We start from the raw sequence: 57,671 nt of genomic DNA on the forward strand, positions 1-57,671 counted from the left end.
ATCACGACGGCCAGCATCATGGGAAGAATCAGCGAGTACTGGTCCGTCATCTCCACGATGATCAGAACCGCTGTCATGGGTGCACGCGCAGCCCCAGCAAAGGCAGCACCCATGCCGATTACTCCGAACACCGCTATGGACGAATCAGTGAGCGGATCAATCAGATGTCCGATCGCGCTGCCGACCATTGCACCAATGAACAGCGTCGGAGCGAACACGCCGCCCGAACCGCCCATTCCGATCGTGAAGGACGTGAAAATCATGCGACCCACAGCCAGCGCAAGCAGCGTGGCGATGGGCAGTGCGCCATGAAGAGCCTCGAGCTGGATCGGGTAGCCCGAACCGTACATGGCGGGGAAGAAAAACAGGCCAATGCCCAGCACGACTGACATGAGAGCTGCGCGAGACCACTGCGGAAACGCGATAACTGCCGTGAGACGTTCCCACCCCCAGTCGAGCCAGTCTTCCATCGCATACAACAATTTGGAAAAGGCCAGCCCGCACAGGCCGGCAATCAGGCCGACGAGGGCGGCCCACCCTATGTCAGTCAAGGAAGCCAGGTCCACGCTGTAGTTCAGGTCAACCAGGGGCGCTGACCCCTGAAGTGCGCGGGCAACGATCGATGCCATGACAGACGATATGACGACGTAGCCGAATGTCTCTGCGGTAAAGCGCACCAAAATCACTTCGAGCGCAAAGATCGCACCAGCCAGCGGAGCATGGAATGTGGCGGCAATACCGCCGGCAGCACCGCAGGAGGCGAGCACCACGACGCGTGTGGTGGGAAGACGCACCCACGATGCGATCGTGGATCCCAGGGACGCACCGACCTGAACGATCGGGCCTTCACGGCCAGCCGACCCGCCGCCACCGATTGTCAGGGCGGAGGAGACCAATTTGACCACCGCGACGCGGCCAGGAATCTTGCCGCCCCTTCGGCGCACCGCCAGCATGACCTCAGGGATGCCGTGTCCTTTGGCCGTGGGGGCCCATCGCCAGATCATCGGCCCATACATGAGTGCTGACACGACGGGGACGGCAATGATCAGGATGTGTGTCCACGCCGGCCACCCGTGGGGTGCTCCGCCTGTTACCGAATAGTCCGCAGCGCCGGTGGTGGCGCGCATCCACACGGCGATCAGCCAGTTGAAGATGACGGCTGCCAGTCCCACCACTGCGCCGACAATGCCGGCTACTACCGCGAACGCTGAACGGTGATCAGTGACGATTGCACTGATCGCTCTACGCACGCGGCTCATAGAGTGGTGACGCTGATCTCAGCCGCACCATCAGCGTGAAAACCCCACACTGTCGCGTAGAAACCCAGCTCACTCGCCCAGGCCTTCGCAATGCTGGCAGCAGTACGCAGCGAGTGCCCTTCGCCATCGAATTCGACGAGGGCGACCGGTCGATCCAGTTCGCGAAGCGCATCGTAAATGCTGCGTGACTGTGAAGGCAGCACGATCGTGTCCTCTGTGCCCTGCAAAAGCAGGAGCGGTGCGTGAATGTCCTGGACGTGGCAAATCGGAGAGCGCTCCGTCCACACGGGATCGTCCAAGTTGTCCGAGCCCAGAAGCGTGTAGAAGTAGTGGGACTCAAATTTGTGGGTTTCCTGCGCCATGCGATGCAGGTCAGACACACCTGAGGAGGATGTCCCAGCCGTAAACACGTCGGTTGTCGCCAGAGCTGACAGGGCGGTGAAACCGCCGGCGGAATGGCCGCGAATCGCGACTCGTGCGGGATCAACGAGGCCCTGATCAATCAGGTAGCGCGCCCCGTCAGCACAGTCCATGACATCGATGACGCCCCACTGGCCGTTGAGCGCCTCACGGTATTCGCGTCCTGATCCGGTGGATCCGCGATAATTCACGTCCAGGAATGCGAAGCCGCGAGTCGTCCAGAACTGTCGGGCAATGGACAGGCCGGGGCGAGCTGACGAGGTCGGCCCGCCATGAGCGGACACGATCAGTGGCGGAAGTTCGCCGTCAGGTGCGGTGAAGTCGGGATTGACCGGCGCGTAGTAGAAGCCGTCTGCCTCATTGCCGTCGCTGGTCGTCCAGCGCACGGTCTGTGCAGTTGAAATCATCTCCTCAGCGATCTCAGCTTCCGAGGACGGGCGCAGCACGTGCGCGTGCGAATCGGTGATCTCGACGATGGCTGGCGCGTGCGTAGGGGAGTCGGCCAGGAAAACGACGCGCCCCTCGTCGGAAGCGACGTTACCGATGGGCCACCATCCGGTTTCCCATTCTTCCAGCAGGCCATTGTCCAGTCGCACGCTGCCGACGTGCCACGTGTGATCCTGCGACCAGGAGCAGATCAGGTGCTCATGATCCAGGTTGTCGTAGGAGTGCAGGCCCAGTTCCCAGTGGGGGTGTGAGAAAGCGCGCTGACCGGGATGCAGGACACGTGTACGCAGGCGATCCGTCCACGCGTGGGCATCCTCGTCCTCGTGCCATTCGAAGCCTTCAGTGCGGTACAGGTTTGCCCATCCTGAGGAATCATCCACGTGGATCAGGTCGCCGCGCAGGGTCCAGCGAGGCTCATAGACGCAGACACCTTCTCGGTCCACCAGCGTGACGTGGGTATCGATGTCACCCTCGAACGTGAGGGCGCCAACGTGCAGGACGGACTGAGTCCACGGCATGTGCGGGTGGTTCCATGACAGCCACGCCAGCTTCGACCCATCCGGGGAGAGCGTGGGTGCCGAGCAGAAGTCGGCGCCGGAAAAGACGGTGCGAATAGGCTTCGGATCGCGCGCCGCGGAGCCGTCCAGAGGGATCGCCACCATCGTGTTGACCGGTTCACCCTGTCCCGTGTGGTCCTCACATACGGCGTAGACCAGGGAGCGAACCTCGTCAATCTCAAAGTCGCCGTAGCGCTTCTTTTCCATCGGGGTCAGTGCCGTCAGGCCGACGGTGGGTGCGGACATGTCGAACAGGTAGACACGGTCATCAAAGCCGTCGGAGAAGACGAGGATGTTCTCGTGGACGGCGTAGGCGCGACCACCGTAGCCGTGGACACGGGTGCGCACATCGGGCAGGCGCACACCGTCAATCATGGGCAGGAGCTCCATCGTCTGACCCATGCCGTTACGTCGTAATAGAACGTTGCGCCCATTATCGGTAGGATGGCCTTCTACCCAATACGTGTCGGCGCCATCGATGCGTACTTGAGAAAGCGTCACGAATCGAGCCGTGAATGACTCGCCCGTGATCGGGGATTCCCACTGGCCGTACGACTTCACTGAGGGGGACATGTGCAACCTCTGTCAACTCGGATATGCGCGTCTGTCGCGTATATCAATCCTAGCTGGAACCAACGGACTTTGAGAGGACCATTAGACTCGTAACTATGGTTCTTCCAGACAGTGCCGACGAGTTGCCGATTTTGTCGCATATCGACGGGCCTGACGACGTTCAGCATCTGACCACGTCGCAGGCCGTTGACTTGGCTGACGAAATCAGGCGTTACCTCATTGCGTCCGTGTCACGTACGGGCGGGCATATGGGACCCAACCTGGGTGTGGTGGAGCTGACGATTGCGCTGCACCGTATCTTCAACTCACCTACCGACTCAATAATCTTCGACACAGGTCACCAGGCCTACGTCCATAAGCTCCTGACAGGGCGCAAAGACTTTTCACATCTGCGCGAGGCGGGGGGACTGTCCGGATACCCCTCGCGCGCCGAATCAGAGCACGACATCGTGGAAAATTCCCACGCCTCGACAGCACTGTCGTGGGCTGACGGCATTTCGCGCGAAAAGACACGCACCGGGAATTCATCCTGGACAGTGGCAGTCATCGGGGACGGGGCGCTCACCGGCGGTATGGCATGGGAAGCACTGAACAACATCGCTGAGCAACCTCACCGCAACATCGTCATCGTGGTGAACGACAATGGCCGCTCCTATGCTCCTACCATTGGCGGTATGGCGCACCATCTGGATGCGCTGCGCACCTCGGAGCAATATGAGCGCGCCTTGTCATGGACGAAGAAAACACTGCTGGGAATGGGGGAGCCTGGGCGTGCTGCCTTCGAAGCGCTGCACGGACTGAAAGTGGGAATCAAGGACGTGTTGGCGCCACAGGTCATGTTCGAGGATCTGGGGCTGAAGTATTTGGGACCGATCGACGGGCATGACATCGTTGCGATGGAAACCGCGTTGACGCGGGCGCGCAGCCTGCACCAGGCCGTCATTGTCCACGCCATCACGCAGAAGGGGCGCGGATACCGACCGGCGGAAAAAGACATCGCAGACCGCTTCCATGCGGTCGGCAAAATCCACCCGGAAACGGGCCTGCCGATCAAACCCGCGCGCTTTGGGTGGACCAGCGTCTTTGCCGACGAAATCGTGAAGATCGCCCGCGAACGTGAAGATGTTGTCGGCATTACTGCAGCGATGAAACTGCCGGTGGGACTGGGCCCGCTGTCAGATGAATTCCCCGACCGCGTCATCGACGTCGGCATTTCTGAACAGCATGCCGTCACCAGCGCAGCCGGAATGGCCTTCATGGGTGCACACCCCGTTGTCGCGTTGTACGCCACGTTCCTGAACCGCGCGTTCGACCAGGTCCTCATGGACGTGGCACTGCACCATGCGGGCGTGACCTTCATCCTTGACCGTGCCGGCATCACCGGAGCGGATGGGCCCTCGCACAACGGCATGTGGGATATCGCATTGTTGTCGATCGTGCCGGGACTGCAGATAGCGACCCCTCGTGACGAGGAAACTCTACGGGCAGCGCTGCGTCGCGCCATTGACATTGCTGATGCTCCCACCGTGGTGCGTTACCCGAAAGGCCCGCTGCCGCAGCCGATCCCTGCGCTGCGCAGCGTCGGCCCGGTCGACATTGTGCACGAGGGAGGCGACGGAGAAACGAAAATCCTGATCGTCACCCTGGGCGCCATGGTCGCCCAGGCGATTGACGCCTCGAAGCAATTGGCCTCAGATGCGACGGTATGCGTTGCTGCCCCGACGTGGATTCAGCCCGTACCCGATGAACTGGTGGCGATGAGCCGCGACTATGACCTGGTTGTCACCGTGGAAGACGGCGTCGTGCGAGGAGGCTTCGGATGGGCATTGTCGCAGGACACAGATGTGCCGGTGATTCCGATGGGGATTCCCGATGAGTTCCTCGCGCACGACTCGCGCGCTCACATCCAGCACGAGATCGGCCTGGACGCTGCCGGCATCGTGCGTAGCGTGCGTGACTACCTCAAAGCGTCGAACAGACACTGAGATACCAGCTCACGCTGCCAGGCGCGTGCGCCGCCCTCGTCCAATCGCTGATCGAGCGCCTCGGGGGTGAGCGGCTTGAGGGGAGCCCAGCACACGAAACGCTGCACGCGCGGCTCCAGGACAACTTCGGGTGCCAGCCCGAGCTGTTCGGCAACACCGGCGACCGCTTCACGAACCGCGAGCAGACGCTCATGTGCGTGTTCGTCGAGACGCTGCCACAGGCGCGCTTCCGGAATCGTGCCGGCAGGATGTGTAACGCGTTTGGGTGGCAGCTGGTCTTCTGGTATGCGCCTGGCGCGTTCAATCGCATCGAGGAAGTCCGTCGTATATGGACGGGTGACGGGAGAGCGGAAGGAATCCAGTGAGCGCAGCTGGCGACGATTGGTCGGTGGACGCTGAGCGGCTTTCAGCAGGTCAGAATTGCGGACGACGCGCGTGCGTTCCAGGTCTTTGTCGCGGGCGATCTCTTCACGCGTGAGCCACAGTTCGCGGGCAACGGCCAGCGCTCGACGGGAGCGCAGTTTGCCCAGGCCTTTGATACCGCGCCAGTGATGCGTCTTCGGAGTCGGAGCAGGGGCGTGCAGCACGTGGGCGAATTCCTCCTGTGCCCACTCCCAGCGATCCATGTCGTGCAGCGTGATCGAGAGCCGCCGGTACAGTTCTGTCAGAAATTCCACGTCCAGTGCGGCATAGCGCAGCCAGTCGGTGGGCAGCGGTCGCACCGACCAGTCGGATGCCTGATGATCCTTAGCTAATGAAAATCCCAGTACCTGTTCGCACACGGCTGCCAGACCGAAACGTTGCAATCCGATGAGGCGTGCCGCAACTTCGGTGTCAAACAGGTCAGTGGTGTGCAGGTTCAGGTCACGCAGATTGGTCAGATCCTGGCTGGCGTCGTGCAGGATCCACGTGGCATCCAGTGCCGGTGCCAGGGCTGACAGGTCAGGCAGCGCATGCGTATCAATCAGGTACGTTCCGACATCTTCGCGCCGGATCTGCACCAGGTAGGCGTTCGTCGTATAGCGGAAGCCATGGGCGCGTTCCACATCGAGGGCGACCGGCTGGCTGGAGGCTCCCAACTCAGCGGCAACCCGCTCAAGGGCGTCTGTGGTGTCAATGACTGAGGGAACGCCGTCGCGCAAACGCCTGACAGTGGGGGGATCGTCCGTGTTCCCGCGCGGCAGGCCGCCGGGATTATCAACGAGCATCCGTATTCAAAACCTCATGTAGAAACTGATCTGACTCAACGCCGGCAACGTGGCACAACAGGGAATTCCAGGCTACAAGGTGTTCGCCCAGATATGGAGTCGACGGAGTCCACGAGGCCCGCAGTTCGACGTACAAGGTGGATCCGCGCAACGTGAGACCCCCGAAAGATTCGGAAACTTCCCGCGTCACGGTGCCGGTCATGTCATGATACCCAGCGCCCGCATCTTCGAGGCAGTCGTGCGCCCAGTTCCACAGGCCTTCACCGATCATAGGGTCGTTACCCATTTCGGGGTCGATCTGGGCGCGAAGCTGAGCGACAAGGCGGAACTGTCCGTTCCAGCCGGCTTGCGTGTCCGGGTCGAACAGGATGACGAATCGGCCTGATCCCAAGGATTGATCGTGCGCGCGGTGCACGGTTCGCATGGCAAGCGCAGCGGTCCACGGAGCCAGCTTGCTTGGACCGGGCACCTCTTCAATCTCCACATGAGGATTGATCGGTGCGTCACGAAGCGACAATAAAGCTGTGACAAACGCCTCAGGAAGTTGTTCCTCACCCACCCCTTCACACTAAGAGGGCGCAGCGGTGGATTCAGTCAGGCACGCCGACCCATTGCCAGACCCGCACGGCGGCGCCCTTCTGATCAGGGAAGGATGCCAGCAGGGAACCAATATGCCCACCGTTTTCACGTGGCCAATCGTGACTGTCTGCAGCCGGAAGTGCGTCACCGTTCATATCGGCCTCGACCGCGACAGCACCATTGATCATGCGCACAATGTCACCCTCGTGAGTGACGCGTTGACAGACACCGTCACGCACGCCGGGCGCCGTGGCGCGCACATGAATCATCGAACGTGCCCACTCGAGCATGCGTCGGCATCTGCCGTCGCGCGGCTCACTCCAGTCCAGCACGCAATGGTCGACAGTCGTGCGCGAGGTTGGGTCGGGAACGTCTCCGCTCCAACCGTGCTCGCTGAATTCTTTTTGACGGCCCTCGCGCACGAGTTGGGCGCGCTCGTCGTCTTCCTGGTCGGCAAAGAATCGGAACGGTGTGCGCGTGCCCCATTCCTCACCCATGAACAGCATGGGGGTAAAGGGGCTGAGCAGGATGATTGCTTCAGAGGCGGCCAGTTGTGCGTCGGAGAGCACCTGGCTGGGGCGGTCGCCTTGAGCGCGGTTGCCAACCTGGTCGTGATCCTGGGAAAAGACGACGAATTTGCGCCGATCCAGAGTGGCAGGAACGGGTGCACCCCAGTTTTGGTGGCGGAACGTCGAGTAGCGACCATCATGGTAGAAGACATTTTCCAGCACGGTTGCCAGCGCGTGCGTATCGGCAAAATCACCGTAGTACCCGTCAATTTCGCCCGTGAGCGCCACGTGCAGGGCGTGGTGGATGTCATCAGCCCACTGAGCGTCCATCCCCATACCGCCCTCGCTGGTGGGCATCACCATCGAAGGCTGGTTGAGGTCAGATTCGGCAATGAGCGTCATCGGGCGCCCCTCGTCGTGCGACCACTGGGCCACGCAGTCTGATAGTTCTGCCAGCAGGTGTCGATCCGTCTCGTCGTGAATGGCGTGAACCGCATCCAGACGCAGCGCATCGGCATGCATGGTGACCAGCCAATGGCGACACACGTCAATAAGGTAGGCGCGCTGTTCGGGACCGTTCAAGTCCAGCACAGGCCCCCACGGTCCGGTCGCAGTGGGGTGGAAGTACGGTGCGAACATCGACAGGTAGTTGCCCCACACACCGAGGTGGTTGAGGACGACGTCGATGCACACATTCAGGCCGCGTTCATGGGCAGCGTTGACAAATTCGACGAGGGCATCCGGACCGCCGTAGGCTCGGTGAACGGCGAAAAGATCCACGCCGTCATACCCCCATCCGAACTCTCCGCTGAATTGTGCCAGCGGCATGAGCTCAACTGTGGTCACCCCCAGGTCACGCAGGTGGTCGAGGCGTTCGATGGCACTGATCAGGGTGCCTTCAGCAGTGAACGTACCGACGTGGAGTTCATAGATGACGTTGCCCAGGACGGACGTGCCGGGCGATGCGACCCAGTGATGTCGTGAAGGATCCCAACTGCGTGACAGACCATCAACCCCGTAAGGCTGGTAGAAGGATCGCGGATCAGGCAGCGGGTCAGAACCATCGAGGCGGAAACCGTAATCTGTCCCATCGGGCAGATCAGGGCCGTCCCACCAGCCGCCAGCGGCGCGGCTCATGGGGAGCTGCGCGTCGGCCAGAACAAGGTCGACGCTCTGAGCGTCCGGCGCCCACACCCGCGTCACGAGAGTTTCTCCACAACCACGACGTTGTCGTCATTCATCACATCAGCCAGGCTCAAACCGTTGCCGTCAGTGACGTCGAATCGTCGCCCTGACATGATGTCCTGCCATGAGCCGGCTGGAAGGTAGACACGATGATCCCCCCAGCCGCCGATCTGACGCAGTGCCCTGAGCAGTCGCACAGCGATGACACACACGCGTGGGCCGTCCTGGTCGCCGCGTGCATAGGCGATCGCATGTCCGGTGGTTGTTGCCAGTGGTGTATACGTTGCGTGTGCGGATACGAATGCGTCGCGGTGGCGGCTGCGAAGCTTCAGGATTCCGCGGGTCAGGCGCACTTTTCGACCCTCGAGAGTCTGCTCGTCTGAATCCAGCAACCGCCCGAGTCGTTCAAAATCAACCGGACGTCGGTTATCCGGATCAACCAGGGAAGTCGCCAGCCCCTCGGAACCTTGATACACATCAGCCACTCCAGGAACCGTCAATTGCAGGGCTTTCGTCACTTCGATGCAGCAGTTGCGAACCGGCTCCGTCAGCTCATGAAAGCGTGTGAGCAGTTCGGTGATCGAGGAATCAGCGAGTACCTGGCGGGCAAAGTCAAACAGCTCCTCTTCCCGTTCTTCATCAGGATGCGTCCATGTCGTCCACGTTTTCTGTTCCCGCACTGCCTTTTGCAGGTAGTCAGTCAGGCGCTCCTGCGTCATCGGGTCGGACTCACACCACGTGGTCGCGGCAAGTGTCTGCCACAGGAGGTTTTCCGTGCGCCCATCAAGCGTGAGTGGCCGGTATTCGGCGCTGGTCAGACGTAGCTGCTGGACGAGGGAGACCCATTGACTGGGATATGATGTGATGGCGGCCAGTGTGGCTCGCACATCTTCACCACGCTTGGAATCGTGGGTCGTCCCGCATGTCATGGTCGCCGGCCACGACGACTGCAATGCACTTTCGAACGCATGGAACATGTCCAGGTTGATACCGAAATGGGTGGGGTTGCCTCCCACTTCAGTCAGTGCGCACAGGTGGGTCCAACGGTAGAACGCGGTGTCTTCGACACCCTTTGCCATGACCGCACCGCACACTTGCTGGAACCGCACCGGCACTTCGTCGCGGCGCTCATCGGAGGATGCCAGACCTGCCGTGCCGATTTCGTCGCCCAGGATGAGCGCAATGAGCACATCCATCGTGTCCTCAATGCCGTCAAACCCTGAGTCACGCAACTCGCGCAGCGAACGGTCACGCACCTCGGTCATCTCATCGCGCGCCCACTGCGGGGTGGGGGATCCGGGCACCACGTAGATCCGGTAGCGATCCATATTCATCACGAGGGCGCCCAGGCAGCGTTCGAAGGTACGCATCGTGTGGTCACGCAGACGCAGGTCCTGTTGGCAAATTTCCCAGATCAACGAGGCCAGGCGGTGCAGCTCAGCTGCCAGCGAGGTGCGAATGATCTGCCGTTTCGATTCGTGTTCGAGCCGCGCAAAGTCCGCCGGTGAATCTTCGGTCAGCTCCTGCATGATGGCACCCATCGGCATGTTCGCTCGCGGATCGACCTGCAGGGAGTTGATGCGCCATGCGGTGTCATAGCCTGTCGTTCCGGCAACATCCCAATCAGAGGGCAAGTGCTCTTCGCCTTCGAGAATCTTTTCAGCAGCAATCCAGGCGCCGCCGGTGCGTTGGCTCAGACGCTGGAAATAGCCGCGCGGATCAGCCAGGCCATCAGGATGATCCACTCTGAACGCGTCAATGAAGCCTTCGTCGAACAGGTCGAACAGCAGGTGATGAGTCGCCTCGAACACGTCTTCACGCTCGACACGTAAACCTGCCAGCGTGTCCACGTCAAAGAAACGGCGGTAGTTGAGTTCCTCGTCACCGACCATCCAGTGAGCCAGGCGGTAATGCTGGCGCTCCAGCAGAACTTCCAACGGGAGGAACTCGGTTCCCTCCGCCAGGGGGAACACGTGATCGAAGTAGCGCAGGACAGGTTGCTCACCGTATTCCGGCTCAGTTGGAACCACCATTGATTCCACGTGTAGGTCACCGGCGGAGAGCACCTGGCCGATGCGCGCACCCAAAATCGGCATCAAAATGGGCTGATCGGTCGCCACGTCGAACCAGCGTGCGCGCGGTGACTCGGCGCCCCGTTTCAGCACTGACCACATGGCGCGGTTCTGCCACACCGGAGTGGGCACAGCCATGTGATTCGGCACGATATCGACCACGACGTGCAGGCCGAGGGCGTGCGCGGCGCGCGCAAAATCTTCAAACCCTTCACGCCCACCCAGCTCCGCGTTGACATGGGAGTGGTCCACCACGTCGTACCCATGCCGGGAACCCTTGACAGGCTGCAGGATAGGGGAGAGGTAAACATCCGTGGCTCCCAGACGACGAATATGCTCGAGGACACCACGGGCGTGTTCAAATGTGAAATCCGGAGTGAGCTGGAGTCGATACGTCGACAGTGGAGTGTATCGAGATGACGGCGGAACGTGGGGATGAAGATCAGACATGTCACTGTCCCAACGGATTCAGCAGAATCATCGTGGTGCGGCCGGGCAGCGTGATCGAGTCACCGGACTGGTACTGACTGTGATCATCATCGTCACCCGTGTTGATCACCGTTGTCCAGGTCTTGCCATACGTCTGGTTCGGAATGGTGAATTCAACGGAGTCAGGAGACGCGTTGATCATCAGCAGGAAATCATCATCGGTGATCGTGTTGCCCTCAGGGTCGGGTTCCTGAATGGCGTTACCGTTGTAGAAGACCATCGTGGAGCGAGCCCATGCCTGGTTCCACTCGTCTTCCGTCATGTGAGTGCCGGCAGGGGTGAACCATTCGATCTCGCCCAGCTCCGATTCACCGCCGCGCGTTGCCGGCCCTTTCAGGAAGCGTCGGCGGCGCAGAACGGGGTGATCACGTCGCAGGTGGACGAGGCGCTGAGAGAAAGCGAGCAGTTTGCGCTGCCAGTCCTCCAGATCCCAGTGCATCCATGACAGCTCATTGTCCTGGCAGTACACGTTGTTATTGCCCATCTGCGTGCGTCCGATTTCGTCACCGTGAGCCAGCATGGGCAGACCCTGCGAGCAGAAAAGAGTGGTGAGTAAATTGCGAATCTGGCGCTGGCGGAGCTCCTGAATGCCCGGATCATCCGTCGGACCTTCCGTTCCGCAGTTCCAGGAGCGGTTATTGGACGAGCCGTCATTGTTGTCCTCACCGTTTGCCTCGTTATGTTTGCCGTTATAGGACACGAGGTCACGCATGGTGAAGCCGTCATGAGCGGTGATGAAGTTGACCGAGGCGACAGGGCGCCGTCCTGAATGCTCATAGAGGTCAGCACTGCCAGCCAGACGGGAGGCAAAACTGGACAGGGACGAGAACTCCCCGCGCCAGAAATCGCGCACAGCATCGCGGTATTCACCGTTCCATTCGGACCACAGGGGAGGGAAGCCTCCTACCTGGTAGCCGTTGGAGCCGACATCCCACGGCTCAGCGATGAGTTTGACCTGGCTGATCACCGGATCCTGGTGGATCAGGTCAAAGAAAGTCGAGGCGTGGGAGACCTCGTCAAACTGGCGTGCCAGTGTCGTTGCCAGGTCGAAGCGGAAGCCGTCGACATGCATGTCAGTGACCCAGTAACGCAGCGAATCCATGATGAGCATCAGGACCGAGATCGAGGACATGAGCAGGGAATTGCCTGTGCCGGTGGTGTCGAAGTAATGCCTCAGATCATCGGGAACGAGGCGATAGTACTTCGCGTTATCGAGGCCCTTGAGTGACAGCGTCGGCCCCATGTGGTTACCTTCAGCGGTGTGGTTGTACACCACGTCGAGGATGACTTCGATACCGGCCGCGTGGAGCGTCTTCACCATGTTCTTGAACTCGGTGACCTGCCCGCCGAGCTGACCCGACGATGAATAGGCGTTGTGCGGGGCGAAAAATCCGATGGTGTTGTAACCCCAGTAATTCGACAGGTCACGAGCCTGCAGGGATGGGTCATTGACGAACTGGTGGATCGGCATCAGTTCAATGGACGTGATGCCAAGATCCTGCAGGTGTTTGATGATCGCCGGATGAGCGATCCCTGCGTAGGTGCCGCGCAGCTCTTCTGGCACGTCCGGGTGCAGCATGGTCATGCCGCGTACATGTGCCTCGTAAATGATTGTTTGGGAATACCCGTAGTTCGGGCGACGGTCATCGCCCCAGTCGAAGGACTCGTCGACGACGACGGAGAGCATCGTGTCGTGGACAGAGTCGTCGTGATTCGGTTGCGCTGGGTCGTTGAAGTTGTAGGAAAAGACCGAATTGGAATTGTTGATCTGCCCTTCAATTGCTTTCGCATAAGGGTCGAGCAGGAGTTTGGACGGGTCGCATCGATGCCCCTCGTCTGGCGCGTAGGGACCGTGGATGCGGTAGCCATAGCGCTGTCCGGGCCCTATGCCGGGCAGGTAGGCGTGCCACTGGTCATAATCGACCTCAGTGAGTTCAACTGTGGTTTCGTGACGATCCTCGTCAAGGAGACACAATTCAATGCGGTCCGCGATAGATGAATAAACTGCGAAATTTGTTCCATTGCCGTCATACATTGCGCCCAGCGGGTAGGCATGTCCTGGCCAAATATCCATACTCTTAGATTGCCATGAAACCTCGAAAAGAGTGCGCTGAGCGTGGAAAATTGTGAAGCTGGTCGCGAAAATTCCAGCCCGACGGTGTTAAAAAGTGGTGGAAAATGGCAGAATTTCGACATTTTTCGGTGGGTTTTCGATGCCGGAGCGAGTCGTGCCTAAGTCCTCAGGATTTCCCCAACCGGGCCAGAACCTGTTAAGCTTCCCTGCGTCGCTTGATTGACAAGCGCATCGCGGATGTGGCTCAGTTGGTAGAGCATCACCTTGCCAAGGTGAGGGTCGCGGGTTCGAGTCCCGTCATCCGCTCGGGCGATTGGCGCAGCGGGAGCGCGCTTCCCTGACACGGAAGAGGTCACTGGTTCGATCCCAGTATCGCCCACTGAGTATTCATACGCATGCGGATGTGGCTCAGTTGGTAGAGCATCACCTTGCCAAGGTGAGGGTCGCGGGTTCGAGTCCCGTCATCCGCTCGGTCTGAGATGACTTGGTGGGTTGGCCGAGAGGCGAGGCAGCGGCCTGCAAAGCCGTATACACCGGTTCGAATCCGGTACCCACCTCGGGCGATTGGCGCAGGGGTAGCGCGCTTCCTTCACACGGAAGAGGTCACTGGTTCGATCCCAGTATCGCCCACCATTTGTTTTATATGCCTTAGACTTCAAGAGACCCTTTAGTCAATAGTTGAAGTCGAAAGTCCATAGGCGATGACGCTAATCGGATTTTTGATTGGCTTGGCTGTCACAGTTGTAGTGGCATGGCTGATCATTAAGAAACACCATCCACAAACAGTATTGATCCTTGCAGGATTGTTGCTTCTTTTCATTTCCCTCCCTCTGTCTGAAGAGCCGCTGATGGACAGCGAGAAAACCACGGGGAATATGGTTCTTGACGTCGTGGATTTCTTACGCGACACATTTGCCTCCACATCCGCCAGTCTTGGACTCATCATCATGGCTGTGGGCGGATTCTCTCTGATAATGGAAAAAGTCGGTGCCAGCGCAATGCTGGTGCACCTCGCTATGAAGCCGCTGTCGCGGATCCGTAGGCCATACATTTTCCTTGGAATCGCGTATATTTTCGGACAGTGCCTCGGAATGATCATTCCGTCTGCATCTGGCTTGGCAATGCTGCTTATGGTGACTTTGTATCCCCTTCTGCGTTCCTTGAGGATTTCGCGTCTGAGCGCGGCAGCATTGATTGCGACAACCTCCTGCCTGGATCTCGGGCCAGCGTCGTCGAACTCCAATTTGTCGGCCGAGGTGTCCTCCATGACCGTTCAGAAATACTTCATCGACTATCAGGGGCCTGTGGCAATTGTGACGATGGCAGTGATTGCCATCAGCCACATGCTGATTCAGCGTCATTTCGACAAGAAAGCCGGAACGCTGCCGGAAATGAATCCGCCCTCGAATCTCGAACAGGAAGCATCAGGAGCCTCACCGGATACAGGCAGTGTAAAAACCGAGCTCAAGACCCCCGTCTACTATGCAGTTCTGCCGCTCATACCGCTCGTCTTACTCATTGTTTTTTCGGAATATCTCATCTCCTCCGTCAAGATGAATGTTGCGACGTCAATGCTGACATCAATGTTGGTGGTCCTGATCATCGAAATGATCAGATATCGCTCATTCAGCAGAGCCAGCGAAATCATGAAAGTGTTCTTTCAAGGAATGGGGAAGCAGTTCGTTGCAATTGCCACGCTTATCGTCGCAGGACAGATGTTCGCCGCAGGCCTCACGCAAATCGGATTCATCAAGTTCATTGTCGATGGAGCGTTCAATTTGCACCTGGGCGTTGTCGTCATGACAGTGCTCATGACACTGATAATCCTGTTGACTGCACTCCTTACCGGGTCGGGAAACGCAGCATGGTTCGCTTTTGCACCCCTGGCTCCTCAGGTGGCGCAGCCCCTTGGCCAGCCTGCTGTAGCAATAGCTCTGCCGATGGAGCTGTCGGCGGGCATCGGACGTTCAATGTCGCCGATCTCCGGTGTATTGATCGCGGTGTCGGGTCTGGCGGAAGTCAATCCCGTCGACCTGGCAAAACGCACAATTCCTGTGATGGCGGCGGCGTACATCACGCAGATCACCACATCCTTTATCTGGCTGTATCTGATTCACTGAGAAAGGAGAAGACCATGTTTGACACCATCGTCGCACGCTCCAATGAGATCGCTGACGACCTCATCGCTGTACGTCGTGACCTTCATCAGCATCCGGAACTAGGGTGGGAAGAATTCAGAACCACCAGTATTGTCGTTCAGCGACTTCGCGAGCTGGGTTACATCGTTCGTGTGGGTAAAGAAGTGTGCGAAGAGTCTGCCCGTATGGGAGTGCCTCCCGCAGAGGAACTCGAATCGGCTTACCAGAGAGCGCTGCAGGAAGGTGCACCGGAGGAACTTCTTGAAGCCATGAAAGGCGGTTTTACCGGAGCCGTCGGCATCCTTGAGAACGGTGACGGCCCGGTTGTGGGAATGCGCTTTGACATCGATGCGCTTCCGCTGGCAGAAACGACGGATCCAGAGCATTTCCCGAACAGGGAAGGCTTTCAATCCGTGCATGCCAACACGATGCACGCATGCGGACACGATTGCCACACGAGCATCGGCCTGGGAGTTGCGCAGCTGATGATGGAAATGCGCGATCAATGGTCAGGTACCCTCAAGTTAGTCTTTCAGCCAGCTGAAGAAGGCGTGCGTGGAGCAAAATCCATCGTCGCGCACGGACACCTTGATGATGTAACTGTCATGCTCGGTTCTCATGTGACAGCATCGAACCAATGCAACGAGTTTGATATATACGCGGGCGCAGGCGGATCACTGGCCACAACGAAACTGGACGTGACTTACACCGGTTTGGCGTCTCACGCTGCAGGAGCTCCGGAAAAAGGCAGGAACGTGATGCCTGCTGTTGCTACAGCGATCCTCAACCTGTATGCGCTTCCGCGAAATTCACAGGGAGAAACGCGCGTGAACGTGGGTGTTGTCCACGCTGGATCGGGCCGTAACATCATTGCCAACAATGCCACTATGCTGGTGGAAATTCGTGGCGCCAACACTCAGATCAATGCGTATATGGAGGAATATGCCCGACGGATTCTTGAAGATGCCGGGCACATGCATGGAGTCGAATGCGAGATCACGAAAACAGGAGAAGCAATTTCACTCGAGTCCTCTCCAGAGCTGATGGAGCGCATCGATCGGGTAGCCGAACAAGTTGAGGTGCGCCCCGCTTCGCCCAACCGACTGATTTCACCTGGATCGGAAGACTATTCGTTCATGATGGATCGGGTACAGTCCAATGGGGGCCAGGCTTCATTCATTCGTATCCTTGTTGATTCGCCGACTGCTGGGCATACCGTAACGTTCTCACCAAACGAAGACGCTATGGTGCGTGGCGTACGTATGTTTGTCGGTACAGCGCTTGATGTGATGGCACTACGCTAGACCTTCATGCGACGGTCATCATCGCCAATTGTCCTGCTGGCTCTCCCGGTCTACGTCCCGTCACTGACATGGTCCACCGGTATCGGTGCGCTCAATTCAGTGGTGGTATTGGCCGGGCTGTCCATGCAGATGAGCGAGTCATGGGCATCGGCGATGGTGGGAATCATGGGCGTTGCCGGTGTCATCGCATCTGTACCGATCGGCCGGATGGTCGACCGCATCGGCGACCGCTCATCATTCGTCATCGGCGGGCTGATCGCTGTGCTGGCCGGAACATGCGCCCTGGTATGTCTACGGTTTCCCGGCATTAACCGTGCAGTTGTTGCATTCGTTATCGCGATGGTCGCCATTTCGATCGCCGGAGACATGTGGCAATTGGCGCGGCAGTCCTATGTGGCAGAATCCGTGCCTATGACATGGCGAGCACGATCAATGTCGATGCTCGGAGGAATGTCCAGGCTCGGCCGGTTGATCGGTCCTGCGCTGGCGTCGCTGGCCATTGTGCTGGGAGGTATTCCCGGCACATTCTGGTTCTTCATCGCAGCCACCGTGCTTGCCCTGAGTCTGATCCTGTTGTTCACCGCGCCTACGCCCGAAATTCTGGATGTCAAACCGCCGGCGTCCCAACGATCGTCCAGTGAAACGCCGCCGGCGTCTTTGCAGCGTCGCCCTCGTACCCACGTGGACGTCGTGTCGACCATGCTGCTGTCGGTGGGGACAGTTCTGCTGTCGCTGGTGCGCACCAACCAGATCATTGTGGTGCCTCTGGTGGGCACGAGCCTCGGAATCACAGAGGAACTCATATCAGCGACCTTCGCGATTTCAGCGGGACTGGATGTCGCCGTCTTCTACTTCTCAGGCGCGATCATGGACCGTTTCGGCAGACGAGCATCCGTTCTGCCGTGCCTGTTGATCATGGCGGCAGGGTTCGTGGGATTGGCCCTGAGCGGGGGAGTCGTGAGCTTCATGGTCAGTGCATGTGTCGTGGGGTTCGGCAACGGATTCAGCGCAGGAACCGTTATGACGATGGGAGTCGATCTGTCTCCGGACATCAACCGCTCCCGATTCCTGGGAATCTGGCAGGCCATCTCGCAGGTGGGCCCGACGGTGGGTCCATTCGTGATTTCCGTGCTGGTGGCCGCATGGGGAGCAACGATGAGCGCGTGGGCGACCGCAGTGGCAGCTGCCTGCTGCGCAGTGTGGATGCTCGTGACAGTTCCCACGGCCTACGCTCGCCTCGGTATGGACGAACGAGGCAGGGCGCTGCCCGCTCGAAGCGACGCTCAGTCATAAAACATCCGCAGGACTAATCCAAGCGAAGAGCACACTTTTCTGTTTAAATTGCTCAACGTGAAGGCCGAAACAACCAGCGTGGATGCGATCATGCTCTGCAGCTACGGAGGACCCAGGCAACCCGACGACATTTTGCCGTTTTTGCGCAACGCCACGCGCGGCAAAGGGATCCCTGACGAGCGTCTCATCCAGGTCGGCGGCCATTACAGCCTGTTTGGGGGGAAGAGCCCGATCAATGAATGCAACGACGAATTTTCGCGCGCCCTCGCTGGCGAACTCGAGCAGCGAGGAGTCAAATGCCCAGTCGTTGTCGGAAACCGCAACTGGCACCCCTACTTCACGGAAACACTGACGAGCCTGATCGACCTGGGACACCGCACTGTCCTATGTGTCTTCACCTCAGCGTTCGCTTCTTATTCCGGGTGTCGCCAGTACCGCGAAGATCTGGCTGCGGCGCTCGACGAGCTGGGCGACAAAGCCAGTGAGCTGGTTTTGACGAAAGTGCGTCCCTATTACACGACGCAGGGAATTCTCAGCGCCCACGTCCGTTCCATCACACGCGCAATGCGTGAGCTGGACGACCCGCACCTTGTCCTCGTCACGCACTCCATCCCCGTGTCGATGGAGGCTAACTCCGGTGACCACCACCTGCCCACGTATGTCGGCCAGCACCACCAGCTGGGCGAGGAAATCTGTAGACACGTTAGTGACGAACTGGGGCGAGAGGTGCCATTCGATTTGGCGTACTGTTCCCGATCGGGTCCGCCACAGTCGCGGTGGCTCGAACCGGATATCAATGACCATCTTGAATTCCTGCATGATGGCGGCACGCGCGCCGTGGTCGTCGCGCCGATTGGCTTTATTTCCGACCACATGGAAGTGGTCTACGACCTCGACACTGAAGCCAAGGCGACTGCAGACAATCTGGGAATGGACTATCGGCGCGCCGCCACTCCAGGCACCGATCCAGCGTTCGTGTCCTCGCTCGCTGACGTGGTCTGCGAACGGATCGGAAGCGGGGCAGCGGGCGACGCGATTGACATCAGGTGGCCCGTGACATGCTCGCAGGAATGCTGCCTGCCGCGTGAGTCCTACCAGATGCGTCCAACCTGTTTTAATCACCCCAACCAAGGAGAAACCCATGAGTGAAATGCCACATGGTCACCATCCGGCACCGGTTCACGACCCTCGCGACCGGACCGACATTGACCCCGAAGAAGTCAACGCGCGCGACAATTACTCGCTGCAGTGCGTCTTCCGCACCGTGGTGCCGTTGCCGGCCGACAGCGCACACGACTTGGCGGCGGCAATGGAACGAGCCGTGCGGGACACCGGCGTGGAAATTCGAGGGTGGTATGACGTGGGCGGATACCGCGCTGACGCTGACCTGATGATGTGGGCACTGTCTGACAGCGCCGACAAACTGCAGGCCGGCTACCATGCGATCGTTGCGTCTGACTTGGGCGCAGCTCTCGAACCCGTGTGGTCAGCAATGGCGGCACACAAGGCTGCCGAATTCAACACCCGTCACCTGCCCGCCTGCTTCAACGGTGCAGCGCCGCGCGGATACTGCGCCGTCTACCCCTTTGTGCGCAGCTGGGACTGGTACTACCTGCCGAAAGCTCGCCGCGCTGCCATCTTGAAAGAGCACGGCATGAACGGCGTCGACTACCTGGACGTGCAGGTTTCCACGCTGGCCGCATTCGCGCTGGGGGACTACGAGTGGACGGTCGCCCTCGAATCCGACAGCCTCGACCGCGTCATGGGTGTGCTGCGTCGCCAGCGCGACGCGGAAGCTCGACTATTCGTGCGCGAAGACACTCCGTTCTTCACCGGGCCTCGCGTCGAACTGACCGAGTGGACGGATCGCCAGCCGCTACAGTAGAAGGATGACTACAGACCTTCTTCCCGTCATTGTCGGCGGTGACATCGGCGTGTACGCCATCGGGCGTTCATTCCACGAAGCCTACGGGTGCCGCTGCATCTGCCTGGCGGCATCCCCAACAGATGCGATTACACGCTCCGTCTTTTTTGACGTGGAAACACTTCCGCCACATGCGGATGACCGGCAGACACTTGCAGTCCTCCGCGGGCTGGCAGCTGCGAATCCCGGCAGGAAACTCGTACTCATGGCGAACGACGACCGACACTCGGTATTCGTCGGGCGCTATCACAGCGAACTTGAAAAAGCAGGATACTCACTGCCTTTCCCACCCGTTGAGGTCACCGAACGCGTCACAGATAAAGCTCAGTTCGCACAGATCTGCACCGAACTTGGCATTGACACACCTCGCACCGTCAGCGTGAACGTGGGGAGTGGTGAGACACCCTCGTTACCGTTCGACTTCCCCGTCGTTGCCAAAGCGGCGCGAGGGGACGCCTACGACCAGGTCGACTTCCCAGGTAAACGGAAGATCTATTTCATCGAGACCGCAGCCGAACTGGACGAGCTGTGGGCGACGCTGCGTAAGGCAGGATTCGACGATACGTTCCTTGTGCAGGAACTCATCCCCGGAGACAACACGCAGATGCGTTCCATCACCGCGTACGTCGACTCTCACGGCGACGTGACAATGATCGGGTCGGCACGCGTGCTGCTCGAGGACCATGCGCCCACCATGATCGGCAACCCTGTTGCGATGATCACCGAGCCATTCGACGATCTGTGGGACAGTGCCCGTGCTTTTCTGACCGACACCGGATATCGCGGATTTGCCAACTTCGACGTCAAAGTGGATCCGCGTGACGGCCGAGCCGTGTTCTTTGAAGTCAATCCGCGCATCGGACGCAACAGTTGGTACATGAGCGCCGCCGGCGTGAACCCCATGTCCATCATGGTGCGCGACCTGATTGACCATGAGCACGTCAAGCCGCAGGAAGTGCACAACAAAATTCTCTACTCCCTAGTTCCCGATGCACTGCTGCGCCACTACGTGCGCGATGAAGAACTGCGCCAACGCGTCCACGCGTTGCAGCGCAGCGGCAAGCGCAAGAATCCGCTGGTCTACACCGCTGAAACGTCACTGGTACGATCGGCGATCGTCGCTCTCCAGACGCTCAACCATATCCGCAAGTTCCGACGTTTTTACCCTGAGGCCACAGACCGCTCATTCTAAGGAGGAGCCATCATGGCAACCGAGCTGCGTGAACTGACCGCAGATCAGATGAGGATCGCCGCCGCTGGCGTGATACCGCTGCCGATCGAACAGGCAGCGCCGTGGGAGGCATTCGAACAGACGCAGGGACGGCGACTATGGGGCCGTTTTGCATGGGAAAAAGACGATAAAGACCAGGCGATCATCGCACTGTACGAGTATTCGCTACGCGGAGTGAAGTACTTGTGGGCCAAACACGGACCAGTCTGGCTGAAAGAACAGTCACCCGATAGTGAAGCTGCCTTGCGGGCCGACCTGGTACGCATGGTCAGGAACCGCGACAGAAGCATCGCCTTTATCCGCATGCACGCCTTCTTCCAGGCGCCGGACCTGCATGAGTCACTCCAGTTCATCACATATGACCGCACCGCAATCATTGACATCAGCGGCGGCACTGAGGATTCGATTCTCGCGACCATGACGAAAGACGGACGCCGTGCAGTACGCAGAGCCAAGAAGAAGATGGCCGAGGGAGGCGCGCGAGTCGTTGAAGAAACAGGCCTGACGCGCGCAGCATTCCGTGAGTACTACGAGGTGATGAAGGAAACAGCGCGCAGGGATGGGTTCCATCCACATCCGCCGCAGGTCTACTGGTCGATGCTGGACTCCATGCCCGAATCTTCCCGACTGTTCGGCGTGCGTCTGCCCGATGACACACTGGTGTGCTGGGATCTGGTGTTGGTGCACGATAAGCAAGCTGTTGCCTACTACGGCGCATCGACAGATCAGGCGCGCACCGTGCTGGGGCCTGACGCATTGGATTTTGACGTGGCTGTTCGGCTGGCGAAGGAAGGCGTCAAGGGGCTTGACCTGATGGGCGTGTATTCGCCACGTGTGCCGGAGCTGTATTCGGTGGGCCGCTATAAGCGTCGCTGGTGCCAGTCATTTACTGACGTGGACGGCGCGTGGGACGTGCCGGTGATCCCCGGAGCAGTCAGCGCCCTGAAAGCTGCGTTGGCCACGAAACATGCAGTGGAGAATCTGGTTCGCCGCGCACGCGCTACGATGGCTTGGGACATTGATCGGCACGCACCCGTACAGCGTGCCAGAGAAGGAGCATCATCGTGTCAGAACTGACCGCGACCATTGACGGCAACATTGAACAGATTGACGAAGGAACAACAGGAGCCACGTGGTACTCCTCCAACCGGCGGGTAATCGCCATGAACGTCAACGGCGCACCGACCGATCTGACCGCTGAAATTCCCAATGGCGCTGAAGTCAGCGCTATTACGCTGGATTCTCAGGAAGGTCTGCAGATTCTGCGCCACTCCACCACGCACGTGCTGGCCCAGGCAGTGCAGGATGTATTTCCGGACGTCAACCTGGGAATTGGCCCGTTCATCACGGACGGCTTCTACTACGACTTCGGCAACATCGATGCAGTGACCCCAGAAATGCTTCGCGACCTCGAAAAACGCATGAAGCGGATCATTAAGGAAGGCCAAACGTTCCGCCGCCGCGTCGTCACCGAAGACGAGGCGCGCGCCGAACTGGCTGACCAACCTTACAAGCTCGAATTGGTCACTACGAAGGGATCAGGCGCAGAAGGCGCGTCCGTTGAGGTCGGCCACGGCGAACTGACAATCTACGACAATGTGCGGCGCGACGGCAGCGTCGCATGGAAAGATCTGTGCCGCGGCCCGCACCTGCCGTCCACCAAACTGATCGGCAATGGCTTCGCATTGACGAAGTCGTCGGCAGCGTACTGGAAAGGTGATCAGAACAATGATCACCTGCAACGCATTTACGGCACCGCGTGGGCCAGCAAGGACGACCTCGTCGCCTACCAGGAACGAATCAAGGAAGCACAGCGCCGCGACCACCGGCGACTGGGACAGGAACTTGACCTGTTCTCATTCCCCGAGGAAGTTGGCCCCGGCCTGGTTCTGTTCCACCCCAAAGGCGGTATTTTGCGTCACGTGATCGAAGAGTACGTCACGCAGCGCCACCTGGAAGCAGGCTTTGACTTCGTTCATACGCCTGAGATCACCAAGTCAGGCGTATTCCACACCTCGGGTCACCTCCCGTACTACGCGGACACGATGTTTCCGCCGATGATGGTCGATGAAGAACGCGCAGAAGACGGGCACGTGACGCGTGAAGGCCAGGAGTACTACCTCAAGGCCATGAACTGCCCGATGCACAACCTGATTTTCCGTTCACGAGGGCGTTCCTACCGTGAACTGCCTCTGCGATTTTTCGAAATGGGACACGACTACCGCTACGAAAAGTCCGGAGTGGTGCACGGCCTGACACGTATGCGCGGATTTACGCAGGATGATTCGCACACGTACTGCACACCTGAACAGGCGCGCGACGAAATCACGATGCTGCTGAACTTCTTCTTGTCGATTCTGCGCGAATTCGGGTTGACGGACTTCTATCTGGAACTGTCCACCCGCAGTGATGACGAGTCGAAGAAAGACAAGTTCATCGGCTCGGATGAGGACTGGGATGCGGCAACTCGGATCCTGGAGGAAGCATGCGCGTCAACAGGGCTGGACCTGGTGCCAGATCCAGGCGGTGCCGCGTTCTACGGTCCGAAGGTTTCCGTTCAGGTCAAGGATGCGATCGGCCGCACATGGCAGATGTCCACCGTCCAGTACGACTTCAATCAGCCTGAACGCTTCGGCCTGGAATACACTGCGCCCGATGGTACGCACCAGCGTCCGGTGATGATTCACTGCGCCAAGCTCGGATCCGTTGAGCGCTTTATCGGCGTGCTGACTGAGCACTACGCCGGCGCATTCCCGGCATGGCTGGCACCTGTGCAGGTCAAACTCGTTCCCGTAGCAGACGCATTCGATGAGTACGTCGACCAGGTGGCTGCGAAACTGCGCGCGCGCCACGTGCGTGTTGAGGTCGACCATTCCGATGATCGTTTCGGCAAGAAGATTCGCAACGCCTCGAAGGAAAAAGTGCCGTTCGTGCTGATCGCGGGCGGTGAGGACGAAGAAGCAGGCGCTGTCTCGTTCCGCTACCGTGACGGAAGCCAGGATAACGGCATTCCGGTTGATGAAGCCGTTGAACGCATCGTGCACCACATTGAGACTCACAACAACGAGGACAAAGCGTAGGGAAGGGGAGCAGCGACATGAGGAACGGTCAGCCTCATCCGGGTGACCCGCAGGCGGAAGACTCAGGCGATTTTGCCGGTGAATTGGATGGCTTTGACCGGCTGTGGACGCCCCACCGCTGGGTCTACATCCAGGGAGATCACAAGCCTGCGGACTCGTCAGCAGGAGAATGCCCCTTCTGCGCGGCGCCGGACAAGACAGATGAAGAGGCACTGATCGTTCACCGCGGACGCACCTGCTTCGTATTGATGAATCTGTTCCCTTACAACTCCGGCCACATGCTCGTGTGCCCGTACCGCCACGTTGCCGACTACACGGATTTGACGGACGAGGAACGCATCGAGCTGGGCGAGCTGACCGCCACGGCCATGCGTGTGGAACGTGAGACGGCGGGTGCGCAGGGCTTCAACCTGGGCATGAACCAGGGACAGGTTGCCGGAGCCGGAATCGCCGCGCACCTGCATCAGCACGTGGTGCCCCGATGGGGAGGAGACTCAAACTTTCTGCCGATCGTGGCCCGCTCACGTGCACTCCCCGAACTGCTCGGTGATGTGCGGCAGCGTCTGGCCAAGGCGTGGCCTCAGGGAGATGACAAGTAGATGCTCGGTAATCATGGCAGGTCGGTGGCGACGACGATCTTCACACCTTTCGCCAAACTTCTGCATCGCCTTCACGTCACACCGAATATGGTGACAGCAACATCGACGACACTGGTCGTCATGATTTCCTGTGCGGTGCTGGCACGCGGCTACGTCTGGCAGGCTGGCGTCATACTCGGCGTGATCCTGTTTTGTGATTCCGTTGATGGAGTGCTTGCACGCTACAGCGGACAGACCTCACGGTTTGGCGCGTTCCTGGATTCGACGATGGACCGCCTCGGTGACGGGGCAGTGTTCGGTGCGCTGCTGGTCAATGCCGTATTCCACCTGGAGCCTTCACCTGAACGCACGACCGCGATCATCGCCGGAACGGTCGCGATGGTGGGCGTGGCAGCCGTCCCCTATGCCCGTGCCAAGGCTGAAATTATGGGGATTACCGCGTCGGTCGGTATAGCTGAACGCACTGACCGACTCATCATCGCGTTGGTGTGCGCAGCCCTGACCGATTGGAACCTGTGGTCGTGGTTCTACCCGATCGGACTGATATGGGTGGCATTCGCCTCGCTTATCACGGTGACGCAGCGCGTGCTGTACACGAAAAAGCAGATCGAGGCAGGCGACGCGGGTGAGTAACGCCTGGCAGCTGTCAGCATTTCGCCTCGCTCCGCGCCTGCCACGCTCACTTCTGTTCGGTGCGGCACGAATGGCAGGTGACATCGTCGCCGCACTCCCGCTAGACGTGACGGCGCGGCTGCGCTTCAACCACGAGCGAGTCGCCGGGCATTCGCTCCCTTCGAGCCACGTGCGCCAGGCCGTGCGACTGAGCGCGCAGACCTACGCCGAACAATTCGCGCTCACACACCTCATTGACGGAAACTTGGATGACATGGTGGACGTGCCGCGGATGGACATGCTGCGCGAACTGGCTGCTGACGGCCCCGTTGTGCTCGCCCTCGCACATGCCGGAAACTGGGACCTGGCCGGCGCATGGATGTGCCGCAACGGCCTTCCCGTGTTGACCGTGGCTGAAAAGCTCGACCCACCGGAATTGTTCCAGGCGTTTGTCGACCTGCGCGAAGACCTCGGTATGGAAATTATCGGGGTGGGGAAGAAGGAATCCGTCTTTCACCAGCTCGCTGCCCAGGCGAAGGGACGCGCCAACCTTCTGGTACCGCTGCTGGCAGACCGCGATATTTCAGGCAGAGGCGTTGACGTTGATTTTGGAGGCCGCCGCGCACTTGTCGCAGCAGGCCCCGCAGCTTTGGCACAGCGCCTGGACCGCCCACTGGCAGCCGCGATGATCTATCACACCACAGGTAGCCACATTCGCATCGATATTTCCGACGTGATCGACAATCCCGGCGCTACCCAATCGCGTACCAGTGTGGAAACACACACCCAGGCGTGGGTCGACGCGCTTGTCCCTATGATTCGTGAACATCTGGCACACTGGCACATGATGCAACCGCTATTTGTCGACGACCTCGATCCAGAACGCCTGGCCAGGGCCCGCCGACGCGTCGAGGACTCACAGTGAAAATCGGAATCGTCAACCCCTACGCATGGGACGTGCCTGGAGGCGTCCAGTTCCACGTGCGTGACCTTGCTGAAGAGCTTATCCGCCGAGGCCACACCGTCTCCGTTCTGACTCCGGCCAAACACGACACAGACTTACCGAGCTGGGCCGTCGGCGCGGGTGAGACCATTCCGATCCCCTTCAACGGGTCCGTCGCACGCCTCTCATTTACTCCACGTTCAGCCGTACGCACCAGGAAATGGCTCGACGAGGGCGACTTCGATGTCGTCCATATCCATGAACCAGGGGTGCCATCTGTGTCCTTCCTAGCCTTGATCAATGCGGATGTGCCCATGGTGGGAACATTCCATTCAGCAATGGAGCGCTCCTACGCCAGGGAAATCACCGCGGGCATGATCCGCCCCCTCATGGAGCGCCTGAGTGCGCGCATCGCAGTGTCGGCTGAAGCGCGCCGCACCCTGATCGAACACCATGGTGGTGACGCTGTGATTATCCCCAACGGCGTTGAGACGGAGAACTTCCGTCGCGCTCAGCCGCTGCCACAGTGGGAAGCCACCCAGCACAGGCCGGTGGTCGTCTTCTTGGGACGCCTCGATGAGCCGCGGAAAGGACTGGGCATATTTGCCGGTGCGATCCGCACAGTGCTTGAACACGTCCCCGGGGCGCGCTTTATGATCGCAGGACGCGGCGATGCCGGCCAGATACGAACCGATCTGGAAGGCCTGGGAGACTCAGTGGAGTTCCTGGGCGAAATTACGGACGAGGAAAAAGAATCACTGCTGGCTGGCGCGACAATCTATGTTGCTCCGCAAACAGGGGGAGAATCCTTCGGCATTGTGCTGGTCGAAGCGATGGCTGCAGGGTGTGCCGTCGTCGCATCCGATATCGAAGCCTTCCGAGCCGTTCTCAACAATGGTGACGCCGGAATGTTGTTCCACAGCGGTGATTCGGCTGCACTGGCGGACGCCCTCGTCAATGCCTTGAGCGACGCGGACGCTTTGGACGAACTTGCCGTACGAGGGCAGGCCGCATCAGCCGCCTATGACTGGTCGACCGTCACTGATCGCATTATGGCTGTGTACCAGACCGTTGTGGCCGGGGCGCGTGAAGATCCTGGCAGGCAGAACGCCTTGTCGCTCATGCGTGGCGGACGGCTGCGGGAGGTTGACCAATGAGCCTGTGGCAGTGGATCCTCCTGGCCGGTGTCATCGTGGTTGTGGCGGTATTGATCTGGCAGTGCGTCATGTTGGCTGGGCGCCTGGACAGGTTGCATTGGCGCGTGACGATGTCACGCGTCGCCCTCGACACGCATTTGATCAGACGAGCCGTCGATGCAGGGCTGCTGGCGGCCAGCGGACTGGCAGGACAGGGAAGCGCCGACTTGGACGATGCTGCCGCGCGCTGCCTGGCGTTGAGCGGAACCCCACTGGTGGCTGACGATTTCGACCGCAAGCGTGACATTGACGGACTGTCTGACGGCGATGCGCAGATGGCTGCAAGACGTCTGAATGCCGAGTCGGCCCTGTCGCGACAGATTCGTGCGTGCATGACACCCCAGCTGCGCGACGAGGCGCGTGACGATGCCGATGCTGCACACCTGATCAGCGCACTCGACGCGTCGCACTACCGCGTGCATGTGGCTCGTTCAGTGCATAATCTAGACGTGACACAAATTAGGCGACTGCGTGCTCATCCGTTGGTGCGCATCGCTCACCTGTACGGCCATGCACGAGTGCCATCGAGCATCGACTTCGACGACGCGTAGTAACTAAAGGCGGTGAGACCCGTGAGCGAGCAACGTGTGAAGTGGGGAGGTCCCGGCGAGGACTACCGCCTTGCCAGGATTGGTCGCGTCGGCGGGAATCAGTGGGCTGACGCCCCGGCAGGCGCGCCGGCAACGGGTGTGCCCAGTCCGCAGGAAGTCGCTCCCGTATGGTCTCCGCCCATGCGCAAGCGCTCGATTGCGTGGTTTGAAATCATTTTCACCATTGTTGGCGTGGCGGCACTGGGTTTTGCGCTGTTCGGATACGTGCGCACCGGTGGTTTACCGTCAACAGTTCTGACCGGAGTGCTGGCATTGATTCCCTTGGGATTCATCATCGCAGTGCTGCGTTTTATTGATCGCTGGGAACCCGAACCGTGGGTCGCGATGCTCGTGACCTTCGTGTGGGGAGCGGGAGCTGCAGCAGTGGTGGCGATGGTGATCAACACTGCGCTGCAGACGAACATCCAGTTGATCACCGGGCACTCAGGCCTGACGATGGTAGCTACGGCCTCGATCGTGGCACCCATCGTGGAAGAGACCCTCAAGGGTGCGGGCGTGGTGTTTGTTCTGGCCTGGCGACGTCACCGCATCAACTCGCTGATTGACGGTATCGTCTACGCCGGAATGGCAGGCGCAGGTTTCGCGTTTATCGAGAACATCCAGTACTTCCTGCGCAGCTCAGAAGAGGGCCAACTGATGATCACGTGGTTCCTGCGCGGCATCATGAGCCCGTTCCTGCATCCGATGGCCACCTCGTTCATCGGGCTGGCGGCAGCGTGGGGCGTGGTGCGCCACAAGTCGGGTCTCGCATGGGTCTGGACCTTGCCGCTGGGGTGGATCGTCGCGGTCCTCATCCACGGATCGTGGAACTACCTGGCCAGCACGTCGATGGAACGCTGGTTCGTGTTTTACCTCTTCGTCGAGGTCCCGATTTTCATCGCGTGGATCGTCGCGCTGCTGGTCATGTCCGCGCGGCAGGCGCGCACCATTGCCAACGGGTTGGAGCCTTATGTGCGTACTGGATGGATCCTGCCGGGCGAAGTGACAATGGTGGTCAACCGCGGTGCCCGCCGTTCAGCCGTTAGGTGGGCAGCTCAGGGCGGTCGCGCTGCCAAACGCGCCATGAAGAATTTCCAGCGACTGGCTGCCGCATTGGGAATGGATGAAATGATCCACCGTAAGGCGGGCAGGCACGCAGATCGCGTGGCACAGGATCAGGACATGCTGCAGCAGTTGATCGCGTCCCGAGACGTGTTCCTGACGCGCACGCGCAGTGCTCACGCCAACAGGCAGATTGGACGATAACGAGTGAGTGACCTTGGACCGGAATGGATTCCAGACCAAGACGGCATACCGTTCCGACGCGCTGCCCGCGTAGCCGTATTCGACGAGGACGGCAAGCTGCTCCTCGTGCGCGGACACGATTCAGAAAATGTCACACGCTCCTGGTGGTTCACCACAGGAGGCGGGCAGGAAGAAGGCGAAACATTGCAGCAGACGGCGGTGCGCGAAATTCGTGAAGAGACGGGGATCGCCCTGGATCCGACTCGTCTTGTCGGCCCTGTCCTGCATCGGCGCGCGCTGTTCGATTTTCTCAACGTGACAGCGCGCCAGGAGGAATGGTTCTTCGTTGCGCACGTGCACCGCACAGAGTTGAACTGGGACGGCTGGACTGAACTGGAGCGCAGCGTGCTCGATACGATGACGTGGTGGGACCTGGACGATCTTGAGGCTGAATCCCGAAGAGCGGAAGTCTATCCACGTGACCTGGTCGCGATGGCTCGTCAATGGAAAGACGGGTGGGATGGGACCATGATCGAGCTTGACGAGTCATCCGTCGGGTAAAGTAGCCACCACATCAGCCACTGAGGAGAATGTCATGTATTTGCCCGTAATTCCCACTGTCCGACATGCCGATATGTCCGAGGGTGCAGGACGGTTCTCACCTGTCACGACGAAACTGGTTCAGGACGCGACGCAACTGGGTATTGACACGGCACTGGAGCCTTTCCAGGAAAAGGAGGCGTACGCCCTGACGATCGGTGAGGACGGCACTCATATTCGGGCCATCACCGAGGTTGGTGTGGTGCGCGCCAGCCGCACACTGAATCAGCTCAAGAGAGGCGGAGCCGCGCTGAGCGGAACGATTGTGGACTGGCCCGAATTCGAATGGCGCGGCCTCATGATCGACACTGTGCGCCACTTCTTTTCCCTCGATGTCCTCAAGGAGATCGTCGATTTGATGGCAAGCCTGTCACTGAACGTCCTTCACCTGCACGTGAGTGACGACCAGGGGTGGCGAGTCGAAATTCCCGCTCTTCCCGAACTGACGGAAAAATCATCACAGAGTGCCGTGAATGGCGAAGGTGGCGGATACCTGACTGTCGAGCAGTACAACGACCTGCGACGCTACGCGAGTGCCCGCGGAGTTGACGTGGTGCCTGAGGTTGATATGCCGGGACACACCAACGCCGCACTGCACGCGATGCCGGGTCTGAATCCCGATGGTCAGGCGCGGGATGTCTACGAAGGTATCGACGTGGGAATGTCGACGCTGAGTACGCAGGCAGCCGACACCGAACGCTTCATGGACGAAGTGATCGGACAGCTGGCAGCTGACTCGCCGCTCGGTATGCATATCGGCGGCGACGAAAGCCATTCCACACCTCACGACGAGTTCCGCGCCCTGGTCACAATGGCGGTGGAACGCGTCCACGCATGCGGCAGGCGGGCGATCATGTGGCAGGAAGCGGGCGCAATGGCACACGAGGACGACATCGTGCAGCTGTGGGATACCACCAACAATCATACTGAGGGCGTGCTGGCGGGCGTTGAGCGCGGTGCACGCGTCATCGTGTCGCCTGGACAGAAATCATATCTGGATATGAAAGAGAATGCCGATGAGCCGTGGGGCCAGGACTGGGCCGGGCCTCTACCGTTCCGGACAGCGCTGGAGTGGAATCCGCGCACCGCGCTCGAAGGGCTGGATCCTCGGGCGGTGATCGGTGTTGAAGCATGTGTGTGGGCAGAGTACATCCGCACGCGTGAACAGCTCTTTGAGAAGCTCCTGCCGCGTCTGACTGCCATTGCTGAGGTCGCATGGACCGGCAGTGGTGACGACAAGTGGGAGGAATTCTCCCGGCGCGTCACCTCGCTCACGGAACTGTGGGATGCCAAGCGGCTCACCTGGCACCGTTCAGAAGGCGTCGACTGGAAGTAGCCGAACCTAGAACAGGGCAGCGACGAGCGCGTCGAGGCGACGCACGGCCAGAGAATTGGGAATCGCGTCGCGGACAGCGGACTTGGCGCAAAAAGCGACGCCCCATCCTGCGGCCTGCATCATGGGGATGTCGTTCGCGCCATCACCAATGGCAACGCACCGTGAGGGGGATACTCCCAGCTGAGCTGCCCATTCAGTGAGCTTACGGACCTTCACGTGCGATGTCACGATCTCTCCGAGGACCTGGCCGGTCAGGTGCCCGTCACGCACTTCCAGTCGGTTCGCACAGTAAAAATCGATGCTCAGTCGCGTTGCCAATGGGCCGACGACTTCCTCGAACCCGCCGGAGACCACACCAAAGGCACCGCCGGAAACGGAGTGGACACTTTTGATGAGTTGCTTGGCGCCGGGGGTGACGGTGAGGGAGCGGGTAACGTGGCGGAACACGGTCTCAGGGACGCCGGCAAGTGTGGCGACCCGCTCCCGCAAGGACTGCGCAAAATCGATCTCACCGTTCATTGCCCGCGCGGTCACTGCCGCCACTTCCTGACGCGTACCGGCCCACTCGGCAAGTTCTTCGATCACTTCCTGAGCGATCAGCGTTGAATCCACGTCGGTGACGATCAGCGCTGGCCCGCCTTCTTCACGAACAGAAACAGGGACGACCAGAACATCTCCCCACCGTGACAACGCGGCGTGCGCACCGTCAAGATCCAGCATGCCCACACCGTCATCACCCTCGCGCACGCAGGCCACCACGCACGCAGGGACGTCCCCGCCAATCGGGTTCGCCACGAACGGCAATGCTCGCACATGTATTTTTGAACGGCGCACACCGGCAAAATCTGCCAGTGCGCGAACTGCCGGAGCCTCGTACGGAAAACTTGCGACGTCATGCGGGGCAATGACGCAAAGTGCTGCGCCAGCCCGTTGGCTCACTTAGTCACCACCATGCCCTTGGGGACGACGGTGATGCCGGACTCGGTGACGGTGAAACCGCGAGCGCGATCATGTTCCAGGTCCACACCGACCGTCGCTCCTTCTTCCACGACGACGTCCTTATCCAGGATCGTCTTGGAGACGATGGAGTGGCGACCCACGCGGGTGTTGCCCATGACGACCGAGTCAGTGACCTGAGCCCACGAGTGCACGTACACGCCAGGCGAAATGATCGAATGGTAAACCTCGCCGCCCGAAACAATCGAGCCGGGGGAGACAAACGAGTCGATGGCGTGCCCCATACGCGAATGCTCATCGCCGTAGACGAACTTTGCCGGCGGCAAGGAGCCATCGATGAGGGTCATCGTCGGCCAGTCGCGGTTATAGAGGTTGAAGATCGGGTGGACGCTGATCAGGTCCATATTCGCGTCGTAGTACGCGTCCAGTGTGCCGACATCGCGCCAGTAGTCGCGGTCCCTCTCTGTGGACCCGGGCACGATGTTGTCCTTGAAATCGTAGACACCGCACTGCTGACGTTCGACGAACCACGGGATGATATTGCCACCCATGTCGTGATTTGAATCCTCGTTTTCCGCGTCTGCACGAAGTGCGGCGACGAGGGCGTCCGTATCGAACACGTAGTTACCCATAGATGCGAGCACTTTGGTCGGATCATCCGGCAGACCCTCAGCGTTTTGCGGCTTCTCGAGGAAGTTCTTCACCACGCCACCTTCGGCGTCGATGACGCCCAGAGCGGGGGCGAGTTCAACCGGTTGGCGGATGCCTGCCACAGTTGCCGGAAGACCAGACTCAATGTGGTGCTCCACCATCTGAGAAAAGTCCATGCGGTAGATGTTGTCGGCACCAATGATCACCATGTAGTCAGGGTGCTCGTCCTCAATGACGTTCAGGGACTGGTAGATCGCGTCGGCACTGCCCAGGTACCAGTGCGGTCCCCGTCGTTGCTGCGCCGGTACGGGAGCAATGAAGTTACCCAGCAACGGCGACATATACCACGTCTTTGTAACATGTCGGTCCAGCGAATGCGACTTGTATTGGGTGAGCACGACGACACGCATGTAGCCGGAGTTGACGATATTGGACAGCGCGAAGTCAATCAGTCGGTAGTTTCCACCAAAAGGTACTGCAGGCTTGGCTCGATCCATGGTCAAGGGCATGAGACGCTTGCCTTCGCCACCCGCAAGAACGATTGCTAGGACATGTTTTTTTGCCATGTCTCAAGGGTAGGCAATAATCAGCGTGAATGTGCGCAAACGACACGAGATGCGCTGCTGTTCGATAAGCTCTCAGTAGGAGGCAGCCATGCGTATAGATTTATTGACACGTGAATATCCGCCGCACGTCTACGGCGGTGCGGGTGTTCACGTGACTGAACTGGCTCGCGTATTGCGAAGCCTAGGTCCTGACATTCGGGTTCACGCATTCGATGGTCCCAGGAAGCCGGGGGACGAGGGTGCCCTCGACGGTGTGCGAGGATACGACGAACTTGCCGAACTGGACGGCGCAAATGCAGCGTTGCGCACACTCGGGGTGGATCTGCAGATGGCGGCCCACACCGACGGAACTGACCTGGTGCATTCGCACACGTGGTACGCCAACTTTGCCGGATATGTGTCGAAGCTGCTGTACGACGTCCCTCACGTTGTTTCCGCACACTCGCTCGAACCGTTGCGCCCGTGGAAGGCCGAGCAGCTGGGCGGTGGCTACCGTCTGTCCAGCTTCGCTGAGCGCATCGCCTACGAGAACGCTGACGCGATCATTGCGGTGTCCAACGGGATGAAAGATGACATCCTGCGCTCGTATCCCAGTGTCGAAGAGGACAAGGTTCACGTCATCTTTAACGGTATCGATCTGAATGAGTGGCGCAAACCCTCCACCGAGGATGAGAAAGCCAACCAGGCGCGCGTGCTCAAGGAATTCGGTATTGATCCTGACCGGCCCACAGTGGTCTTCGTCGGGCGGATTACCCGTCAGAAAGGTCTGCCGTACTTCCTGCGCGCAGCTCGCCAGCTTCCACGAGATGCTCAAATCGTGCTGTGTGCAGGAGCGCCGGACACCAAGGAAATCGCTGCTGAGGTCGACACGTTGGTCAAGGAACTGGCGGCCGACAGAGACGGGGTCGTGCTCATCTCCCAGATGCTGCCGCGAGCCGATCTGTGTGCAATCCTGGACGTGGCGACCGTCTTCATCACTCCGTCTGTGTACGAGCCGCTGGGCATCGTGAACCTGGAGGCTATGGCGATGGAGTTGCCGGTGGTGGGCACACGCACCGGCGGAATTCCCGACGTTATTGTCGAGGGAGAAACCGGCTACCTTGTTCCCATCGAGCAGAAGACTGACGGAACCGGAACCCCCATTGATCCAGAAGCGTTCGAATCTGCGATGGCTGAACGCATCAATGCCGTGCTGGCTGATCCAGGGCAGGCGCGTCAGATGGGCAAAGCCGGCCTGGAGCGGGCGCGCACTGAATTTTCGTGGGACACAATCGGCCAGCAGACACTCGACCTTTATCGCGCGCTGGTGGGCTGATGAGGCAAGGTTCTGGCTACACTGAAGACATGGAGAACGTTGTTGATCTACACGACGTCACGCTTGAGCGCGGCGGATCCCACCTTGTTGATTCCCTGACGCTGTCGACGCATCGCGGTGAACACTGGGTCATTGTTGGCCCGAACGGTGCAGGCAAAACCAGCTTGATCCGACTGATTAGTGGGCGCGAGCGCGCAACCAGCGGTTCCGTGACCATTCTGGGCACGCCGATCGAAGAAGCCGACCCCGGGGAATTGTCCGCGCGCATCGGCTTTGCTTCACAGTCACTGACGGCACGAATCTCAGTGTCCATGCCGGTGCGCATGGCGGTGATGACCGCAGCATGGGGCAGGTCGATTACCTACGGCGAACAGTACGACACTGAGGACGAGGGGCGCGCAGATAACCTGCTGCACCTGTTCGGCGTCTCGCACCTGGCGGAGCGCCGTTTCGGAACGCTGTCAGAAGGGGAGCGCCAACGCGTCGCACTGGCTCGCGCACTCATGGCGGACCCGGAAATTCTGATACTTGACGAACCGAGTGCCGGACTTGATCTGGGGGCGCGTGAACTGCTGGTGGAGGCGCTGACGGAGCTGAGCGGGGATGCTCGTTCACCGCAACTGCTGCTGGTTACCCACCAGATTGAAGAAATTGCACCCGGCTTCACGCACGGCGTGGTGATGTCACATGGCCACCTCGTTGCGAGCGGGCCAATTGAACAGACTTTGACCAGTGAGACCCTGTCGACGGCATTCGATCTTCCGCTGGAGGTCGGTCACGGTGACGGGCGCTGGTGGGCGCGTATGAACAGGGACCGGAAACCCGACAGTTCCCGTCGACACTGAAACGGAGGAAACAGTGGTCTTTTATTGGTGGCTTCTCATCGCACTAGGCTTGGGCATCGTCGAGATGCTGTCACTCGACCTCTTCTTCCTCATGCTGGCTATTTCGGCACTTGCAGGCGGAATTGCCAGCGCTGCCGGAGGGGGAACAGGCGTGCAGGTGGCCGTGTTTGCGGTCGCCAGCCTGCTTCTTCTCCTTCTCGTTCGTCCATGGGCTAAGGCGCATCTGACACGCACGAACCCGAATATTCGAACCAATGCACAAGGGCTGATTGGAACAGACGCCCTCACGCTTACTCGAGTCAACAGAATCGACGGGCGTGCCAAAGTTGCCGGCGATACGTGGAGCGCGCGCTCGGCGGACGGTCGGGAAATCCCCGCCGGCGTCCACGCGCACGTTGTCCGCATCGATGGGGCAACAGCCATTATTGAACGTAACGAACCCCCTATGCAGTGAGAGGCTGTCACAATGTTTAACTCATTCGGGCAGACAATCGGAATGGCGCTGATCTTCCTCATCGTGCTGTTCGTTGTCGTCACCGTAGCCAAGTCAATCCAGGTGGTCCCGCAGTCGCGGGCCCTGGTGGTGGAACGTCTCGGTAAGTTCCAGTCGGTGCTCTACGCCGGACTTCACGTCCTGGTACCTTTCCTTGATCGCATCGCAAGCAAGGTTGACCTGCGTGAACAGGTCCAGTCGTTCCCACCCCAACCTGTCATTACAGCTGACAACGTTGTGGTCTCCATCGATTCGGTCATTTACTACCAGGTCAACGATCCGCGTAGCGCGACCTACGAAATCGCGAACTACATTCAGGCTATCGAGCAGCTCACCGTCACGACGCTGCGTAACGTGATCGGCTCAATGGACCTCGAGCAAACACTGACCAGCCGCGACCAGATCAACTCTCAGCTGCGCGGCGTCCTGGACGAGGCAACCGGCCGCTGGGGTATTCGCGTGAATCGAGTCGAGCTCAAGGCCATCGATCCGCCGCCGTCCATTCAGAACGCGATGGAGCAGCAGCTGCGCGCTGAGCGCGACAAGCGTGCCGCCATTTTGACTGCTGAAGGTGTGCGCCAGTCTCAGATCCTCAAGTCTGAAGGTGACAAGCAGTCCCAGATTCTGCGCGCTGAAGGTGCCGCACAGGCCGCAGTGACGAAAGCTCGCGGTGAATCCGAGGCCATCCAGACCGTGTTCAACGCCATTCACGCCGGCAAGCCGACCCCGGATCTTCTGTCCTACCAGTACCTGCAGATGCTGCCGCGTATCGCTGAAGGTGAAGCATCGAAGGTCTGGGTTGTGCCAACTGAGCTGACAGCCGCCCTCGACGCTGTGGCGAAAGGCTTTTCAGGTGGGGGAACGGATGGAGAATCCGGGCCGGCTAAGCCGACCATGCCGCCCAACCCTGTGAGGCACTCAAGCCAGGCACCGATTGTAGACACCCGTCCCAAAGGGCCGAGCGTCCTCGATGAGCCAACGCAGGCCCGCCCCTCCGAAAAGCTCAAAGACCTGATTGAGCCGATCGAAGATGTGGAGCTGCCTCCAGAGGAGAATGAGAAATAGATGGATCAGTTGTCCGACTCGGTGATGCGTGAAGTTGCCGATCAGGAAATTCGCTTTATCCGCCTGTGGTTCACGGATGTGGCCGGCGTACTCAAATCGCTGGCCATTGATCCAGGTGAATTGGAGGATGCGCTCAGCGAAGGTATCGGCTTTGACGGTTCCTCGATCGAGGGGCTGACACGCGTCCACGAGTCGGACATGCTCCTGAAACCAGATCCCAGCACCTTCCAGGTTTTACCGTGGGGTAGTGAGGACGACAAAGTTGCACGCATGTTGTGCGATGTCCTCACCCCCGACGGTGAGCAGGCCCGATCCGATCCGCGAGGAACGCTGGAACGTACTGTGCAGCGTGCAACCGACATGGGATTCACCGTGATGGTGCATCCCGAGATTGAGTTCTACCTGCTGCATAAGCCTGCAACCCCCGATCACCTCGTTCCCATTGACGGTGCCGGCTATTTCGACCATGTCACGCGATCCATTGCCCACGATTTTCGTCGTCGCCTGGTTCACATGCTCGAAAGCATGGACATCGCCGTCGAACTGTCCCACCACGAGGGCGGCCCTGGGCAAAACGAAGTTGACCTGCGGGCAGTCGATGCGGTTCGGGCAGCCGACAACATCATTACCGCCCGCACGCTCATTGAATACGTGGCACTGAGCGAGGACGTCGTCGCCACGTTTATGCCTAAGCCGTTTGCCGATTACCCCGGCTCAGGCATGCACACCCACCTGTCACTGTTCGAAGGTGACCACAACGCATTTTACGATCCGGCCGGCACGTATCAGCTGTCAGCTACCGGACGCCACTTCATCGCCGGACTGCTGGCGCATGCCCGCGAAATCAGCGCGATCACCAATCAGCACGTCAACTCGTTCAAACGTTTGTGGGGCGGGGGAGAAGCTCCCTGCTACGTGTGCTGGGGTCACAACAATTCATCGGCACTGGTTCGTGTGCCACTGTATAAGCCGGATAAACGGCGCTCAGCGCGGATTGAATACCGCGCACTTGATCCGGCGTGCAACCCCTACCTTGCGCTGTCAGTGCTCATCTCCGCAGGCTTGGATGGCATTGACAAGAAGATGGAGCTCATGCCTGAAGCTGAGGACAACGTGTGGGACCTGTCCGAACACGAACGTCAGGTTCTTGGCATCGATTCCCTGCCCGCCTCCTTGCACAGCGCCCTGGAATGTATGAAGAATTCCGATCTTGTCGCTCAGACCCTGGGTGAAGAAGTCTTCGACTACGTGCTGCGCAACAAGTTCAAGGAATGGGCTGAGTACCGCCACCAGATCACGCCCCAGGAAATCAGACAATTCATTAAGGCCAATTGATGCGCAGCGAGCGCATTGAAGCGCACCTGCGCAGTGCAGGCTTTCACGATGCCCGCACCAGCGCGGACTATTTCAGGCAGCTTCCTGACAGTGCCGACATCTGGATGCGGGCAGCTCAGACCAGTGCCGATCCAGACCTGGTTGCCCTCCAGCTCGTGCGACTGCACGAAGCTGACCCGAATGCTCTGCGCCACGTACTCAACCACGGTGCAGCGCGCCAGCTTGCCGCCGTGATGGGCGCATCGCGTCCCCTCGGCGATTTTATTGTTGCCCACTCTGACGCCATTGACGCGGTGTGGGTCGAGGCACGTGATGCTCGCCAGGTCATCCTCGACGCTCTTGCCTCGGCCACCGCAACAGCAGATGACCTGCGACGAGCGTACAGAAACGTGTTGATTTCGATTGCCGCCACTGACCTGACGGACTCCGACCCGGTTGGGCACTTGCCTGAAGTGGCTGCACGGCTGACTGATGCTGCTGACGCGGCGTTGGAAGGTGCCCTGTTGCTGGCACGGCGCCAGATCGACCCCGATCACACCGTCAAGTTCGCGATCATCGCTATGGGTAAGACGGGGGCGCGTGAACTGAACTATATTTCCGACGTTGACGTCATGTACGTGGTGGGCGTGCAGGAAGGCCAGTCAGAGCGCAGCGTTATTGAAATCGCCACGCGGCTGGCAGCGATGACCGCTCAGGCGTGTTCTGGTGCGGGCAGTGAGCCACCGCTGTGGGCAGTTGACGCCACGCTGCGGCCGGAAGGCCGTGACGGCGCGCTGGTCAGAACCGTCGAATCCTACGTCGCCTACTACCAGTCCTGGGCGCACACCTGGGAGTTCCAGGCACTGCTCAAAGCGCGCCCGGTGGCAGGGGATCGTCATGTCGGACAAGACTTCATTGACGCGATTACTCCATTTGTGTGGTCCGCCGCGGACCGCGAAGGGTTCGTGGACAACGCCCGCACCTTGAGGCAACGCGCCGAAGCCCTGGTCCCGGCTGCGGACAGCGACCGGGAACTTAAACTCGGTGCCGGAGGACTTCGGGACGTCGAATTTACGATTCAGCTGCTCCAGCTTGTTCACGGGCGCACAGACGAATCGATCCGTATTGCCGACACCGTCGGAGCAATCCGGGCACTGTCCGACGGAGGATATGTTGCCCGAACGGATGCGCGCGACCTGACGCACTGCTACTGCTTCCTGCGCACTGTTGAGCACCGGGCCCAGCTGGCACGCATGCGCAGAACACACATGATCCCCTCATCAGGACACGAACTGCGGCGTATTGCCCGAGCGATGGGGCCGGAGCTCATGAGCGCGGAAAACCTCATCGACACCGTGGACGACGTGCGTGAGCGCGTCCGTAGGCTGCATGACGATATGTTCTACCGGCCGATTATTGCGGCCACCGCCCGCCTGGCTCCCGACGAAGCCGCGCTGGATCTGGAGGCTGCCAAGGCTCGTTTGGCGGCGCTGGGGTATCTGGATCCTGCCGGAGCGCTCGGTCATATCAAAGCTCTGACACACGGCACGTCACGCCGTGCCACCATTCAACGCCACCTGTTGCCTGTCTTTATGACGTGGCTTGGGCACGGAGCTGACCCTGACCTCGGGCTGTTGAACTTCCGTACCCTGTCCGAACGCATCGGCGATTCGCATTGGTACCTGTCGCTTCTGCGCGATTCAGGTCTGGCGGCCTCACGACTGTGCGAACTCTTGCCGTCCTCACGCTGGGTTGCCTCCGCTCTTGCTGAGTTGCCTGAAGCAGTGCAGTGGCTTGACGGTGATGAGCAGCTCAAAGCGCGCGACCGTCAGCGCCTGATCAACGAGGTGGACGCGCTTATCTCGCGACACAGCAACACTGAACAGGCCATGTGGCGCGTGCAGGCGGTACGTGTACGTGAAGTGACGCGCGCAGCCCTGGGAGATGCACTGGCACATGTTGCCCCTGTGCGAACCGCCATTGCGGACGCTTCGGATGTGGCGCTTCATGGCGCACTGACTATCGCGACTCGCCAGTGGAGCAGTGAGCACGCAGACGCGCAGCCGCCACGCCTGGCTTTTGTTGCGATGGGTTCATACGGCGGACGCGAATCTTCGCTGATGTCCGACGCCGACATTATTGCCGTTCACGAGGGGGACGCCGGTGCCGCCGTTGACATCACCATGCGCGTGAAAAAGCTGCTCAGCTCTGTCCACGAGGGATCGGGGCTGAGCGTGGATATGGATCTGCGACCGGAAGGAAAATCCGGGCCAGTTTCGCGCACGGTGAGCTCCTATGAGGAGTATTACCAGCGGTGGGGATCAGTATGGGAACGTCAGGCACTGTTACGAGCCAGACCCGCAGCAGGTGACGGGGAGCTGCTGGCCGACTTCTTTGCCGCCATCGATCCGATCCGCTACGATCAGTCACCCTCGGACGCTGATATCCAGCAGATTCGCCTGCTGAAAGCTCGAATGGAACGCGAGCGACTGCCTCGTGGCATTGAGCCGACGCGGCATGTCAAACTTGGCGTGGGGGGAATGAGCGACGTGGAGTGGGTCGTGCAGCTCATGCAGATGCGTCACGTTCACAGCTGTGAGGAGCTGCGCACCACCTCCACGCAGCGCGCGCTGGCGGTCCTACGACACAGCAACCTGATCAGCGGAGAGGACGCTGATGACCTGGATCGCGCGTGGAGTTTAGCTCGACGCATCCGTACGGGAAACGTGCTGGCAACCGGGCGCACATCCGGGGTCAAAATCGACGTGCTGGCGCGCTCGGGTGCGAAACTGGCTTCGCTGGCGCACTTGTTAGGATATGGGGCAGGCGGCTATCACGCCCTGGAAGAGGACTGGCTGCGTGCGGCCCGGCGTTCACGGGATGTGATGGAACGGCTCTTCTGGTCAGACTCACGGTGAATGGCATCTTGAGGAAGTAGGAAATGAAACTTGTTCTTGTCCGGCACGGACAAACCGCCGCCAATCGATCACACGCACTGGATACGGGCCGCCCCGGCGCACCCCTCGACAAACGAGGACGTAAACAGGCCGAATCGCTGGCAGCGCGGTGGGAAAACGATATTGCACCGGCACCAGGCCTGGTGGTCGTCTCACCTTTGACCCGAACGCGGCAAACAGCAGCACCGCTGATCGCCCGCTTCAACCCACACGTGTGGATTCGACCCGGCATCCGTGAAATCGAGACAGGCGACGGTGAAATGGCGGTGGACCGTGCCTCGGAAACGACCTACGTGCGCACCATCGTCCACTGGGCTCAGGGCAATCTGGATGCCAGAATGCCGGGTGCGCAAAACGGACATGAAGTGCTGGCACGGGTGCGCCCCGTCATCGGTGAAATTGAACAGTGGGCCGAGGAGCACAAGGACGGAGTCGTCGCACTTGTCGCGCATGGCGCTATTTTGCGCACAATCACACCCGTGCTTGCCTCGAATGCGGATGCGCGCATGACGGTAACCAATCCGATGCGCAACACCGGCACCACGGTGCTCGATCGTGAAGGCGGCCAGTGGGTTGCGCGCACATGGAACGACCGTCCGATCGACCAATGGCCCGTGCCCGACGGCGAGATTCCACTGGTGCGATCAGAACTGAGTGCTTAGAGAACCTTCGAGAAGAACGCCTTGGTGCGTTCGCGCGTGGGATGCTCGATGACGTCGGAAGGCTTCCCCGCCTCCACAATCACACCCTCATCCATGAACACGACCTGGTCGGCCACTTCGCGCGCAAACCCAACCTCGTGCGTGACAGCCACCATCGTCATACCGGAGCGGGCCAGATCTTTCATCACGCCGAGCACTTCGTCAACCAACTCAGGGTCGAGGGCTGACGTCGGCTCATCGAACAACAACAGCTCCGGGTCCATGGCAAGTGCGCGCGCAATGGCAACACGCTGCTGCTGGCCACCGGACAGCTGCGAAGGATAGTGCTGAGCACGGTCAGCCAGACCGACACGATCCAGCAGCGACAGCGCCGTTTTCTGCGCCTCTTTTTCCTTGACGCCCTTGACGTGCACAGGTGCTTCCATCACATTTTCGAGGGCGGTCATATGGGGAAACAGGTTGAAACGCTGAAACACCATGCCAATGCGAGAGCGTTGCTGAGCGATGACCTTGTCGGGCAGGTCATGCAGAACAGGCTGACCAGATGAGTCAGTGGTTTCGCGGTACCCAATCAGGTCGCCTTCAACATAAATCCTGCCTGCGCTGATACGTTCCAACTGGTTAATGCAGCGCAGGAGGGTTGATTTTCCTGAACCGGACGGCCCCAGGATCACGCACACCTCGCCGCTGCGTACCGTCAGGTCGATGCCGCGTAATACATGAAGATCACCGAAGAACTTGTGAACTGCCTGCACGGAGACCATCGGGGCAAGTGAAGAGCTCATGGTGTGACCTCGATAAATGGATCGTTTTTCGTGGTGTGAGAGGAATTGATGGCGCTCTGGCGTCCCGTCTTGTGCGAGGAAGTGCCGGTCGTGCCTTCCGGGCGGTCAGAGGTAAAGCCACGCCCATAGTGCTGCTCAATGAAGTACTGAATGACCATCAACAGCGAGGTGATCGCCAGATACCACAGTGCGGCCGCGATCAGCAGGGGGATCGGCACGAACAGCGCCTGCCCCTTGGTGCGCGCCACGAACGTCAATTCCAGAGTGAACGGAATGGCGGCAACCAGAGAGGTGGTCTTGAGCATCGAGATCGTCTCATTCCCGATCGGCGGGACAATCACGCGCATTGCCTGCGGCAGGATAATGCGACGCAGGATCAGACCGCGATGCATACCGAGCGCGGTCGCTGCTTCTTCCTGTCCCTTATCAACGGACAGCAGACCTGCGCGGATAATTTCAGCCAGGTAGGCACCCTCGTTGAGTCCCAGGCCAATGAACGCCATCCAAAACGGCGTGAAAACCTGAGCGGTGTCGAAGGTGACGAACTCGGGGCCAAAGGGAATACCAAGTGAGAGCTGAGGATAGAGGGTTGGAAGCAGAGACCAGAAGATGAGCTGCGTGTAGATTGGTGTGCCGCGGAAGAACCAGATGTAGAACGTGGCGACCCACCGCAGGATCGGGTTGGGCGACTGACGCATAATTGCCATCGTCACCGCGAGGACCGTGCCGAGGATCATGGCGACGATCGTCAGGAGGATCGTGTACATCACGCCGCTGACAATGGTGCGTGAGAACAGCCATTGCCACACAACGTCCCACCGGAAGTTCGGGTTGGTCAGCAGCGTGTTGATCGCCATGGCGACAAGCACGGCGACAATCGCAGCCGACACGAGCCGACCGATACGTGGCACGGGTTTGGCGTGAATAATCTCAACGCCGTCACGAATGTCTTGCTTCGGCACTGGTCACTCTTTCTCTGGTTAACCGACAGGTCACTCAACCGGCGGGTTGACAGTGGCCGTGTCGAGGGCGGAGGAGTCCGCGCCGTAGGGCGCGAGGATTTTCTCTAGGTATCCGCTGTCCATCAGGTACTGCATGGCCTTGGCAAGGGCATCTGTCAGAGCCTGATCAGACTTGGAAACCGCAACGCCCTGTGGGGCTGCTTCGATGACGTCTCCAACCTGTTCGAGCTGTCCCTGGGTGAGCTTGACCGTGTAGCTGATCACTGTGGAATCTGCCAGGGTTGCGTCGTACTGTCCACCCACAACCTTCGTGGCGACGTCAGTCTGCAGATCCATCGGCATGACCTGAATGGCGGGTTTGCCGTCGGCTTCACACTTTGCGGACAGCTCGTTGGCGTACTCGTGCTGGAACGTGCCGTTCTGAACGCCGAGGGTGGCGCCACAGGGGTCAGCGGGGTCGAAGTTCTTCGGGTTGCCTGTCGATACGGCGTATGCGGAACCAACCTCGATGAACTGAACGAAGTTGGTTTCTTTCTCACGTTCTGGAGTAATCGTGAACGCCGACATGCCGATGTCAAACTTGGTGCCCAGTGCCGGAATGATCGTGGGGAACTCGGCGTGCGTGGTGGTGCCTTCCGACAGACCCAGCACCTGTGCGAGGCCGCGCACCAGGTCAACTTCGTAGCCAACGGGGGTCTGACCATCGTCACCGCGGAATTCCGCCGGCGCGTAGTCCGTGGAGGCACCATTTCGCAGGACGTCACGATCCTTGATTTCCTGTGGAACGAGGGCAGCGATATCATCCTGGACTGGAATCTGGCTGGTATCGAAGGGGGTGATCCCCGTGGACGCCATTGGATTGTCGGCAGATGAGGTCGCTGATTGTGCTCCGGATGATGCGCCGGCATTCGACTGATCGGCAGGGACGTCATCGGGATCAGAGCACGCGGCCAGGCCACAGGCGGTCAGGGCAGCAATTGCAGTGACGACAGTAAACTTACGCATGATTTCCTCCAATATGCGAGCAACGCGAAGGAACTATTTCTCCACGTCGACCAACATATACGAGTATGCGCATAAAAGTATAGTTATGCGTCGCCGTCTCAATATGTGAAGCGACCGGCGCGGCGGCATCGCCGCTCAGACATGGTCAGTGGCCACGCAGGGCACGACGCGACGGGCGCGCCTTCATGGGATCAATGCTGCGAGGAACGCGTTGGTGCGTCTTGTTCTCCAACGCTGTCAACCGCTGAGAGATCGCAGGAACTTCCTCACGAGTCAGCGTCTTCTTGAGCTTCCGGATACGACGGTCAAGCTGCCCGAGCGTGATCTGTCCATCACCATGGCCCACCTCAATCAGGTGAATCGGAACGTTCTGGGCGACACGCTGCGTGTTGCGACGCTCCTGATTCAACATCGGGCGCACACGCGAGGAGGGTCCCTCGGAAATGAAAACCACACCGGGCCTGCCGACAAGGCGCCACACCAGATCCTGATGGCGATTCGCTGCAACAGGCTCTTCGCTGACAATCCACCCGCGCTTGATCTGACTGATAACCGCATACACGGATCCGATCGTGCCGTCGATCTGCTGATACATTGCGCGGCGCACAAGTGCGGCGAGCAGACCCATGCACAGCAGCAGTGCCAACATGACTCCCGTCAGGATCCACATGAACCATGAGTTGGTGAGGAATCCGAGGAGGATGCCGAGAGCGATGAGAACGATGGAACCACCGATCATCACCCATCCGATCCACGGATATGAGCGCGCAGTGATCTTATAAGCGTCAGCGAAGTTCTGATACCACCGACGCTTCTTTTCCTGGGGTGCGTTTTCCTTTGCCATAACGGTCCTATCCTACCTGTGATTGGAGCCGTGCGGGACCACGGCTTCCTGCGCGACACAAAATCTCACCCGTGAGTGCGATAACAAGTCCGGCGCACACTGCGATCGCATACGCCCACGGCGCACCGGACGAAGACGCCACCATGCCACCCGCGGCTGATCCACAGGACACGCCGATTGTGACCGAAGACTGCATCGACGTCATCGCCACTGAAACACCTTGTGGGGGAGCCAGGCGTTCCGACAATGAAAAGGCCGTCACCATTGTGGGCCCCACGAAGAGTCCGGCAATGAGCAGCATGAGAGCAGTCAGGATAATGCTCGAGGCCCCAGCTGTTGCCCCCATCGCTGCCGCAATTCCGACCCCGCCGATGATGACGCGCCACGACAGTCGCACGGATTCGGGAATCAAGACAACCATCAGGGCCATTGCGGCTGACCCGATACCCATGACCGCGTAAATCAAACCGGCCTGCGTCTGCATTCCGGCCATTGCTGCTCGTTGGGTGGTGCCGGCCTGAACGGAGCCAAATATCGTACCGATACAGGCCATGATGAGGATCGCCGGAAGGACAACGCGCAGCACCGAGGCGATCGACACCGGCGGGGTTTGCGTGCGATCAGCGTCGTCCTCGTTCGGCAGGGAAGCGGGCGTGCGAATAGCGAAAGGAATCCCGGCGCACAGCACGAGGAGGACGGCCAGCGCCAATGGCGCGGCAGGTGCTGCGGCGGACGCGGCGATGCCAACGAGGGCTGGGCCGAGGACGAAGACGAATTCATCAGCGGTGGATTCATAGGAAAAGGCTGCGGCCAGATGATGGGGCGAGGTAGTGCGCGCCACCCAGCGTGCACGCGTAAATGAGCCAATCGGAACGGCAGTCAGGCCCACGCATAAGGCAGCTAGCCACAAACCTGGGCCACTGTGAGCAGTCAGCGCTACAGCGCATAGTCCAGTTAGGGAGAGCGCGTTGAGGGGGAGCAGCGTGAGCAGTACCGGTCGTTGTCCGCCAAGGTCAGCCCAGCGTCCGATCAGCGGCGAAGCGATGGCTGTTGACAGAGAGACCACACCGGTCGCCAGTCCGCCGGTTGCGACGGATCCAGTAGAGGCGGTGATTGCCGTCATCGTCCCCAACGGAACCATGGCGTAAGGTGCGCGAGCCACAAACGCGATGATGAGCTCGGGCCACCCAACCAGAGCGGGCAGAATACGATAATGCGCCAGAGCGCGAAATGGTGATGTCTGCACGAAAGCATGTCCCAACATAGGCGTGCCCTCAAGGGTCTTGCCAGGCAAGAGCAGGAGGGCTTGCTGCGCCACGGCAGCGGTGTCATTCTAGCGTGTATCCATGCGCCATCCACAGATTGCGATTGCGTATTGTGTCATAGGGGAAGGCCCGTCACAGTAGGGGCATGGATATCAATTCCTACGAGTTGCGGTCATTGGCCTCGATGAGCCATGCCGGCCCCATGTGGCACACACTGACTCGCGATGGGAGCGCTGGCCTGCTGGCACTGCGGTCAGCTGACGATGCGCAGCGCCTGGAGTCACGGTGGCGCGCCTGGGCGCAGATTGACTGTGACAACGTGGTACGGCTCCACGACGTGGCGCGCCATGACGATGGACGGTGTGCCGTTGTGATGGAGTACGTCACCGGTCGCACACTCGACACGCTGATCGGGACCCCCTCACTTCGTCGCAGGCAGGTGCGCGAGCGCATCAGCGCGTCCATCCGGCGCGGTGTGGAGGCGCTCCACGAGCACGGCATCGTGCACGGCGACCTGTCTCCATCCAATATCGTGGTGCGCCCCGACTATCAGGCGGTCCTCATTGACATTATCGATGGTCCCGAAGGCATCATCGGCACTGAAGGATGGTCCGATGGTGAGGGCACAGTCGAGGGCGACTGGGACAGCGTTGCGCGTATTGAACGCAAGCTCAGCGGCCCTGGCAGTGTGGGCGACGAATTAGGGGAGGTGCTGCGTCGCGCGGCGAACACGGAGCTCACACAGCATGAGAACGCGCCGGCACGGCATAAGCGACCTCGGTCTTCTCACGCAAAAGTCGGTTTTGCAGCGTGTATGGCGTTCGGAGTCGGCGCATGGGTGATCGGGCATGCAGTGCGCAGCGATGCTGAACAGAGCGTCTCCGAATCGGGCGCGGTATCAGCGTGCCCGAGCAGTGATGAAGCCCGTGACGTCATCACCGATGTGCTGCGCTCACGTGACAGCGCATTGATGAATCGCGATGTCGACGGGCTGACGTATGCAACCAGTGGTGTGTTGCTGGAGTCGGACCAGGCACTGATAGAGAATCTGGTCGCAGACGGTGTGGAATTGAAGAATCTGTCGACAGCCGTTGTGGGCGATGTGACGGTTCGCTGCGACGGGCAGATGGTGACGGTCAGCACCCGCATTCAGCAGGCCAGCCACCAGCGCTGCGAGGCTGGACTGTGTCGCAGCGTCGGCACCCAGCCTGAACACAACGTGGAACTGACACTGGGCGGACATCCGCTGAGTGTTCACGACATAGCAAGCGGGGATGCGCCGAGTAACTCGAGCGCACCCCCGCCTGGTGAGGATTTCTAGAGACCCAGATCTGCCTGGAATGCTCCCTGCTCCAGACGACGCTTGACGTCCATCAGGTAGCGGGCCGCGTCGCCGCCGTCGACCAAACGGTGATCGTACGACAGGGCCAGGTACACCATCGAGCGGATGCTGATTGAATCATTGCCCATCGCGTCCTTGACAACCACAGGGCGTTTCACGATCGTTCCGACGCCCAGAATTGCGGTTTCCGGCATGTTGAGAACCGGAGTGTCGAAGAGTGCTCCACCCGATCCCGTGTTGGTAATCGTGAAGGTGGATCCGCTCAGGTCATCGACACCTGCGCTGCCATCGCGTGTGCGCTTGGCCAGGTCATTGATCGAGGCTGCAATTTCAGGAAGTGACTTGCTTCCTGCATCCTTGATGACCGGAACCAGCAGCCCGCGCTCGGTGTCCACGGCAATGCCGATGTGCTCGTGATCGTGGTACGTCACCTTCTTGTCGTCGATCGTTGCGTTGATCTTCGGGTGCGCAACGAGGGCTTCGGTAGCGGCCTTGACGAAGAAAGGCAGGAACGTCAGCTTCGTATTGTGCTTTTCCTGGAACGGAGCCTTGGAGGCTGCGCGCAGGGCAGCAATACGGGTGACATCCACTTCGACCACTGTGGTCAGCTGAGCAGCTGTCTGCAAAGACTCGATCATGCGCTTTGCGATCGTCTGGCGCAGACGCGTCATCTTCTCAGTCTTTCCACGAAGTTCAGACGGCTCGAAGACGATCGGCTCATCGGATGACTGCGGTGCAGGAGCCCCACCAGATGCGGCCGGCGCTGCCTTCGACGAGGAGGACTCAATGGCTTTTTCGACGTCTTCGCGGCGAATACGGCCACCAACACCCGTGCCAGTCACGGTGGACAGGTCGATGCCGGCCTCACGTGCCAGCTTGCGCACGATCGGTGTGACGTACTGACCAGAAGCAACGGACTGTTCAGGCTGGTCCGCAACCTTCGTGCCGGACTCGGTAGCTTTCGGCGCCAGCGTTTCAGGCGTCTCGAATTCCTTCTTATCCGAATCGCCTGGCTGATGCGGCATCGGAGGAGCCGGGGGTGCAGGCGGTGCGGGTGGCGCAGGGGGTGCCGGAGGCGCCTGACGAGGTGCGGGCGGCTCGGCCGATGGGGATGGAGCCGATGTATCTTCCGACGGCTCATCGGGTGCGACAGCATCTGCCGTCTTCTTTTCCGCCGACTGGTCAGATGCTGCGCCGCCGGCCTGATCGGAGATCACGGCCACCACGGTGCCGACCTCCACCGTTTCGTCTTCTTCCACCCGGATTTCCACCAGGTAACCGGATGCGGGGGAGGGAACTTCAGAGTCGACCTTGTCAGTGGACACTTCCAGAAGCGGCTCATCTGCTTCGACCTCGTCACCGACCTGCTTGAGCCAGGTTGTCACCGTGCCTTCAGTGACTGATTCGCCCAAGGCGGGCATGGTGACCTCGGTGGTGTTACCGCCGCCCGAGGCAGGGGCCTGCCTGGATTCGGCTTCCGGCTCTGGTTCAGATTCCTCGGAGGCAGCTTCCTGTGATTCATCGGCGCTCTGGTCGCCCTCGTCGCCTGCCTCGTCCGCTGAAGCCTCTTCACCTTCCTCGCCAATCAGGGCGATCTCGGTTCCGACCTCAACGGTTTCGTCTTCTTCAACCAGGATCTTGAGCAGAACGCCGCTGGCGGGGGAGGGAACTTCAGAGTCGACCTTATCGGTGGACACTTCCACAATCGGTTCGTCAGCTTCAATCTTGTCGCCCACCTGCTTGAGCCACGTTGTCACTGTTCCTTCAGTGACGGACTCGCCCAGAGCGGGCATCTTCACTGCTGTCGCCATCGTTCAATCTCCTTTATGCGTGACTCAGTTGTGGGAGTGAAGAGGTTTGCCGGCAAGGGCCAGAGCTGCTTCACCAATTGCTTCGTTTTGGGTGGGGTGAGTGTGAATCAGCGCGGCCAGATCCTCCGGATACGCTTCCCAATTCACCATAAGTTCGCCTTCACCGATCTGTTCACCCATACGGTCACCCACAGCATGGAACCCGACGATCGGGCCATCCTGGACGTTGATCAGCTTGACGAAACCACTGGTATTCAAGATATTTGATTTGCCATTGCCAGCCAAGTTGTATTCGACTGTGTGAACGGCATCGTCACCGTACTTTTCACGAGCCTGCTTTTCAGTCAGACCAACAGAAGCGATCTCCGGTTCACAGAAGGTGACGCGCGGAATTCCTGTCTCATCGATGACCTGAGGATTGAGCCCCGCGATCTCCTCGGCGACAAAAATTCCCTGCAGGAAGCCACGGTGAGCCAGCTGCAATCCGGGGACGATGTCGCCCACAGCGTAGACGTTGCCCACGCCGGTGCGCAGACGCTCGTCGGTAATTACGAAACCACGATCCATCGTGATGCCGGCCTCTTCGTAACCCAAGTCGTTGGTAACAGGACCGCGTCCGACTGCGACCAGCAGAATGTCGGCGTCAATTTCCTTACCGTTTTCGGTCGTGACGTGAACGCCGGAATCATCCTGCGTGGCACCGGCAAAACGCGTATTCGTGTGGAACTTGATGCCGCGCTTGCGGAACTGGCGCTCCAGCTGCTTTGAGACCGCTTCATCTTCGTTATTGGCCAGGTGCGGCAGTGCCTCGATGATCGTGACCTGAGCACCCAGTGAACACCACACGGAGGCAAACTCCAGGCCGATCACACCGCCGCCCAGGACGACCACGGATTCGGGCACCCATTCCATCTGCAGCGCCTGCTCAGAGGCGATAATACGGCCACCGATCTCGAGACCGGGGATTGAACGCGAGTATGACCCCGTCGCAAGGACGATGTTCTTTCCCGTCACGGTGCGACCGTCAACGTCAATCGTGGTGGGGGAGGTCAGACGGCCCCATCCCTCGATCACGTCGATCTTTCGCTGGGAAATCAGTCCCTGCAGGCCCTTGTAAAGCTTCTTGATGACAGAGTCGCGGTACTTCATCAGCTGTGGCATGTCCACGCCTTCGAAGGAGGACTTCACACCGAAGTGCTCGGATTCCTTGACCGTGTCGACGATCTCAGCGGCATGCAAATAGGCTTTCGTTGGAATGCAGCCGCGGTGCAGGCATGTGCCCCCGACTTTGTCTCCCTCGATCAGTGCAACTTTCAGTCCTAATTGGGCGCCTCGTAAGGCAGCGGCATATCCGCCGGATCCTGCTCCTAAGATGACGATGTCGTAATCGGGCTCGCTCACTTATTCACTCCTCAAAGTTGGACTCGTGTGGACCGTCATGGACCAACTGGGTCTATTGTCCCACTTGCAGCGGTTTTTTTCTGACTTGTACGTGGGAACTTTTGGTGCGCCATCCCATATCTGGCGCCATCGCGCCAAGAACGGCCGTTTTGTCGCTTCTGGGCCGTACTATGTCATATGCGACAGTACCGCCATTGCTGAAAGGAGACACTGTCCATGGGTGTTACGCCGGCACCACAGCCAGCAGAAAGCGTGGCAGATGATCGCGGCCCGTCATGGGGCTTGGGCCGCCTTGTTCCTGCCGCGTACTGGCTTTTCGGTGCATGGACAACGGTCGTGTCGATTCGTAGCCTGACAAGTCGGGGCGAGGAACCGCTGGGGCCCTATGCGCTCGCCCTGGTCGCCTCACTGCTGTACCTCGTTGCAGCAGCGGCGTTGACTCATAACGGGCGCCGCATGCGCATGGTCGGATGGGCCAGTGTCATCACTCAGACGGTCGGCCCACTGATCGTCGGACTGTCGTTCTGGGGAATCAACGAGCCCACATCCGAGCGATCCCCGTGGAGTCGTTTCGGCGCGGAATACTATTATCTGCCGCTGCTGCTGGCAGTCGTCGGACTGGTGTGGCTGTGGTGGTCAAATCCGCGTCGTATCGTGGAACTTGCCGAACAGATCGAACGCCAGCCGAGGCGCCGCAGTTAGCACGAGTGCGGGAATCCGATCTGACGCCAGGCCTCATACAGGCCGATAGCAGCCGAGTTCGCCAGGTTGAGTGACCGGATCCCCTCGCACATGTGGATACGGACCCGCGACGTCACACGCGGATCATCCATCACGTCCTCAGGCAGACCGGTCGGTTCGGGGCCAAACATCAACCCGTCGCCGTCGCTGTAGGACACATCGGTGTACATCGTGGTTGTGTGTCCGGTAAATGCCCAGATCTTTCCGGGAATGCCGGCCAGTGCATCGTCGAGGTTGGGGTGAACCTTCACGTGCGCCAAGTCGTGATAATCCAGGCCGGCGCGACGCAGTTTCGCGTCATCCATGTCGAAGCACAGTGGCTCAACCAGATGCAGCATCGATCCGGTGCATGCGGAAAGCCGGATGGCGGCTCCCGTATTGCCCGGGATGCGCGGTTCATAAAAGATCACATGTAACACGTGTTCAATCTTGCCCCTGTCGGGCGCTGACAGCGACATGGCGCGTCGTGATCTTTTACTCCTGAGGCGTGGCAAAGACTGCCGTCAGTCTCCCTCGTGCAATCGTGTGGAACATGGTTGCGAAGGCAACCTGGGCGGCCGAGGCGTCCTCGTCCACCTCGAGGGTTTCGACGTCCAGTGCGTGAACGGCAAAAATGTAGCGGTGCGGGCGATCTCCAGGCGGCGGGGCGGCTCCGTAGTACGAATGGTCGCCGTGGTCTGCGCGAATATGGAAAGCGGCGCCGTCAAGGTCAAGGTCGGAGGATCCGGCACCTTGTGGAAGTTCGGTCTGCGTGGCAGGAATGTCCACGATTATCCAGTGCCACCAACCTGACGGTGTGGGGGCGTCCGGATCGAAACATGTGACGACGAATGAGCGGGTCTGCTCGGGGAAGCCGCTCCACGCCAGATGGGGTGAGACGTTTCCTCCCTCGGCGCTGTGGATGGCGGGAAGAGTCTGGTTGTCAACAATGTCGTTGGAAGTCACGGGAAAAGTAGCGTCAACAGGCAGGAGATCGTAGGGATCGGGGGCTGTCGGGCGATCGTTGAGGTTCACCATTGCTCCTTTCGTTTGTGATATCCACCATAGTCGTGCTGTGCGTGGTTTTCGAGGGCGACTGGCGGATGGGCTCCAGATGCCGGGGGAGTGCCCTATGATATCGAACATCTGTTCGAAAGGAGGGGGAATGGCACTGAGTGCACGCGAACGACTGGAGCGCGCACGCGCAGCGCTTGCTCAGGCGGAAGAAGAAACTGGCGTGCGTCATCGCGACGAGTATGACATCCAACGCCATCTGAACTCACGTGCTCACGACGCCGAGGCTCCGGTGGGCAGTATTTTTCACGTTGAGCCCTCTGCGGCTCACCTGATCCGCGCCGTTATTGACCTGGCACCGCACGGAGCGTGGTGCGCATTTGTCGGCGTGGCGAATATGGGGTGGGAAGCGGCATCGAACATGGGACTTGAACTCGAACGCGTCATCGATGTGCCGCACCCGGATCGCTGTGCTGCCCAGATCCTGAGTACCCTGATCGACGGCGTGGATGTCGTTGCAGTGGGGCGGGTCGAACTGACCGTGCGCGAACAGCGCCAACTGGCAGGCAGAGCGCGCACACGCGGGATACGGATCGTCACTGCCTACCCGTGGATCGGTCTTTCGCGTCCGCTGGCTGCAAGTCTGGTGGCTCCAACGAAGCAGGCGGTCTGAGATGGCGGCCAGCAGACGCGTGGTGGTGTGGGTTCCCGACTGGCCTACCCAGTCACTTGCAGTTAACACGCCGCCAGGAGGGCGAGCCATTATTGCGTCAAATGGTCGCGTGCAGGCTGCGACACTGGCTGCGCGCCGCGCAGGTGTGCGCACGTCGATGCTCTTGACGACTGCGCAGTATCTGTGCCCCGACGCACTGATCTACCCAGATGATCCGCTTGAGCAAAATGCCGCATTCGAACATGTGCTCGATGCATGCGACCGGGTGGCCGCACATGTGACGTGCCTGCGGCCAGGACTGGCGTGGGCGCCTGCTGCAGGCCCGGCGCGGTGGGTTGGATCGGAAGAAAAACTCGCACAAAAACTGACTGAAACGATCGTTGAGGAATGCGGGGTCGAATGCCACGTGGGGATTGCGACGGGGATACTGACAGCAATATGGGCCGCCCGTTCTGATGAGATCGTTCCCGCCACCTGTGCCGAACAGTATGTGAGTGAAATACCGCTGGCGCATATCCCACGCATCGTGCCGTGTCAACGCACACAGGACGCACATCATGCGATCGAGGTGCTTGAGGACCTGGGGGTGACAACGTGCGCTGATGTGCTGCGTGTCGGCAAGAAGGCGCTGCTGTCACGATTCGGGCGCTCAGGGGAGGACCTGTGGAGCCTGGCCAGCGGGGGTGACCTGTTTATTGCGCCGCGTGCACGCACCACCTCAGCGGTGAACGTGGAACGCACATTCGATGACCCAGTGACCAGTCTTGACATGGTTGCCTTGCAGCTTCGAGCAGTGGCGGAAAATCTGCGGCAGAAACTGTGGAGCCAGGGTGTCAACGCGCACGCGCTGAGTATCCGCGTCGCGACGACAACAGGACAGGACTGTGAGCGCACATGGTGTGGGGTGAACTGCCTGGACCCCAGTGAAGTTGTTGATCGTCTGCGCTGGCAATTACGCGGCTGGCTTGACCGCCTGCTTCCACATGACGATGGCGATGCCGGTGGGTTGAGCACGATGCAGGTGGTGGCCTGCGACCTGTACGACACAGTAATGCCGGACCAGCTGTGGGCAGGGCCGGAGAGCAGTCGACGCGCTGAACGGGCCGCTTTGCGGGTGCAGTCAGTGGTCGGCACCGAGGGAGTGCGCGCGGTATGTATGCAGGGAGGATTCGATCCACGGTCGCGTGTGCACTCTTCCCCGTGGGGAAGCCCGGGACAAGAGCCCGTCAGGAGCGAAGGAGAATGGGACGGTGCTCTGCTGCGCGCGCCCACAGTGATGCTGGACAAACCCGAGCAGGTTGAGGTGCACGCCGGGCTGACTCCTGTCGTGGTGACTGAACGCGGATGCCTCAGCGCACCGCCCACACATATCGTGCGCGCCAGGGAACAGATCTCCATCGTGCAGGTGCAGGGCATCTGGGTTGTCCAAGGGCGCTGGTGGGAGGAACAGACAACAGAACGTTCGGCACGTGTCTATGTCATTGCAAGTCGGGACGGAAGCGACGTCCTGCTGAGCTTTCAGTCAGGCAGATGGTGGATCGAAGGTTTCTTTGAATAAAACGAGCTCGGGTACCATCAGGCTCAGGAGGACACGGTCGACGAGGAAAGGGAAGCTGTGGCGAAACTGTACTTCCGATACGGAGCGATGAACTCAGGCAAATCAACCGCACTGCTTCAGGTTGCCTACAACTACGAAGAACGTGGCCAGCATGTTCTGGTGATCAAACCGCGCGTCGACGTGCGCGGCAACGACACAGTGGTGTCCCGTCTGGGAGTAACGCGCACCGTTGATGTCCTTCTGGACTCCACCGATGACGTCTTTGAAGCGCTCGAGGCAACCGGCCGCATGGCTTCCACCTCTGCCATCCTGGTGGACGAAGCGCAATTTCTCACCCCACGTCAGGTTGACGATTTCCTGCGGGTAGCCGTCATGGATGGCATCCCCGTCCTGGCTTACGGCATTCGCACCGATTTCCGGACCAACGCATTTCCCGGTGCTCGCCGCCTCCTGGAAATCTCGCACAGCCTCGAAGAACTCAAAACGATTTGCCGATGCGGAAAGAAAGCAGTCTTCAACGGCCGCATCGTCAATGGCTCCTTCATCTTTGACGGCGGACAGGTCGCGATCGACGGTGTCGACTCAGGATATGAATCACTGTGCGCACGCTGCTACCTGCGTGAATCAGGCGGGAAGCTGGGAGACTGAGCATCTGCGCGCGCGGCGTCATAAACTGGAAAGATGGCTCCACGCGACATCGTGACGTATGTTCACCACCTCAGTGACGACGACATCATGATGCGCGTAGGCCCGGCAACGTGGGCAAAAGGGTTGGCGTTCTTTACCCGAGGCGACGTCCTGGACACCGACCTCACGTCGGAACGCGAAGCCCAGTGCCGCGTCAAAGGCCCCGGACTGACCTACCGCACATGGGTGAGCCTGCGTGACGGCGCCCCTGTACACCTGGATCTGAGCTGCGCGTGCGCGATCGGACGTGACTGTCCGCACAGTGTGGCAGCCTTACTTGCCGTGCGCTCCGTGCCCGCAGAATCGGAGGAGGGCCCCACATGGCGTGACAGGCTGCGCACCCTTTCCGGCACCACGGCGATGGAGGGTCAGCCACTGGCGTTACTGGTTGATACGCATAACCCTCGTGAACCTATTGCACTGACACCGCTGCGCCCTGGAATGCACAGCGCGTGGACCACGAAGCGTGCAACGTGGCAGGACCTGACCGCCACGCAGTGGGAATCGGTCACAGATGGACTCAACCCCACACACGTCGCGCTGATCAGGCAGGCCTACCGCCACTCACGTTCAGATGGAACGTACCGCTCACCAAATGACGTCACACTGGAATCGCTGGGCGTGCAGGCAGGGCCGTGGATTGAGGCAGCTACGCGAGCCGGCCTTGACATGTTCGTTGACCTCGACCCGCTCACACCACTGAGCGTCGACCCGACTCCCTGGCACGTCAGTCTCGACACCACTCGCACTGGCGAAACAGGCGACATTCTCATCAAACCCGTGCTCACCGACGGTGCGCGCATCGCCGCCCGAGTTCGCATCAGCGCAGCCACGCAGCTGGCATTCTTCAACGCCGGGCGCACAGTCGCACATATTCGTTCAGGAGCGCATCTGCTCGACGCGTTCGAAGGTGCCTCACCGCTGATCATTCCGGCTGAAGACGCGGCCGAATTCCATGCCCAGTGGCTTCCTCGGCTAAGCGGCACCAACCCGGTCATGTCCAGTGACGACTCAGTGAGCGCAGACGTTTCAGTTAAGACAAGCATCGTCGGACGCGTCAGTATGGATCACATCGAACACGTCGTGATGCGCTGGTGGGTCGATCAAGCTGTCGGCACCTCTCATGTGCGCACCGCCTACGACAGTACAGACCCCGATGTCACGCACCTGGCACGCAGCGTACAGTCTGCAATCGGCCAGATCTCGCTTCCCACCGGCGCGCCCTTGACCGTCGGCACACCCACCCGTATGCCCGCCTGGAAAGCCCCGGAACTGCTTGCCACCCTCGACGAGGTGACCGCCGACGCTCTGCAATGGGACGTGGACCCTGA

General features: G+C 59.9%; 48 protein-coding genes and 5 tRNA genes (2 of these 53 only partly in view). 35 read left to right on the plus strand and 18 right to left on the minus strand.

Translation table 11 applies throughout. The features are described 5' to 3' along the window. Together BN3002_RS03275 and BN3002_RS03280 are read right to left on the minus strand one after the other, a co-directional pair. On the minus strand, positions 1-1,259 hold the 5' portion of the coding sequence (locus BN3002_RS03275; RefSeq protein ID WP_058236579.1) for a chloride channel protein. 574 nt of this gene lie to the left of the window's left edge; only the first 1,259 of its 1,833 coding nucleotides appear in the window; it begins with the start codon at positions 1,257-1,259; the stop codon falls past the left edge of the window. Further along, positions 1,256-3,256, minus strand: coding sequence for an alpha/beta hydrolase family protein (locus BN3002_RS03280; RefSeq protein ID WP_058236580.1), 2,001 nt, complete (start codon positions 3,254-3,256; stop codon positions 1,256-1,258). Before BN3002_RS03280 ends, BN3002_RS03275 begins: the two co-directional genes overlap by 4 nt. 95 nt (positions 3,257-3,351) lie before the next feature. On the opposite strand from BN3002_RS03280, the gene dxs reads away from it, so the two are divergent. Then, on the plus strand, positions 3,352-5,241 hold the full coding sequence (gene dxs / locus BN3002_RS03285; RefSeq protein ID WP_058236581.1) for a 1-deoxy-D-xylulose-5-phosphate synthase: 1,890 nt from the start codon (positions 3,352-3,354) through the stop codon (positions 5,239-5,241). Here dxs and BN3002_RS03290 read toward each other — a convergent pair. Genes BN3002_RS03290 through glgX form a run of 5 tightly spaced genes read right to left on the minus strand, consistent with a single transcriptional unit; the run spans position 5,214 to position 13,357 of the window. Further along, a complete protein-coding gene (locus tag BN3002_RS03290) occupies positions 5,214-6,449 on the minus strand; it encodes a ribonuclease D (protein WP_058236582.1) in 1,236 nt (411 codons plus the stop codon). The genes dxs and BN3002_RS03290 overlap by 28 nt on opposite strands. After that, positions 6,439-7,008: a DUF3000 domain-containing protein gene (locus BN3002_RS03295; protein ID WP_058236583.1), complete on the minus strand. Its 570-nt coding sequence runs from the start codon at positions 7,006-7,008 to the stop codon at positions 6,439-6,441. The genes BN3002_RS03290 and BN3002_RS03295 overlap by 11 nt, the downstream gene beginning before the upstream one ends. 31 nt (positions 7,009-7,039) lie before the next feature. Then, positions 7,040-8,740: a malto-oligosyltrehalose trehalohydrolase gene (gene treZ, locus BN3002_RS03300; protein ID WP_058236584.1), complete on the minus strand. Its 1,701-nt coding sequence runs from the start codon at positions 8,738-8,740 to the stop codon at positions 7,040-7,042. After that, a complete protein-coding gene (gene treY / locus BN3002_RS03305) occupies positions 8,737-11,244 on the minus strand; it encodes a malto-oligosyltrehalose synthase (RefSeq protein WP_058236585.1) in 2,508 nt (835 codons plus the stop codon). The genes treZ and treY overlap by 4 nt, the downstream gene beginning before the upstream one ends. A gap of 1 nt (position 11,245) precedes the next feature. Beyond that, complete coding sequence (gene glgX / locus BN3002_RS03310; protein ID WP_058236586.1) at positions 11,246-13,357, minus strand: glycogen debranching protein GlgX; 2,112 nt, start codon at positions 13,355-13,357, stop codon at positions 11,246-11,248. Positions 13,358-13,590: 233 nt separating this feature from the next. On the opposite strand from glgX, the gene BN3002_RS03315 reads away from it, so the two are divergent. From BN3002_RS03315 to BN3002_RS03415, 21 genes are all read left to right on the plus strand, one after another. After that, positions 13,591-13,663 (plus strand) — tRNA-Gly (locus tag BN3002_RS03315). A 1-nt stretch (position 13,664) separates the two neighbouring features. Then, positions 13,665-13,736, plus strand: a tRNA-Val gene (locus tag BN3002_RS03320). An 18-nt stretch (positions 13,737-13,754) separates the two neighbouring features. Beyond that, positions 13,755-13,827: transfer RNA gene (locus BN3002_RS03325), tRNA-Gly, on the plus strand. Between the two features lie 16 nt (positions 13,828-13,843). Beyond that, positions 13,844-13,914: transfer RNA gene (locus tag BN3002_RS03330), tRNA-Cys, on the plus strand. 1 nt (position 13,915) lies between these two features. Then, positions 13,916-13,990 (plus strand) — tRNA-Val (locus tag BN3002_RS03335). A 68-nt stretch (positions 13,991-14,058) separates the two neighbouring features. After that, positions 14,059-15,477 carry a C4-dicarboxylate transporter DcuC gene (gene dcuC, locus BN3002_RS03340; protein WP_058236587.1) on the plus strand — a complete coding sequence of 473 codons (1,419 nt, stop codon included), beginning with the start codon at positions 14,059-14,061 and terminating at the stop codon, positions 15,475-15,477. 14 nt (positions 15,478-15,491) lie between these two features. After that, positions 15,492-16,799: an amidohydrolase gene (locus tag BN3002_RS03345; protein ID WP_058236588.1), complete on the plus strand. Its 1,308-nt coding sequence runs from the start codon at positions 15,492-15,494 to the stop codon at positions 16,797-16,799. Positions 16,800-16,805: 6 nt separating this feature from the next. Next, positions 16,806-18,092, plus strand: a complete 1,287-nt coding sequence (locus BN3002_RS03350; protein ID WP_058236589.1) for an MFS transporter — start codon at positions 16,806-16,808, stop codon at positions 18,090-18,092. 90 nt (positions 18,093-18,182) lie between these two features. After that, complete coding sequence (locus BN3002_RS03355; protein ID WP_082628535.1) at positions 18,183-19,241, plus strand: ferrochelatase; 1,059 nt, start codon at positions 18,183-18,185, stop codon at positions 19,239-19,241. Next, positions 19,234-19,977, plus strand: a complete 744-nt coding sequence (hemQ, locus tag BN3002_RS03360; protein WP_227469305.1) for a hydrogen peroxide-dependent heme synthase — start codon at positions 19,234-19,236, stop codon at positions 19,975-19,977. The genes BN3002_RS03355 and hemQ overlap by 8 nt, the downstream gene beginning before the upstream one ends. A 4-nt stretch (positions 19,978-19,981) precedes the next feature. After that, entirely contained in the window at positions 19,982-21,208 is a 1,227-nt protein-coding gene (locus tag BN3002_RS03365; RefSeq protein ID WP_058236591.1) for a carboxylate--amine ligase, read from the plus strand. 12 nt (positions 21,209-21,220) lie between these two features. Next, positions 21,221-22,324: a lipid II:glycine glycyltransferase FemX gene (locus BN3002_RS03370; RefSeq protein WP_070726596.1), complete on the plus strand. Its 1,104-nt coding sequence runs from the start codon at positions 21,221-21,223 to the stop codon at positions 22,322-22,324. Continuing rightward, positions 22,312-24,327, plus strand: a complete 2,016-nt coding sequence (gene thrS / locus BN3002_RS03375; protein WP_092648526.1) for a threonine--tRNA ligase — start codon at positions 22,312-22,314, stop codon at positions 24,325-24,327. Before BN3002_RS03370 ends, thrS begins: the two co-directional genes overlap by 13 nt. A gap of 17 nt (positions 24,328-24,344) precedes the next feature. Beyond that, entirely contained in the window at positions 24,345-24,926 is a 582-nt protein-coding gene (locus BN3002_RS03380) for an HIT family protein (protein WP_058236593.1), read from the plus strand. Then, positions 24,927-25,559 (plus strand): phosphatidylinositol phosphate synthase, encoded by a 633-nt coding sequence (gene pgsA, locus BN3002_RS03385; RefSeq protein WP_058236594.1) that lies wholly within the window; start codon positions 24,927-24,929, stop codon positions 25,557-25,559. It begins immediately after the preceding gene. Next, on the plus strand, positions 25,552-26,463 hold the full coding sequence (locus BN3002_RS03390) for a phosphatidylinositol mannoside acyltransferase (RefSeq protein WP_058236595.1): 912 nt from the start codon (positions 25,552-25,554) through the stop codon (positions 26,461-26,463). Before pgsA ends, BN3002_RS03390 begins: the two co-directional genes overlap by 8 nt. Next, complete coding sequence (locus BN3002_RS03395; protein ID WP_058236596.1) at positions 26,460-27,638, plus strand: glycosyltransferase family 4 protein; 1,179 nt, start codon at positions 26,460-26,462, stop codon at positions 27,636-27,638. The genes BN3002_RS03390 and BN3002_RS03395 overlap by 4 nt, the downstream gene beginning before the upstream one ends. Continuing rightward, positions 27,635-28,228 (plus strand): hypothetical protein, encoded by a 594-nt coding sequence (locus BN3002_RS03400; RefSeq protein ID WP_058236597.1) that lies wholly within the window; start codon positions 27,635-27,637, stop codon positions 28,226-28,228. The genes BN3002_RS03395 and BN3002_RS03400 overlap by 4 nt, the downstream gene beginning before the upstream one ends. Before the next feature lie 21 nt (positions 28,229-28,249). Continuing rightward, positions 28,250-29,533 carry a PrsW family intramembrane metalloprotease gene (locus BN3002_RS03405; RefSeq protein ID WP_074026159.1) on the plus strand — a complete coding sequence of 428 codons (1,284 nt, stop codon included), beginning with the start codon at positions 28,250-28,252 and terminating at the stop codon, positions 29,531-29,533. A 3-nt stretch (positions 29,534-29,536) separates the two neighbouring features. Further along, the gene (locus BN3002_RS03410) at positions 29,537-30,073 is read left to right on the plus strand and encodes an NUDIX hydrolase (protein WP_058236598.1); all 537 of its coding nucleotides are present in this window, start codon (positions 29,537-29,539) and stop codon (positions 30,071-30,073) included. A gap of 34 nt (positions 30,074-30,107) precedes the next feature. Beyond that, the gene (locus BN3002_RS03415; RefSeq protein WP_058236599.1) at positions 30,108-31,448 is read left to right on the plus strand and encodes a family 20 glycosylhydrolase; all 1,341 of its coding nucleotides are present in this window, start codon (positions 30,108-30,110) and stop codon (positions 31,446-31,448) included. Between the two features lie 6 nt (positions 31,449-31,454). On the opposite strand, the gene serB is transcribed toward BN3002_RS03415, so the two are convergent. Together serB and glgC are read right to left on the minus strand one after the other, a co-directional pair. After that, on the minus strand, positions 31,455-32,117 hold the full coding sequence (gene serB, locus BN3002_RS03420; protein WP_058236888.1) for a phosphoserine phosphatase SerB: 663 nt from the start codon (positions 32,115-32,117) through the stop codon (positions 31,455-31,457). A gap of 266 nt (positions 32,118-32,383) precedes the next feature. Beyond that, complete coding sequence (gene glgC, locus BN3002_RS03425; RefSeq protein WP_058236600.1) at positions 32,384-33,622, minus strand: glucose-1-phosphate adenylyltransferase; 1,239 nt, start codon at positions 33,620-33,622, stop codon at positions 32,384-32,386. An 88-nt stretch (positions 33,623-33,710) separates the two neighbouring features. Between glgC and glgA the strand changes: the two genes are divergently transcribed. Genes glgA through BN3002_RS03460 form a run of 7 tightly spaced genes read left to right on the plus strand, consistent with a single transcriptional unit; the run spans position 33,711 to position 42,273 of the window. Further along, positions 33,711-34,937: a glycogen synthase gene (glgA, locus tag BN3002_RS03430; protein WP_058236601.1), complete on the plus strand. Its 1,227-nt coding sequence runs from the start codon at positions 33,711-33,713 to the stop codon at positions 34,935-34,937. Further along, positions 34,937-35,782: an ABC transporter ATP-binding protein gene (locus BN3002_RS03435; protein WP_257525454.1), complete on the plus strand. Its 846-nt coding sequence runs from the start codon at positions 34,937-34,939 to the stop codon at positions 35,780-35,782. The genes glgA and BN3002_RS03435 overlap by 1 nt, the downstream gene beginning before the upstream one ends. Before the next feature lie 13 nt (positions 35,783-35,795). Then, positions 35,796-36,236: an NfeD family protein gene (locus tag BN3002_RS03440; RefSeq protein ID WP_058236603.1), complete on the plus strand. Its 441-nt coding sequence runs from the start codon at positions 35,796-35,798 to the stop codon at positions 36,234-36,236. A 12-nt stretch (positions 36,237-36,248) separates the two neighbouring features. Continuing rightward, complete coding sequence (locus BN3002_RS03445; protein WP_092648532.1) at positions 36,249-37,340, plus strand: SPFH domain-containing protein; 1,092 nt, start codon at positions 36,249-36,251, stop codon at positions 37,338-37,340. Further along, positions 37,341-38,675 carry a glutamine synthetase family protein gene (locus tag BN3002_RS03450; RefSeq protein ID WP_058236604.1) on the plus strand — a complete coding sequence of 445 codons (1,335 nt, stop codon included), beginning with the start codon at positions 37,341-37,343 and terminating at the stop codon, positions 38,673-38,675. Continuing rightward, complete coding sequence (locus tag BN3002_RS03455) at positions 38,675-41,572, plus strand: bifunctional [glutamine synthetase] adenylyltransferase/[glutamine synthetase]-adenylyl-L-tyrosine phosphorylase (protein WP_058236605.1); 2,898 nt, start codon at positions 38,675-38,677, stop codon at positions 41,570-41,572. The genes BN3002_RS03450 and BN3002_RS03455 overlap by 1 nt, the downstream gene beginning before the upstream one ends. A 23-nt stretch (positions 41,573-41,595) precedes the next feature. Further along, the gene (locus tag BN3002_RS03460) at positions 41,596-42,273 is read left to right on the plus strand and encodes a histidine phosphatase family protein (RefSeq protein ID WP_058236606.1); all 678 of its coding nucleotides are present in this window, start codon (positions 41,596-41,598) and stop codon (positions 42,271-42,273) included. Here BN3002_RS03460 and BN3002_RS03465 read toward each other — a convergent pair. The 5 genes from BN3002_RS03465 to BN3002_RS03485 all read right to left on the minus strand — a co-directional run bounded on the left by BN3002_RS03465 (position 42,270) and on the right by BN3002_RS03485 (position 47,187). Further along, entirely contained in the window at positions 42,270-43,058 is a 789-nt protein-coding gene (locus tag BN3002_RS03465; RefSeq protein WP_058236607.1) for an amino acid ABC transporter ATP-binding protein, read from the minus strand. The genes BN3002_RS03460 and BN3002_RS03465 overlap by 4 nt on opposite strands. Then, positions 43,055-44,020 carry an amino acid ABC transporter permease gene (locus tag BN3002_RS03470; RefSeq protein WP_227469306.1) on the minus strand — a complete coding sequence of 322 codons (966 nt, stop codon included), beginning with the start codon at positions 44,018-44,020 and terminating at the stop codon, positions 43,055-43,057. The genes BN3002_RS03465 and BN3002_RS03470 overlap by 4 nt, the downstream gene beginning before the upstream one ends. A gap of 30 nt (positions 44,021-44,050) precedes the next feature. After that, positions 44,051-45,025, minus strand: a complete 975-nt coding sequence (locus BN3002_RS03475) for an ABC transporter substrate-binding protein (RefSeq protein ID WP_058236608.1) — start codon at positions 45,023-45,025, stop codon at positions 44,051-44,053. A 145-nt stretch (positions 45,026-45,170) separates the two neighbouring features. Then, entirely contained in the window at positions 45,171-45,869 is a 699-nt protein-coding gene (locus BN3002_RS03480; RefSeq protein ID WP_058236609.1) for a DUF4191 domain-containing protein, read from the minus strand. A gap of 7 nt (positions 45,870-45,876) precedes the next feature. Further along, positions 45,877-47,187, minus strand: a complete 1,311-nt coding sequence (locus BN3002_RS03485) for an MFS transporter (protein WP_257525455.1) — start codon at positions 47,185-47,187, stop codon at positions 45,877-45,879. A 92-nt stretch (positions 47,188-47,279) separates the two neighbouring features. On the opposite strand from BN3002_RS03485, the gene BN3002_RS03490 reads away from it, so the two are divergent. Continuing rightward, positions 47,280-48,455, plus strand: coding sequence for a protein kinase domain-containing protein (locus BN3002_RS03490; protein WP_058236610.1), 1,176 nt, complete (start codon positions 47,280-47,282; stop codon positions 48,453-48,455). On the opposite strand, the gene sucB is transcribed toward BN3002_RS03490, so the two are convergent. Both sucB and lpdA read right to left on the minus strand, forming a co-directional pair. Beyond that, positions 48,452-50,287 carry a 2-oxoglutarate dehydrogenase, E2 component, dihydrolipoamide succinyltransferase gene (sucB, locus tag BN3002_RS03495; protein ID WP_058236611.1) on the minus strand — a complete coding sequence of 612 codons (1,836 nt, stop codon included), beginning with the start codon at positions 50,285-50,287 and terminating at the stop codon, positions 48,452-48,454. The genes BN3002_RS03490 and sucB overlap by 4 nt on opposite strands. Before the next feature lie 24 nt (positions 50,288-50,311). Next, positions 50,312-51,688, minus strand: a complete 1,377-nt coding sequence (gene lpdA, locus BN3002_RS03500; protein WP_058236612.1) for a dihydrolipoyl dehydrogenase — start codon at positions 51,686-51,688, stop codon at positions 50,312-50,314. Positions 51,689-51,904: 216 nt separating this feature from the next. On the opposite strand from lpdA, the gene BN3002_RS03505 reads away from it, so the two are divergent. Beyond that, positions 51,905-52,390: a hypothetical protein gene (locus tag BN3002_RS03505; protein WP_058236613.1), complete on the plus strand. Its 486-nt coding sequence runs from the start codon at positions 51,905-51,907 to the stop codon at positions 52,388-52,390. Here the strand turns inward: BN3002_RS03505 and BN3002_RS03510 are convergent. Both BN3002_RS03510 and BN3002_RS03515 read right to left on the minus strand, forming a co-directional pair. Continuing rightward, the gene (locus BN3002_RS03510) at positions 52,387-52,848 is read right to left on the minus strand and encodes a tRNA (cytidine(34)-2'-O)-methyltransferase (RefSeq protein ID WP_058236891.1); all 462 of its coding nucleotides are present in this window, start codon (positions 52,846-52,848) and stop codon (positions 52,387-52,389) included. The two genes, BN3002_RS03505 and BN3002_RS03510, sit on opposite strands and share 4 nt — an antisense overlap. Positions 52,849-52,903: 55 nt before the next feature. Next, positions 52,904-53,443, minus strand: coding sequence for a YbhB/YbcL family Raf kinase inhibitor-like protein (locus BN3002_RS03515; RefSeq protein WP_257525469.1), 540 nt, complete (start codon positions 53,441-53,443; stop codon positions 52,904-52,906). Between the two features lie 130 nt (positions 53,444-53,573). Here BN3002_RS03515 and imuA' point away from each other — a divergent pair, with 130 nt between their 5' ends. The 4 genes in view from imuA' to BN3002_RS03535 are tightly spaced (at most 57 nt apart) and all read left to right on the plus strand, a layout consistent with a single transcriptional unit that may run on beyond the window. Next, a complete protein-coding gene (imuA', locus tag BN3002_RS03520) occupies positions 53,574-54,095 on the plus strand; it encodes a DnaE2-dependent mutagenesis accessory factor ImuA' (RefSeq protein WP_058236615.1) in 522 nt (173 codons plus the stop codon). A 1-nt stretch (position 54,096) separates the two neighbouring features. Further along, positions 54,097-55,653, plus strand: a complete 1,557-nt coding sequence (locus BN3002_RS03525) for a DNA polymerase Y family protein (protein WP_058236616.1) — start codon at positions 54,097-54,099, stop codon at positions 55,651-55,653. 57 nt (positions 55,654-55,710) lie between these two features. Next, positions 55,711-56,301 (plus strand): thymidine kinase, encoded by a 591-nt coding sequence (locus BN3002_RS03530; protein ID WP_058236617.1) that lies wholly within the window; start codon positions 55,711-55,713, stop codon positions 56,299-56,301. A 33-nt stretch (positions 56,302-56,334) separates the two neighbouring features. Then, positions 56,335-57,671 carry the 5' end (the start) of a DEAD/DEAH box helicase gene (locus BN3002_RS03535; protein ID WP_058236618.1) on the plus strand. 1,825 nt of this gene lie beyond the right edge of the window, so the window shows 1,337 of its 3,162 coding nt (coding positions 1-1,337); its start codon is at positions 56,335-56,337; its stop codon lies off the right edge, out of view.

It is taken from the genome of Actinomyces ihuae (assembly GCF_001457875.1).
Taxonomy (GTDB): domain Bacteria; phylum Actinomycetota; class Actinomycetes; order Actinomycetales; family Actinomycetaceae; genus Pauljensenia; species Pauljensenia radingae_A.

Coding starts and splice junctions, on each gene's coding strand:
- BN3002_RS03280 (WP_058236580.1), bottom strand. CDS start 3,256: ATGTCCCCCTCAGTGAAGTCGTACGGCCAGTGGGAATCCCCGATCACG.
- dxs (WP_058236581.1), top strand. CDS start 3,352: ATGGTTCTTCCAGACAGTGCCGACGAGTTGCCGATTTTGTCGCATATC.
- BN3002_RS03290 (WP_058236582.1), bottom strand. CDS start 6,449: ATGCTCGTTGATAATCCCGGCGGCCTGCCGCGCGGGAACACGGACGAT.
- treY (WP_058236585.1), bottom strand. CDS start 11,244: ATGTCTGATCTTCATCCCCACGTTCCGCCGTCATCTCGATACACTCCA.
- glgX (WP_058236586.1), bottom strand. CDS start 13,357: ATGGATATTTGGCCAGGACATGCCTACCCGCTGGGCGCAATGTATGAC.
- dcuC (WP_058236587.1), top strand. CDS start 14,059: ATGACGCTAATCGGATTTTTGATTGGCTTGGCTGTCACAGTTGTAGTG.
- BN3002_RS03345 (WP_058236588.1), top strand. CDS start 15,492: ATGTTTGACACCATCGTCGCACGCTCCAATGAGATCGCTGACGACCTC.
- BN3002_RS03350 (WP_058236589.1), top strand. CDS start 16,806: ATGCGACGGTCATCATCGCCAATTGTCCTGCTGGCTCTCCCGGTCTAC.
- BN3002_RS03355 (WP_082628535.1), top strand. CDS start 18,183: ATGCTCTGCAGCTACGGAGGACCCAGGCAACCCGACGACATTTTGCCG.
- hemQ (WP_227469305.1), top strand. CDS start 19,234: ATGAGTGAAATGCCACATGGTCACCATCCGGCACCGGTTCACGACCCT.
- BN3002_RS03365 (WP_058236591.1), top strand. CDS start 19,982: ATGACTACAGACCTTCTTCCCGTCATTGTCGGCGGTGACATCGGCGTG.
- BN3002_RS03370 (WP_070726596.1), top strand. CDS start 21,221: ATGGCAACCGAGCTGCGTGAACTGACCGCAGATCAGATGAGGATCGCC.
- BN3002_RS03380 (WP_058236593.1), top strand. CDS start 24,345: ATGAGGAACGGTCAGCCTCATCCGGGTGACCCGCAGGCGGAAGACTCA.
- pgsA (WP_058236594.1), top strand. CDS start 24,927: ATGCTCGGTAATCATGGCAGGTCGGTGGCGACGACGATCTTCACACCT.
- BN3002_RS03400 (WP_058236597.1), top strand. CDS start 27,635: ATGAGCCTGTGGCAGTGGATCCTCCTGGCCGGTGTCATCGTGGTTGTG.
- BN3002_RS03415 (WP_058236599.1), top strand. CDS start 30,108: ATGTATTTGCCCGTAATTCCCACTGTCCGACATGCCGATATGTCCGAG.
- glgC (WP_058236600.1), bottom strand. CDS start 33,622: ATGGCAAAAAAACATGTCCTAGCAATCGTTCTTGCGGGTGGCGAAGGC.
- glgA (WP_058236601.1), top strand. CDS start 33,711: ATGCGTATAGATTTATTGACACGTGAATATCCGCCGCACGTCTACGGC.
- BN3002_RS03435 (WP_257525454.1), top strand. CDS start 34,937: ATGAGGCAAGGTTCTGGCTACACTGAAGACATGGAGAACGTTGTTGAT.
- BN3002_RS03445 (WP_092648532.1), top strand. CDS start 36,249: ATGTTTAACTCATTCGGGCAGACAATCGGAATGGCGCTGATCTTCCTC.
- BN3002_RS03450 (WP_058236604.1), top strand. CDS start 37,341: ATGGATCAGTTGTCCGACTCGGTGATGCGTGAAGTTGCCGATCAGGAA.
- BN3002_RS03455 (WP_058236605.1), top strand. CDS start 38,675: ATGCGCAGCGAGCGCATTGAAGCGCACCTGCGCAGTGCAGGCTTTCAC.
- BN3002_RS03460 (WP_058236606.1), top strand. CDS start 41,596: ATGAAACTTGTTCTTGTCCGGCACGGACAAACCGCCGCCAATCGATCA.
- BN3002_RS03465 (WP_058236607.1), bottom strand. CDS start 43,058: ATGAGCTCTTCACTTGCCCCGATGGTCTCCGTGCAGGCAGTTCACAAG.
- BN3002_RS03475 (WP_058236608.1), bottom strand. CDS start 45,025: ATGCGTAAGTTTACTGTCGTCACTGCAATTGCTGCCCTGACCGCCTGT.
- BN3002_RS03480 (WP_058236609.1), bottom strand. CDS start 45,869: ATGGCAAAGGAAAACGCACCCCAGGAAAAGAAGCGTCGGTGGTATCAG.
- BN3002_RS03490 (WP_058236610.1), top strand. CDS start 47,280: ATGGATATCAATTCCTACGAGTTGCGGTCATTGGCCTCGATGAGCCAT.
- sucB (WP_058236611.1), bottom strand. CDS start 50,287: ATGGCGACAGCAGTGAAGATGCCCGCTCTGGGCGAGTCCGTCACTGAA.
- BN3002_RS03505 (WP_058236613.1), top strand. CDS start 51,905: ATGGGTGTTACGCCGGCACCACAGCCAGCAGAAAGCGTGGCAGATGAT.
- imuA' (WP_058236615.1), top strand. CDS start 53,574: ATGGCACTGAGTGCACGCGAACGACTGGAGCGCGCACGCGCAGCGCTT.
- BN3002_RS03525 (WP_058236616.1), top strand. CDS start 54,097: ATGGCGGCCAGCAGACGCGTGGTGGTGTGGGTTCCCGACTGGCCTACC.